The 56,745-nt window shown below is 56.1% G+C and carries 56 protein-coding genes, 5 tRNA genes and 2 other RNA genes (2 of these 63 running past the window's edge); 50 read left to right on the forward strand and 13 right to left on the reverse strand.

The features are described 5' to 3' along the window. The 9 genes from QOT07_RS06130 to nei form a co-directional block, all read left to right on the forward strand. A protein-coding gene (locus tag QOT07_RS06130; protein WP_099065125.1) for an MBL fold metallo-hydrolase crosses the window boundary here: on the forward strand, positions 1-815 show its 3' portion. It extends 166 nt beyond the left edge of the window; the window shows 815 of its 981 coding nt (coding positions 167-981); its start codon lies off the left edge, out of view; the stop codon is at positions 813-815. Positions 816-832: 17 nt separating this feature from the next. Continuing rightward, positions 833-1,576: a type 2 GTP cyclohydrolase I gene (locus QOT07_RS06135; RefSeq protein WP_099065126.1), complete on the forward strand. Its 744-nt coding sequence runs from the start codon at positions 833-835 to the stop codon at positions 1,574-1,576. A 163-nt stretch (positions 1,577-1,739) separates the two neighbouring features. Beyond that, positions 1,740-2,396, forward strand: a complete 657-nt coding sequence (gene pxpB / locus QOT07_RS06140) for a 5-oxoprolinase subunit PxpB (protein WP_283602725.1) — start codon at positions 1,740-1,742, stop codon at positions 2,394-2,396. Next, on the forward strand, positions 2,390-3,322 hold the full coding sequence (gene pxpC / locus QOT07_RS06145; RefSeq protein ID WP_085115606.1) for a 5-oxoprolinase subunit PxpC: 933 nt from the start codon (positions 2,390-2,392) through the stop codon (positions 3,320-3,322). Before pxpB ends, pxpC begins: the two co-directional genes overlap by 7 nt. After that, positions 3,312-4,049 carry a 5-oxoprolinase subunit PxpA gene (gene pxpA / locus QOT07_RS06150; RefSeq protein ID WP_207976096.1) on the forward strand — a complete coding sequence of 246 codons (738 nt, stop codon included), beginning with the start codon at positions 3,312-3,314 and terminating at the stop codon, positions 4,047-4,049. Before pxpC ends, pxpA begins: the two co-directional genes overlap by 11 nt. Positions 4,050-4,114: 65 nt before the next feature. Further along, positions 4,115-4,846: a DUF969 domain-containing protein gene (locus tag QOT07_RS06155; RefSeq protein ID WP_099065129.1), complete on the forward strand. Its 732-nt coding sequence runs from the start codon at positions 4,115-4,117 to the stop codon at positions 4,844-4,846. Further along, the gene (locus QOT07_RS06160; protein ID WP_099065130.1) at positions 4,843-5,862 is read left to right on the forward strand and encodes a DUF979 domain-containing protein; all 1,020 of its coding nucleotides are present in this window, start codon (positions 4,843-4,845) and stop codon (positions 5,860-5,862) included. Before QOT07_RS06155 ends, QOT07_RS06160 begins: the two co-directional genes overlap by 4 nt. Before the next feature lie 9 nt (positions 5,863-5,871). Then, the gene (gene pcp / locus QOT07_RS06165; protein WP_099065131.1) at positions 5,872-6,516 is read left to right on the forward strand and encodes a pyroglutamyl-peptidase I; all 645 of its coding nucleotides are present in this window, start codon (positions 5,872-5,874) and stop codon (positions 6,514-6,516) included. 57 nt (positions 6,517-6,573) lie between these two features. Continuing rightward, positions 6,574-7,365 carry an endonuclease VIII gene (gene nei, locus QOT07_RS06170; RefSeq protein ID WP_207976092.1) on the forward strand — a complete coding sequence of 264 codons (792 nt, stop codon included), beginning with the start codon at positions 6,574-6,576 and terminating at the stop codon, positions 7,363-7,365. Between the two features lie 105 nt (positions 7,366-7,470). Here the strand turns inward: nei and QOT07_RS06175 are convergent, their stop codons facing one another. Beyond that, complete coding sequence (locus QOT07_RS06175; protein WP_085115611.1) at positions 7,471-8,763, reverse strand: citrate synthase; 1,293 nt, start codon at positions 8,761-8,763, stop codon at positions 7,471-7,473. A 733-nt stretch (positions 8,764-9,496) separates the two neighbouring features. Here QOT07_RS06175 and sdhC point away from each other — a divergent pair. From sdhC to pnuC, 40 genes are all read left to right on the forward strand, one after another. Beyond that, a complete protein-coding gene (gene sdhC, locus QOT07_RS06180; RefSeq protein WP_004949747.1) occupies positions 9,497-9,886 on the forward strand; it encodes a succinate dehydrogenase cytochrome b556 subunit in 390 nt (129 codons plus the stop codon). Next, on the forward strand, positions 9,880-10,227 hold the full coding sequence (sdhD, locus tag QOT07_RS06185) for a succinate dehydrogenase membrane anchor subunit (protein WP_012005699.1): 348 nt from the start codon (positions 9,880-9,882) through the stop codon (positions 10,225-10,227). The genes sdhC and sdhD overlap by 7 nt, the downstream gene beginning before the upstream one ends. Before the next feature lies 1 nt (position 10,228). Continuing rightward, on the forward strand, positions 10,229-11,995 hold the full coding sequence (gene sdhA / locus QOT07_RS06190) for a succinate dehydrogenase flavoprotein subunit (protein WP_085115612.1): 1,767 nt from the start codon (positions 10,229-10,231) through the stop codon (positions 11,993-11,995). Between the two features lie 16 nt (positions 11,996-12,011). Next, positions 12,012-12,728, forward strand: coding sequence for a succinate dehydrogenase iron-sulfur subunit (locus QOT07_RS06195; protein ID WP_012005701.1), 717 nt, complete (start codon positions 12,012-12,014; stop codon positions 12,726-12,728). Between the two features lie 267 nt (positions 12,729-12,995). Continuing rightward, positions 12,996-15,809: a 2-oxoglutarate dehydrogenase E1 component gene (gene sucA / locus QOT07_RS06200; RefSeq protein ID WP_085115613.1), complete on the forward strand. Its 2,814-nt coding sequence runs from the start codon at positions 12,996-12,998 to the stop codon at positions 15,807-15,809. A gap of 11 nt (positions 15,810-15,820) precedes the next feature. Further along, the gene (odhB, locus tag QOT07_RS06205; protein WP_176979056.1) at positions 15,821-17,041 is read left to right on the forward strand and encodes a 2-oxoglutarate dehydrogenase complex dihydrolipoyllysine-residue succinyltransferase; all 1,221 of its coding nucleotides are present in this window, start codon (positions 15,821-15,823) and stop codon (positions 17,039-17,041) included. Between the two features lie 117 nt (positions 17,042-17,158). After that, positions 17,159-18,325, forward strand: coding sequence for an ADP-forming succinate--CoA ligase subunit beta (gene sucC, locus QOT07_RS06210; RefSeq protein WP_012005704.1), 1,167 nt, complete (start codon positions 17,159-17,161; stop codon positions 18,323-18,325). Then, positions 18,325-19,197: a succinate--CoA ligase subunit alpha gene (sucD, locus tag QOT07_RS06215; protein WP_012005705.1), complete on the forward strand. Its 873-nt coding sequence runs from the start codon at positions 18,325-18,327 to the stop codon at positions 19,195-19,197. The genes sucC and sucD overlap by 1 nt, the downstream gene beginning before the upstream one ends. 681 nt (positions 19,198-19,878) lie before the next feature. Continuing rightward, positions 19,879-20,430, forward strand: a complete 552-nt coding sequence (locus QOT07_RS06220; RefSeq protein WP_219015609.1) for a fimbrial protein — start codon at positions 19,879-19,881, stop codon at positions 20,428-20,430. Between the two features lie 89 nt (positions 20,431-20,519). Continuing rightward, positions 20,520-21,059: a fimbrial protein gene (locus tag QOT07_RS06225; RefSeq protein WP_283602726.1), complete on the forward strand. Its 540-nt coding sequence runs from the start codon at positions 20,520-20,522 to the stop codon at positions 21,057-21,059. 95 nt (positions 21,060-21,154) lie between these two features. Beyond that, entirely contained in the window at positions 21,155-23,695 is a 2,541-nt protein-coding gene (locus QOT07_RS06230; RefSeq protein WP_283602727.1) for an outer membrane usher protein, read from the forward strand. A gap of 13 nt (positions 23,696-23,708) precedes the next feature. Then, on the forward strand, positions 23,709-24,467 hold the full coding sequence (locus QOT07_RS06235) for a fimbria/pilus periplasmic chaperone (protein ID WP_283602728.1): 759 nt from the start codon (positions 23,709-23,711) through the stop codon (positions 24,465-24,467). Positions 24,468-24,493: 26 nt separating this feature from the next. After that, complete coding sequence (locus tag QOT07_RS06240) at positions 24,494-25,090, forward strand: fimbrial protein (RefSeq protein WP_283602729.1); 597 nt, start codon at positions 24,494-24,496, stop codon at positions 25,088-25,090. An 8-nt stretch (positions 25,091-25,098) separates the two neighbouring features. Further along, positions 25,099-25,572 carry a fimbrial protein gene (locus QOT07_RS06245; RefSeq protein WP_283602731.1) on the forward strand — a complete coding sequence of 158 codons (474 nt, stop codon included), beginning with the start codon at positions 25,099-25,101 and terminating at the stop codon, positions 25,570-25,572. An 11-nt stretch (positions 25,573-25,583) separates the two neighbouring features. Further along, the gene (locus QOT07_RS06250; RefSeq protein WP_099065138.1) at positions 25,584-26,072 is read left to right on the forward strand and encodes a fimbrial protein; all 489 of its coding nucleotides are present in this window, start codon (positions 25,584-25,586) and stop codon (positions 26,070-26,072) included. Between the two features lie 10 nt (positions 26,073-26,082). Then, complete coding sequence (locus QOT07_RS06255) at positions 26,083-26,610, forward strand: fimbrial protein (protein ID WP_207976071.1); 528 nt, start codon at positions 26,083-26,085, stop codon at positions 26,608-26,610. Positions 26,611-26,637: 27 nt separating this feature from the next. After that, positions 26,638-27,480: an MrpH family fimbial adhesin gene (locus QOT07_RS06260; RefSeq protein ID WP_283602732.1), complete on the forward strand. Its 843-nt coding sequence runs from the start codon at positions 26,638-26,640 to the stop codon at positions 27,478-27,480. Between the two features lie 15 nt (positions 27,481-27,495). Then, the gene (locus QOT07_RS06265) at positions 27,496-28,029 is read left to right on the forward strand and encodes a helix-turn-helix transcriptional regulator (RefSeq protein ID WP_283602733.1); all 534 of its coding nucleotides are present in this window, start codon (positions 27,496-27,498) and stop codon (positions 28,027-28,029) included. Continuing rightward, on the forward strand, positions 28,029-28,466 hold the full coding sequence (locus QOT07_RS06270; RefSeq protein ID WP_207976064.1) for a hypothetical protein: 438 nt from the start codon (positions 28,029-28,031) through the stop codon (positions 28,464-28,466). The genes QOT07_RS06265 and QOT07_RS06270 overlap by 1 nt, the downstream gene beginning before the upstream one ends. After that, a complete protein-coding gene (locus QOT07_RS06275; RefSeq protein WP_283602734.1) occupies positions 28,463-29,614 on the forward strand; it encodes an FKBP-type peptidyl-prolyl cis-trans isomerase N-terminal domain-containing protein in 1,152 nt (383 codons plus the stop codon). Before QOT07_RS06270 ends, QOT07_RS06275 begins: the two co-directional genes overlap by 4 nt. Before the next feature lie 666 nt (positions 29,615-30,280). Continuing rightward, positions 30,281-31,849: a cytochrome ubiquinol oxidase subunit I gene (cydA, locus tag QOT07_RS06280; RefSeq protein ID WP_174353178.1), complete on the forward strand. Its 1,569-nt coding sequence runs from the start codon at positions 30,281-30,283 to the stop codon at positions 31,847-31,849. A gap of 14 nt (positions 31,850-31,863) precedes the next feature. Continuing rightward, positions 31,864-33,003: a cytochrome d ubiquinol oxidase subunit II gene (cydB, locus tag QOT07_RS06285; protein ID WP_085115627.1), complete on the forward strand. Its 1,140-nt coding sequence runs from the start codon at positions 31,864-31,866 to the stop codon at positions 33,001-33,003. A gap of 17 nt (positions 33,004-33,020) precedes the next feature. Next, positions 33,021-33,134 (forward strand): cytochrome bd-I oxidase subunit CydX, encoded by a 114-nt coding sequence (gene cydX, locus QOT07_RS06290; protein ID WP_012005708.1) that lies wholly within the window; start codon positions 33,021-33,023, stop codon positions 33,132-33,134. Next, a complete protein-coding gene (ybgE, locus tag QOT07_RS06295; protein WP_012005709.1) occupies positions 33,134-33,430 on the forward strand; it encodes a cyd operon protein YbgE in 297 nt (98 codons plus the stop codon). Before cydX ends, ybgE begins: the two co-directional genes overlap by 1 nt. A gap of 130 nt (positions 33,431-33,560) precedes the next feature. Continuing rightward, complete coding sequence (ybgC, locus tag QOT07_RS06300) at positions 33,561-33,965, forward strand: tol-pal system-associated acyl-CoA thioesterase (protein ID WP_085115628.1); 405 nt, start codon at positions 33,561-33,563, stop codon at positions 33,963-33,965. Continuing rightward, entirely contained in the window at positions 33,962-34,645 is a 684-nt protein-coding gene (gene tolQ / locus QOT07_RS06305; protein WP_006324117.1) for a Tol-Pal system protein TolQ, read from the forward strand. The genes ybgC and tolQ overlap by 4 nt, the downstream gene beginning before the upstream one ends. A 12-nt stretch (positions 34,646-34,657) precedes the next feature. Next, complete coding sequence (tolR, locus tag QOT07_RS06310) at positions 34,658-35,086, forward strand: colicin uptake protein TolR (RefSeq protein WP_085115629.1); 429 nt, start codon at positions 34,658-34,660, stop codon at positions 35,084-35,086. Between the two features lie 81 nt (positions 35,087-35,167). Further along, positions 35,168-36,418 (forward strand): cell envelope integrity protein TolA, encoded by a 1,251-nt coding sequence (gene tolA, locus QOT07_RS06315; RefSeq protein ID WP_219015618.1) that lies wholly within the window; start codon positions 35,168-35,170, stop codon positions 36,416-36,418. A 135-nt stretch (positions 36,419-36,553) separates the two neighbouring features. Next, entirely contained in the window at positions 36,554-37,846 is a 1,293-nt protein-coding gene (gene tolB / locus QOT07_RS06320) for a Tol-Pal system beta propeller repeat protein TolB (protein ID WP_099065144.1), read from the forward strand. 44 nt (positions 37,847-37,890) lie between these two features. Beyond that, complete coding sequence (gene pal / locus QOT07_RS06325; RefSeq protein WP_085115631.1) at positions 37,891-38,406, forward strand: peptidoglycan-associated lipoprotein Pal; 516 nt, start codon at positions 37,891-37,893, stop codon at positions 38,404-38,406. A gap of 9 nt (positions 38,407-38,415) precedes the next feature. Then, positions 38,416-39,216: a cell division protein CpoB gene (gene cpoB, locus QOT07_RS06330; RefSeq protein WP_283602736.1), complete on the forward strand. Its 801-nt coding sequence runs from the start codon at positions 38,416-38,418 to the stop codon at positions 39,214-39,216. Positions 39,217-39,395: 179 nt separating this feature from the next. Then, a tRNA-Lys gene (locus QOT07_RS06335) sits at positions 39,396-39,471 on the forward strand. Between the two features lie 15 nt (positions 39,472-39,486). Continuing rightward, a non-coding RNA gene (locus QOT07_RS06340) (RtT sRNA) lies at positions 39,487-39,607 on the forward strand. Positions 39,608-39,639: 32 nt separating this feature from the next. Next, a tRNA-Val gene (locus QOT07_RS06345) sits at positions 39,640-39,715 on the forward strand. A gap of 7 nt (positions 39,716-39,722) precedes the next feature. Then, positions 39,723-39,798 (forward strand) — tRNA-Lys (locus tag QOT07_RS06350). Between the two features lie 70 nt (positions 39,799-39,868). Next, positions 39,869-39,944 (forward strand) — tRNA-Lys (locus QOT07_RS06355). Between the two features lie 53 nt (positions 39,945-39,997). After that, positions 39,998-40,073: transfer RNA gene (locus QOT07_RS06360), tRNA-Lys, on the forward strand. A gap of 44 nt (positions 40,074-40,117) precedes the next feature. Beyond that, a non-coding RNA gene (locus tag QOT07_RS06365) (RtT sRNA) lies at positions 40,118-40,242 on the forward strand. A gap of 234 nt (positions 40,243-40,476) precedes the next feature. After that, entirely contained in the window at positions 40,477-41,538 is a 1,062-nt protein-coding gene (gene nadA / locus QOT07_RS06370) for a quinolinate synthase NadA (RefSeq protein WP_207976054.1), read from the forward strand. A 21-nt stretch (positions 41,539-41,559) separates the two neighbouring features. After that, on the forward strand, positions 41,560-42,285 hold the full coding sequence (gene pnuC, locus QOT07_RS06375) for a nicotinamide riboside transporter PnuC (protein ID WP_176979057.1): 726 nt from the start codon (positions 41,560-41,562) through the stop codon (positions 42,283-42,285). A 37-nt stretch (positions 42,286-42,322) separates the two neighbouring features. Here the strand turns inward: pnuC and zitB are convergent, their stop codons facing one another. From zitB to QOT07_RS06390, 3 genes are read right to left on the reverse strand one after another with little or no spacing between them, the layout of a single operon-like run. After that, entirely contained in the window at positions 42,323-43,273 is a 951-nt protein-coding gene (gene zitB, locus QOT07_RS06380; RefSeq protein WP_283602737.1) for a CDF family zinc transporter ZitB, read from the reverse strand. Next, entirely contained in the window at positions 43,273-46,485 is a 3,213-nt protein-coding gene (locus QOT07_RS06385) for an ATP-binding protein (RefSeq protein WP_283602738.1), read from the reverse strand. The genes zitB and QOT07_RS06385 overlap by 1 nt, the downstream gene beginning before the upstream one ends. Further along, positions 46,482-47,087, reverse strand: coding sequence for a response regulator (locus QOT07_RS06390; RefSeq protein ID WP_129935746.1), 606 nt, complete (start codon positions 47,085-47,087; stop codon positions 46,482-46,484). The genes QOT07_RS06385 and QOT07_RS06390 overlap by 4 nt, the downstream gene beginning before the upstream one ends. Before the next feature lie 205 nt (positions 47,088-47,292). On the opposite strand from QOT07_RS06390, the gene aroG reads away from it, so the two are divergent. Then, the gene (gene aroG / locus QOT07_RS06395; RefSeq protein ID WP_099065148.1) at positions 47,293-48,348 is read left to right on the forward strand and encodes a 3-deoxy-7-phosphoheptulonate synthase AroG; all 1,056 of its coding nucleotides are present in this window, start codon (positions 47,293-47,295) and stop codon (positions 48,346-48,348) included. Positions 48,349-48,418: 70 nt separating this feature from the next. Here the strand turns inward: aroG and gpmA are convergent, their stop codons facing one another. From gpmA to modE, 9 genes are all read right to left on the reverse strand, one after another. Next, entirely contained in the window at positions 48,419-49,171 is a 753-nt protein-coding gene (gpmA, locus tag QOT07_RS06400) for a 2,3-diphosphoglycerate-dependent phosphoglycerate mutase (RefSeq protein WP_085115640.1), read from the reverse strand. Positions 49,172-49,385: 214 nt separating this feature from the next. Further along, positions 49,386-49,724, reverse strand: a complete 339-nt coding sequence (locus QOT07_RS06405; RefSeq protein ID WP_085115641.1) for a PsiF family protein — start codon at positions 49,722-49,724, stop codon at positions 49,386-49,388. Between the two features lie 196 nt (positions 49,725-49,920). Next, the gene (gene galM / locus QOT07_RS06410; RefSeq protein ID WP_283602739.1) at positions 49,921-50,964 is read right to left on the reverse strand and encodes a galactose-1-epimerase; all 1,044 of its coding nucleotides are present in this window, start codon (positions 50,962-50,964) and stop codon (positions 49,921-49,923) included. Next, positions 50,958-52,109 carry a galactokinase gene (galK, locus tag QOT07_RS06415; protein ID WP_283602740.1) on the reverse strand — a complete coding sequence of 384 codons (1,152 nt, stop codon included), beginning with the start codon at positions 52,107-52,109 and terminating at the stop codon, positions 50,958-50,960. Before galK ends, galM begins: the two co-directional genes overlap by 7 nt. Next, complete coding sequence (galT, locus tag QOT07_RS06420; protein ID WP_283602741.1) at positions 52,106-53,158, reverse strand: galactose-1-phosphate uridylyltransferase; 1,053 nt, start codon at positions 53,156-53,158, stop codon at positions 52,106-52,108. Before galT ends, galK begins: the two co-directional genes overlap by 4 nt. 283 nt (positions 53,159-53,441) lie before the next feature. After that, complete coding sequence (locus tag QOT07_RS06425) at positions 53,442-54,260, reverse strand: CPBP family intramembrane glutamic endopeptidase (protein ID WP_283602742.1); 819 nt, start codon at positions 54,258-54,260, stop codon at positions 53,442-53,444. Between the two features lie 136 nt (positions 54,261-54,396). Then, positions 54,397-54,969, reverse strand: coding sequence for a cysteine hydrolase family protein (locus QOT07_RS06430; protein ID WP_207976037.1), 573 nt, complete (start codon positions 54,967-54,969; stop codon positions 54,397-54,399). Positions 54,970-55,099: 130 nt separating this feature from the next. Continuing rightward, entirely contained in the window at positions 55,100-56,572 is a 1,473-nt protein-coding gene (gene modF, locus QOT07_RS06435) for a molybdate ABC transporter ATP-binding protein ModF (RefSeq protein WP_207976035.1), read from the reverse strand. Between the two features lie 90 nt (positions 56,573-56,662). Beyond that, positions 56,663-56,745, reverse strand: the final stretch of a protein-coding gene (gene modE / locus QOT07_RS06440; protein ID WP_099065154.1) for a molybdenum-dependent transcriptional regulator. Its footprint extends 709 nt past the window's final position; only the last 83 of its 792 coding nucleotides appear in the window; its start codon lies off the right edge, out of view — the gene reads right to left on this strand; the stop codon is at positions 56,663-56,665.

Below are 56,745 nucleotides of genomic sequence, written 5' to 3' on the forward strand. Positions count from 1 at the left end.
GTTCACTGCTGCCGGGCATTGCCAAAGGGCTGGAGAAAGGCAGTTTCCCGCAGGTTACCCCTGAGTTGGCCGCGCCTTATACCCAGCAGGGCTACATATTTCGCCAGTTGATCGGCGCCTACTTTATCAGCCACGGCCATCTTGACCACGTGGCAGGGCTGATTATTGGCGCGCCGGAAGACACTAAAAAGAATATCTATGCCCAGGCCGATACCATTCTGACCCTGCGCAATCATTACTTTAACTGGAAGGCCTGGCCTAACTTTACCGACTCCGGCAATGGTTCACGCTTGGGGACCTACCGGCTGCAAACGGTACGGCCGCAGCAACGCGTGACCCTGGGCGTCACTGGCCTGAGTGGCGTGATGTATCCGCTCAGTCATGATCGCTACCCTTCCTCAATGCTGTTGGTGTCCGATCGCAGCGGTTCTTTCGCCTATTTCGGTGACACCGGGGCGGATGCCCTCGAGCAATCACGCAATCTGGATAGTGCCTGGCGCGTGCTGGGGCCGCTTATCGAACAGAAAAAACTGAAAGGGATGATTATCGAAACCTCCTATCCCAATGAGGTGGAAGATAAAAACCTGTATGGCCACCTGACGCCGGCCTGGTTGTTGAAGGAGCTGAAAAGTCTGACCCAGTACAGCGGGGGTGAAGGCTCGCTGAAAGATTTCCCGGTGGTGATCAGCCATATCAAGCCCAGCCTGAAGCAGGGGGAAGACGTGCGTGCGACCATCAAACAGCAGTTGGATCAGGGTAACAACCTGGGCGTAAAATTTATCCTGATGGAACAGGGCGACCGGCAGACATTTTGAATTGAAGAGAGAATTCTATGCGTAACCTCGATCTGGAACAGTTGATCAATAACGAGCTGAACACCGCGGCCTTTCAGGATTACGGTCCGAATGGCCTGCAGGTGGAAGGGCGGCCGCATGTGCAGCGTATCGTCACCGGTGTGACCGCCTGTCAGGCACTGCTGGATGCCGCAGTGGAGCACCAGGCGGACGCCATTGTGGTGCATCACGGTTATTTCTGGAAAAACGAAGCGCCCTCGGTGCGTGGTATGAAGCGTAACCGGCTGAAAACGCTGCTGAGCAATGACATCAACCTGTACGCTTATCACCTGCCGCTGGATGCGCATCCGGTGCTGGGTAACAACGCACAGTTGGCGCATCTGCTGGGCATTCGGATGGTTGGCGAAGTGGAGCCGTTGGTGCCGCACGGTGAATTCGAGCAGCCGCTGACCGGTGTTGAACTGCAACAGCGCATCGAGAGCCGTCTGGGCCGTGCGGTGCTGCACTGTGGCGATAACGCCCCGGCGCATATCCGCCGTGTGGCCTGGTGCACCGGCGGTGGTCAGGGCTTTATCGACAGCGCCGCACGCTTTGGCGTAGATGCCTTTATCAGCGGTGAGGTCTCTGAGCAAACTATTCACAGCGCGCGGGAAATGGGCATTCACTTCTTCGCCGCCGGTCACCACGCCACCGAGCGCGGTGGCGTCAAAGCGCTCGGTGAATGGCTGGCCCATCATCATGGCTTTGATGTGACCTTTATCGATATCCCCAATCCCGCCTGATTTTCCTCCCCAGGATCCAGCCCGGTTTTTACCGTGGCTGAATCCTTTTAATAGCCTAATCCCTTATTTTATCAAAGGTTGTTCTATTGACAGCCAGCGCGCTGTCACGCATAACAGATGGGTTTTGAAAATAATAAAAGATGACGGGGATAAGGGGAAAAGGGTGCAACGAGCACGATGTTACTTATTAGGTGAAAGAGCGGTAGTGCTTGAACTGTCGCCACCGGTGACGCTGCCAAGTCAGCAGCGGATCTGGGCGCTGGCCGAAAAACTGAATCATCATCCCGATGTGCGTGAAGTGATACCGGGCATGAACAATCTTACGCTGCTGCTGAATACGCCGCAGGCCGACGCGCAAGAGATGCTGGCGCTGTTGCAACAGGGGTGGGACAGCAAGGAAAGTCTGATGCCAGAATCGCGTCAGGTGGATATTCCGGTGATCTATGGCGGTCAGGATGGCCCCGACCTGGATGAAGTGGCCCGCCACACCGGCATGACGCCGCAGCAGGTGGTGGAATGCCATTCCTCAGCGGCCTACGTGGTCTATTTCCTTGGCTTTCAGCCTGGTTTCTCCTACATGGGCGGCATGCCGGAAAAGTTGGCGACACCGCGCCGCGCCGAACCGCGCCTGTCCGTGGCGGCAGGCTCCGTCGGCATCGGTGGCAGCCAAACCGGGATTTATCCATTGAACACCCCCGGTGGCTGGCAGTTGATTGGCCGTACTCCGCTGGCACTGTTTAATCCTTATGAAATGCCGCCAACCTTGCTGCGCCCCGGCGATAGCGTGCGGTTTGTGCCGCAGAAGGAGGGGGTATGCTGAAGATCTTGCGTGCGGGCATCTACACCACGGTGCAGGATCTGGGCCGTAACGGTTTCCGTCGTCTGGGCGTTAGCCAGGGCGGGGCGCTCGACGAACCTGCGCTGAGGATCGCCAACCTGCTGGTGGGCAATGACGCCCATGCTGCCGGGCTGGAAATCACCCTTGGGCAATTTAGCGCCGAATTTACTCAGCCAGGTTGGATCGCTCTGACCGGGGCCGGTTGCGATGCGCAATTGGACGGCAAGCCGCTGTGGACCGGCTGGCGTTATCCGGTTAATTCGGGCCAACAGCTGATACTGAAAACGCCAAAACGCGGTATGCGCACCTATCTGGCGATCGGCGGGGGCATCGCGGTACCGGAAATGCTCGGTTCGCGCAGCACCGATAACAAAGCCGCCTTTGGTGGGCTGGAAGGGCGCAACCTGCGTGATGGCGATAGCCTGCCGCTGGGGCAAGGCCATTCATTGCCACTGCAGAGCACCGGCGTGAAGCAACCGCTGTTCAACAACCGTATCCGGGCGTTACCGGGGCCGGAATATGATGAATTCAGCGAAGAGGCTAAAGAGGCTTTCTGGCGCACTGCCTGGCAACTGAGCCCGCAGAGTAACCGCATGGGTTATCGTCTGCACGGCAGCCATGCGCTGAGCCGCACCACTGACCGCGAAATGCTGTCGCACGGCTTGTTACCGGGGGTGGTACAGGTACCGCATAACGGCCAGCCGATCGTGCTGATGGCAGACGCGCAGACGACCGGTGGTTACCCGCGTATTGCCTGCGTGATCGAAGCCGATCTTTACCATCTGGCGCAGATCCGTCTGGGTGAGGCCATCCACTTTGTTCCCTGTACTTTGGCCGAGGCACAACGCGCCAGGGTCGAACAGGAGCACTTTATTCAACAGATTGCCTGGGGGTTAAATGATCGTTGATTTGAACGCCGATCTCGGCGAGGGCTGCGCCAACGATCAGGCGCTGCTGCAACTGGTCAGCTCGGCCAATATCGCCTGCGGTTTTCACGCCGGTGATGCGCAAACCATGCGTCAATCGGTGCGTTGGGCGCTGGAATACGGTGTAGCCATTGGCGCGCACCCGAGTTTTCCCGATCGCGAGAACTTTGGCCGCACCCGCATGCAGCTGCCGGCGGAAACGGTTTACGCGCAGGTGGTGTATCAGCTTGGCGCGCTGGCGGCGATCGCCCGTGCTGAAGGCGGGGTGATGGTTCACGTCAAACCGCACGGCATGCTGTACAACCAGGCGGCGGTAGAACCGGAACTGGCGGAAGCCATCGCCCGGGCGGTTAAAGCGGTCGATCCGACCTTGCGGCTGGTGGGGCTGGCAGGTAGCGAGTTGATCCGCGCCGGTGAAAAACAGGGGCTGGTGACGCGGCAGGAAGTGTTCGCCGATCGCGGTTACCAGGCCAACGGCACCTTGGTCCCTCGTGGTCAGCCAGGGGCACTGATTACCAGCGATGAACTGGCGCTGGCACAAACGCTGGAAATGGTACGTCACCATCGGGTTCGCACCCTGGACGGCACCTGGGCCGCCGTTCAGGCTGAAACCGTCTGCCTGCACGGCGACGGTGAACACGCGCTGGAATATGCGCGCACGCTGCGCGAACGTTTTGCCCTGGAAGGCATCAGCGTCAGCGCAGAATAAAAATAATTAAATACGTACAACACAAACACACAACACAAACTATTAGAAATTACCGAGGGAATACTATGGAACAGGCCGTTAACTTATGGCCACTGATTGGTATAGCTGCCATCGTGGTTGGATTTGTTTTACGCTTTAACCCAGTGCTGGTAGTGATTGCCGCCGGCATTATCACCGGTCTGGCGGCGCTGATGCCGCTGGACGTGATCCTGGAAAAACTGGGCGAAGGCTTCCTCAATACCCGTAACCTGCCGCTGATCCTGTTGCTGCCATTGGCGGTGATCGGCCTGCTGGAACGTCACGGTCTGAAAGAACGCGCACAGGCGTGGATCGCCAAGATCAAAAGTGCCACCGCCGGACGTTTGCTGATCGTCTATCTGTTTGTGCGTGAAATTACCGCCGCCATGGGGCTGACCAGCCTGGGCGGTCACCCGCAAATGGTGCGTCCACTGCTGGCGCCGATGGCTGAAGGGGCGGCGGAAAACCGTTACGGCGAGCTGCCGGAGCGTACGCGTCACCGTCTGCGTGCCATGTCTGCCGCTACGGATAACGTCGGCTTGTTCTTTGGTGAAGATATCTTTGTCGCCTTCGGCGCAATCATCTTCATGCACAACTTTATGCTGGAATCCGGCGGCATCCAGACCGAGCCGTTGCATATCGCCTTATGGGGCATTCCTACCGCCATCTTTGCCTTCCTGATCCATGCGTTCCGGCTTTACCGGATGGATAAACAGCTCAGCGCTGAACTGTCGCAGCTCAACCAGGCGGCGCTGCAGGCCAAAGGAGATGCCCAATGACTTTCCAACAACAATATCTCTACTGGCTGGCCGGCGTAGTACTGCTGATCGTGGCGGTGATGTCATTCCGCGATCGTGCCAACCCGCGCCGCGTCACCACTGGCCTGTTCTGGGCACTGTACGGCCTGGTGTTCCTGGTCGGCGACTGGACCTATAGCCTGTTGGGCGACGTGCTGGGTGAAGGCAGCAACGAGAAACGCATGCTGCACATCATTGTCGGCGTGGTAGTGGTGATCATGGCGTTGATCGCCGGTTTCGGCGGTGTGCGTTTGGGCAGCTATCACCAACGTACCCCGCAGCAGCGCGAAGAGAGTGCCAAACGTCTGGGCAACCGGCTGTTTATCCCGGCGCTGGCAATCCCGGTGGTGACGGTGGTGGGCGTGCTGTTGTTCAATAATATTCCGGCGCTGCAAACTGCGGTCTTCGGCAGTGGCAACCATGCCACCTTGATTACTCTGTTCTCGATGACCGCCGGTTGTTTGCTTGGCCTGGTTATCGCAGTAAAAATGACCCATGAAAAAGCGTTGCAGCCGATCCAGGAAGCGCGTCGCCTGCTGGACTCCATCGGCTGGGCGTTTATTTTGCCGCAAATCCTCGCCACGCTGGGCCTGCTGTTTACCACTGCTGGTGTCGGTACGGCAATTTCTCATCTGACCCAGGAGTATCTGGCCGTCGATAACCGCTTTATCGCAGTGGCGGTTTATGCCATCGGTATGGCGCTGTTGACCATGATTATGGGTAATGCCTTTGCTGCGTTCCCTATTGTTACCGCCGGTATCGGCATCCCGATCCTGGTGCTGCAGCACGGCGGTAACCCGGCAGTGATGGCGGCTATCGGCATGTTTTCCGGCTATTGCGGCACGCTGATGACGCCAATGGCTGCTAACTTTAATATTGTACCGGCGGCGTTGCTGGAATTGCCGGACAAGAATGCGGTGATCAAGGCACAGATCCCGACCGGGGTGCTGTTACTGTTGGTCAACGTATTCCTGCTTTATTTCCTGATGTTCCTGTAAGGAGAACGCATGCAAAAGGTATTGATCACGGGCTTTGAGCCCTTTGGCGGCGAACGCGTTAATCCTTCGTGGGAAGTGGTCAAGCAACTCAATGATATGGAGCTGGCCGGTGCGCGCATCATTGCTCGCCAGTTGCCTTGTGTGTTTGGCGAAGCGCTGGAAGCACTGAATACGGCGATTGATGAAGTGCAGCCGGTGATGGTGCTGGCTATCGGCCAGGCCGGTGGGCGTACCGATATCACCCTCGAACGGGTGGCGATCAACGTCGATGATGCACGAATTCCCGATAATCAAGGGCAACAGCCGATCGACGAACCTATTGTTGAAAGCGGACCGGCAGCCTATTTCAGCACGCTGCCGATCAAGGCGATGGTGGGCTCGATGCGTGAAGCGGGCATCCCCGCCTCGGTATCGCAAACGGCCGGCACCTATGTCTGCAACCACGTGATGTACGGTTTGTTGCACCGTTTAAGCGACCAGCAGGCAATCAAAGGCGGGTTTATTCATATCCCTTATCTGCCGGAACAGGCTGCCGCTCACCCGGGCGCGCCAAGCATGGCGGCGACCACGGTGTTGTTTGCATTGGAGCTGGCCATTTCCATTGCGCTACAGGTTGAACACGATCTGAAGGTCGTCGGCGGTGCGACGCATTAACCGCAGTTACACCCCCGGTGTGCTTTGCTGCACCGGGGTCCACTCAGGAGTTTTCATATGCCGGAAGGACCGGAAATTCGCCGGGCGGCGGATGCACTGGCGGCGGCGGTGATCGACCAGCCACTGACCGAAGTCGGTTTTGCCTTTCCCCAGCTTAAACACTACCGCGACCGGTTAATCGGTGAGCGTATTATCGCTATTGAGCCGCGCGGTAAGGCATTGCTGACCCACTTTTCCAACGGACTGACGCTGTATAGCCATAACCAATTGTATGGCGTGTGGAAGGTGGTGAAAGCGGGGGAGACGCCGGAAACCAAGCGGGACCTGCGCGTGCGACTGGAAACGGCGGAGCGGGCGATTTTGCTGTACAGCGCCTCGGAGATTACCGTCGGGCCGCGTGAAGAAATTGAACAGCACCCGTTCCTACAGCGTATCGGTCCCGACGTGCTGGATATGACGTTAACGGCGACGGCGGTAGAACAGCGGCTGTTGTCACCGGCGTTTCGTCGTCGGCAACTGGGCGGCATGTTGCTCGATCAGGCGTTTCTTGCCGGGCTGGGCAATTATCTGCGGGCTGAAATTCTCTGGCAGGCAGAGCTGGCACCCCAGCACAAGCCACAGGATCTGGAGCCTGATGTTTTGCAGCGACTGGCGGAGGCGCTGCTGGCGGTGCCTCGTTTGTCTTACCAGACGCGCGGGCAGGTGGATGAAAACCGCCACCACGGCGCGTTGTTCAGTTTTAAGGTGTTCCATCGCAGTGGTGAACCCTGTGAGCGATGCGGTGCGATGATTGAGCGTACGACGCTGTCTTCACGACCCTTTTATTGGTGCCCGGGTTGTCAGAAATAGGTTATTCAATGTTTCCCTCACCCCGCCCCTCTTCCTGGGGAGAGGGCAAAAAAAACGCCGTCCAAGGGGACGGCGTTTTGCTGCTTTATGTAGGGTAAAGCGGCGTTATTGGTTTTTCAGTTGGGACTTGAAGTCACGCTCGGCATAGCCGGTGTACAACTGACGCGGACGGGCAATCTTGATGCCTTCGTCATGCATTTCGTTCCAGTGCGCAATCCAGCCGATGGTACGGGCGATGGCAAAGATAACGGTGAACATGGAAGAAGGAATACCCATCGCCTTCAGGATGATGCCTGAGTAGAAGTCGACGTTCGGGTACAGTTTCTTCTCGATGAAATACGGGTCGTTCAGCGCGATGTGTTCCAGCTCCATCGCCACTTCCAACAGGTTGTCATCTTTCTTGTTCAGTTCTTTCAGCACTTCGTGACAGGTTTCACGCATCACGGTGGCGCGTGGGTCATAGTTCTTGTACACGCGGTGGCCGAAGCCCATCAGACGGAACGAGTCGTTCTTGTCTTTGGCGCGCTTGATGAACTCAGGGATGTGCTCAACGGTCTTGATCTCTTCCAGCATCTTCAGTGCGGCTTCGTTGGCGCCGCCGTGTGCCGGGCCCCACAGAGAAGCGATACCGGCAGCGATACAGGCAAACGGGTTAGCGCCTGAAGAGCCTGCGGTACGTACGGTAGAAGTGGAAGCATTTTGCTCGTGGTCTGCGTGCAGGATCAGGATGCGATCCATTGCGCGTTCCAGCACTGGGTTCACCACGTATTCTTCACACGGGGTGGCGAACATCATATGCAGGAAGTTACCGGCGTAGGACAGGTCGTTACGCGGATAAACGAACGGCTGACCCAGCGAATATTTGTAACACATGGCCGCCACGGTAGGCATTTTGGACAGCAGGCGGAACGCGGTGATCTCGCGGTGACGCTCGTTGTTGACGTCCAATGCATCGTGGTAGAACGCCGCCAGGGCGCCGGTCACACCGCACAGTACGGCCATTGGGTGTGAGTCACGACGGAAGCCACGGAACAGATGGGTGATCTGGTCGTGGATCATGGTGTGACGGGTCACGGTAGTTTTGAAGGTTTCAAACTCTTCTGCGGTCGGGGTCTCGCCGTACAGCAGGATATAACACACTTCCAGATAGGAAGACTCTTTCGCCAACTGTTCGATCGGGAAGCCGCGGTGCAGCAGTACGCCTTTGTCACCGTCAATGAAGGTGATTTTGGATTCGCAGGAAGCGGTAGAGGTAAAGCCGGGATCAAACGTGAAATAACCTTTGGAGCCCAGGGCGCGGACATCAAGGACATCGGGGCCCAGTGTCGGGGTCAATACGCCCAGTTCGATTGGAGCTTCACCATCATTAATGGTTAGCGTCGCTTTCTTATCAGTCATTTACAGTCTCCTTTGCGCCTTATTTTAAAAACCTCTAACAACTGAAATACCTTAATTCTCCTCAGGTTGCCCGCAAAAAATGGAGCGGACGCTAACTCTGTGAGCGACTGCGCAAATGCGCGGGTAGGGTACAGAGTGCTAACCAGGCGAACGAGGCGGGTGACCAGTTGTTAACGATTCATCGGAATTCGTTATGTTCTGTTAATCTTACCTACGACGTGTTCGGGGGTGGTTGAACCTATCCCAATAGGCTGTTTTATATGCCTTATTTGTGCTTATCTGCGGCAATATGCTGCAAATGTGACCGGCAAAAACCGCCATTGGGATAGGTTCTTTCAAATACACTGTTGCATATCTTGAACATCGGGGAAAGTGTATCTGCTGACCTATAGCGCATCATAGGGCCGTTTGTGCCCCTATATGTAATGGAATTGTTGATCTCTTGTCAAATCAGATAATTAATTTTGTGCCAATTGTGAAATCCGTGATCTAAATCACTGTTCGGGGGAAATGTTACCAAAGGGATTGTATGGGAATTGTAATCAGAATGTGATCCTCCTATACTGCCGCCAGGTCTCCGGGATACCCTGAAGTAGGAGCACCCAGCGTTATAACTACGCGCCGTTTAAGCACAGAGGATGTTGTTGTTTGAGCGCGTGACGTGTGAGGGTTTTGGCTCTTAACGCTGTCTGATCCCCGCCCAGGCCGGAGGAAGGAAAATAATAAGAGCTGTGTGGGCAAAAACGTGAAAAAACAAAGACCTGTCAACCTGGATCTGCAAACGATTCAGTTTCCCGTAACTGCGATAGCGTCCATCTTACACCGAGTCTCTGGCGTAATTACCTTCGTTGCCGTGGGTATCCTCCTCTGGCTGCTGGGCCTGTCACTCTCTTCCCAAGAGGGTTTCATGCAGGCTGCTGCCATCATGAATAGCTTCGTTGTCAAATTCATATTCTGGGGCATCCTCACTGCGCTGGCCTATCACATTTGCGGTGGCATTCGCCATTTGTTAATGGATTTTGGCTATATCGAAGAGAGTTTAGCCGCCGGTACCCGTTCTGCCCAGGTGGCGATCGGTCTGACCGTCGTGCTGTCAGTTCTGGCTGGAGTCCTCGTATGGTAAACAATGTTTCTGCATTAGGACGCAACGGCGTACACGATTGGTTGTTACTGCGTGCTTCCGCTATCGTCATCACCCTGTATGTTCTGTATATCCTGGGCTTCTTCGTCACGGCTCCGGATCTCACCTACGAAATCTGGCGTGGCTTCTTCGCCACCTCTATTACGAAAGTGTTCACGCTGCTGACGCTGCTGTCGATTCTGGCTCATGCCTGGATTGGTTTGTGGCAGGTGCTGACGGATTACGTCAAGCCGGTAGCGGTACGTCTGGTGTTGCAACTGGCGATCGTTGTCGTGTTGCTGGTCTATTTACTGTACGGAACAATCGTAGTGTGGGGTGCGTAAGATGAAACTGCCGGTCAGAGAGTTTGATGCTGTAGTTATCGGTGCAGGCGGCGCAGGTATGCGCGCGGCACTGCAAATTTCTCAAACGGGCTCTACCTGTGCCCTGTTGTCCAAAGTATTCCCGACCCGTTCCCATACCGTGTCTGCGCAGGGCGGCATTACCGTAGCCCTGGGTAATAACCACGAAGATAACTGGGAATGGCATATGTATGACACGGTGAAAGGTTCCGATTATATCGGTGACCAGGACGCCATTGAGTATATGTGTAAAACCGGCCCGGAAGCGGTTCTGGAGCTGGAGCACATGGGTCTGCCGTTCTCCCGTACCGAAGAAGGCCGCATCTATCAGCGCCCATTCGGCGGCCAGTCACTGAACTTCGGTGGCGAGCAGGCGGCACGTACCGCGGCGGCGGCTGACCGTACCGGTCACGCCCTGTTGCATACCTTGTATCAACAGAACCTGAAAAACCACACCACCATCTTCTCCGAGTGGTATGCGCTGGATCTGGTGAAAAACCAGGATGGCGCGGTGGTCGGCACCACGGCTATCTGCATCGAAACCGGTGAAGTGGTTTACTTCAAAGCCAAAGCTACCGTGCTGGCGACCGGCGGTGCAGGCCGTATTTACCAGTCCACCACCAACGCCCATATCAACACCGGTGACGGTGTCGGCATGGCGCTGCGCGCCGGCGTGCCGGTGCAGGACATGGAAATGTGGCAGTTCCACCCGACCGGTATCGCCGGTGCCGGGGTACTGGTAACTGAAGGCTGTCGTGGTGAAGGCGGTTACCTGCTGAATAAACACGGCGAGCGTTTCATGGAGCGCTATGCGCCGAACGCCAAAGACCTGGCGGGCCGTGATGTGGTTGCCCGTTCGATCATGATTGAAATCCGCGAAGGCCGCGGCTGTGACGGTCCGTGGGGCCCACACGTCAAGCTGAAGCTGGATCACCTGGGTAAAGAGGTGCTGGAATCCCGCCTGCCGGGCATTCTGGAACTGTCGCGCACCTTCGCACACGTCGATCCAGTCAAAGAACCTATCCCGGTTATCCCAACCTGCCACTACATGATGGGCGGTATTCCGACCAAAGTGACCGGCCAGGCGTTGACGGTGAACGAGAAAGGCGAAGACGTAGTGATCCCGGGGCTGTTTGCCGTAGGCGAAATTGCCTGCGTATCGGTACACGGCGCCAACCGTCTGGGCGGCAACTCGCTGCTGGACCTGGTGGTGTTTGGCCGTGCCGCCGGCATGCATCTGCACGAATCTCTGGCGGAGCAGGGCGAAAGCCGTGATGCCAGCGAATCCGATGTGGAAGCCTCGCTGGATCGTCTGAACCGCTGGAACAACACCCGTTCAGGTGAAGATCCGGTTGAAATCCGCAAGGCACTGCAAGCCTGTATGCAGCACAACTTCTCGGTATTCCGTGAAGGTGATGCGATGGCGAAAGGGCTGGAAGAGCTGAAAGAGATCCGTGAACGTCTGAAGAATGCACGTCTGGACGATACCTCCAGCGAATTCAACACCCAGCGCATCGAATGCCTGGAGTTGGATAACCTGATGGAGACCGCGTTTTCCACCGCCGTGTCGGCAAACTACCGTACCGAGAGCCGTGGCGCACACAGCCGCTTCGACTTCCCGGAACGTGATGATGCCAACTGGCTGTGTCACTCGCTGTATCAGCCGCAATCGGAAAGCATGACGCGTCGTGAAGTGAACATGCAACCGAAGCTGCGCCCGGCATTCCCGCCGAAAGTGCGTTCTTACTAATTGCGGAGATCGATTGATGAAACTCGAATTTTCAATTTATCGCTACAATCCGGATGTTGACGACGCTCCGCACATGCAGGACTACAGCCTGGAAGCGGAAGAAGGTCGCGACATGATGTTGCTGGATGCGTTGATCCAGCTGAAAGAAAAAGATCCAAGCCTGTCGTTCCGTCGTTCCTGCCGTGAAGGCGTATGTGGTTCCGATGGGATCAACATGAACGGTAAAAACGGCCTGGCCTGCATCACTCCGGTGTCGTCGCTGACCAAAGGCAACAAAAAGATTGTGATCCGTCCGTTGCCGGGCTTGCCGGTGGTGCGCGATCTGGTGGTTGATATGGGTCAGTTCTATACCCAGTATGAAAAGATCAAGCCATTCCTGCAGAACGACGGCAAGAACCCGCCGGCGCGTGAGCACCTGCAATCGCCGGAAGAGCGTGCCAAGCTGGATGGTCTGTACGAGTGCATTTTATGCGCTTGTTGTTCCACCTCTTGCCCGTCATTCTGGTGGAACCCTGACAAGTTCATCGGCCCGGCTGGCCTGTTGGCGGCGTACCGCTTCCTGATTGACAGCCGTGACACGGAAACGGAAGAACGTTTAGACGATCTGGACGACGCTTTCAGTGTTTTCCGCTGCCATAGCATTATGAATTGTGTCAGTGTATGTCCTAAGGGCTTGAATCCGACGCGTGCAATCGGTCATATCAAGTCTATGCTGCTGCAACGCGGGGCATAAGTGGAATGAGATGCTGCGCCGGGCAGTTTCCGGCGCACATCACAAAGGAGGGAACCTCTAAAAACTGACCCGCGGCTGCGGCACTAAGCAGCCTGGTTCGCCCGCCGGTTTTTAGAGGTTCCTTGTAAGGGACCGCAAGGTCCATAGCAGAACGTACCGAGCTTTTATGGCTATAAGGTACGTCGCGTTTCTACGGCAAACCGTATCCATCACGGTAATTATGTTAACCACGGCGAAAACTAAAGCTTCAAAGCTTAAGGGATCATGATGCAGAACGGCGCAATGAAGGCCTGGCTGGATTCCTCCTATCTGGCGGGCGCGAACCAGTCTTACATAGAACAGCTCTATGAAGACTTCTTAACCGATCCGGGCTCCGTTGAAGATAGCTGGCGTTCCATTTTTCAACAGCTACCAACCGCGGGTGTAAAACCCGATCAGCTTCACTCTCAAACGCGTGACTACTTCCGCCGCCTGGCGAAAGACTCTGCGCGTTACAACACCACCATCAACGATCCAGACACTGACGCCAAACAGGTCAAGGTACTGCAGCTGATTAACGCCTTCCGTTTCCGCGGACATCAGCATGCCAACCTCGATCCGCTCGGTCTGTGGCAGCGGGAGCAAGTTCCTGACCTTGAACCTGCCTACCACAACCTGACCGACGCCGACTTCCAGGAAACCTTCAACGTGGGTTCTTTCGCCATCGGCAAAGAAACCATGAAGCTGGGCGACCTGTACGCGGCGCTGAAGCAGACCTACTGCGGCTCGATCGGCGCGGAATACATGCATATCACCAATACCGAAGAGAAACGCTGGATCCAGCAGCGCATCGAATCGGTGGTGGGGCACGCCAGCTTTACCAATGACGAGAAACGCCGTTTCCTGAACGAGCTGACCGCAGCGGAAGGCCTGGAACGCTACCTTGGCGCTAAATTCCCAGGGGCGAAACGCTTCTCGCTGGAAGGCGGCGATGCGTTGGTGCCAATGCTGAAAGAGATGGTGCGCCACGCCGGTAAGAACGGCACGCGTGAAGTGGTGTTGGGCATGGCCCACCGCGGCCGTCTGAACGTGTTGATCAACGTGCTGGGTAAAAAACCTGCCGACCTGTTCGACGAGTTTGCCGGCAAGCATAAAGAACACCTTGGCACCGGTGACGTGAAATATCACCAGGGCTTCTCCTCCGACGTAGAAACCGAAGGCGGCATGGTTCACCTGGCGCTGGCGTTTAACCCGTCGCACCTGGAGATCGTCAGCCCGGTGGTTATGGGTTCTGTACGTGCCCGTCGCGATCGTCTGGACGAAGCGCGCAGCAACATGGTATTGCCAATCACCATCCACGGTGACGCCGCCATTACCGGCCAGGGCGTGGTTCAGGAAACCCTGAACATGTCGCAGGCTCGCGGTTACGAAGTGGGTGGTACGGTACGTATCGTGATCAACAACCAGGTTGGTTTCACCACCTCCAACCCGTTGGATGCGCGTTCTACCGAATACTGTACTGACATCGCCAAGATGGTGCAGTCGCCGATCTTCCACGTCAATGCTGACGATCCGGAAGCGGTGGCCTTTGTGACCCGTCTGGCGTTGGATTTCCGTAACACCTTCAAACGTGACGTGATGATCGATCTGGTCTGCTACCGTCGCCATGGGCATAACGAGGCCGATGAGCCAAGTGCAACCCAGCCGGTGATGTACCAGAAGATCAAAAAACACCCGACGCCGCGCAAGCTTTATGCTGACGTTCTGACCGAACAAAAGGTCGCCAGCCTGGAAGATGCCACGGAAATGGTCAACCTGTACCGTGATGCGCTCGACCGCGGTGAATGCGTGGTTGAAGAATGGCGTCCGATGAACCTGCATACCTTTACCTGGTCGCCGTACCTTAACCACGAGTGGGACGAAGAGTACCCAAGCAAGGTTGAGATGAAGCGCCTGCAGGAACTGGCTCGTCGCATCAGCACCGCGCCGGAAGCGATCGAAATGCAGTCACGCGTAGCGAAAATCTACGGTGACCGCGCAGAGATGGCGGCAGGCAACAAAGCGTTTGACTGGGGCGCAGCGGAAACGCTGGCTTACGCCACTCTGGTTGATGAAGGCATTCCGATTCGTCTTTCCGGTGAAGATGCCGGTCGCGGCACCTTCTTCCACCGTCATGCGGTAGTACACAACCAGAAAAACGGTTCGGTCTACGTACCCTTGGCCAATGTCCACAGCGGGCAGGGCGAGTTCAAAGTTTGGGACTCCGTGCTGTCTGAAGAAGCCGTACTGGCGTTCGAATATGGCTACGCCACCGCAGAACCTCGCACCCTGACCATCTGGGAAGCGCAGTTCGGTGACTTCGCTAACGGCGCTCAGGTGGTGATCGACCAGTTCATCAGCTCCGGCGAGCAGAAATGGGGCCGTATGTGTGGCCTGGTGATGCTGCTGCCGCACGGTTACGAAGGTCAGGGCCCAGAGCACTCCTCTGCGCGTCTGGAACGTTACCTGCAGCTGTGTGCTGAGCAGAATATGCAGGTGTGCATCCCGTCCACCCCGGCACAGGTTTACCACATGCTGCGTCGTCAGGCGCTGCGCGGTATGCGCCGTCCGTTGGTGGTGATGTCACCGAAATCTCTGCTGCGTCATCCGCTGGCGACCTCTTCGCTCGACGAACTGGCTAACGGCACCTTTATGCCGGCGATTGGCGAGATCGACGATCTGGATCCGAAAGCGGTTAAACGCGTGGTGATGTGCTCCGGTAAGGTCTATTTCGATCTGCTGGAACAACGCCGCAAGAACGACCAGAAAGACGTGGCCATCATCCGTATTGAGCAACTGTACCCGTTCCCGCATCAGGCCCTTCAGGCGGTGCTGGAGAAGTATGCTCACGTGCATGATTTCGTCTGGTGTCAGGAAGAGCCGCTGAACCAGGGTGCCTGGTACTGCAGCCAACACAACTTCCGTGAAGTGGTGCCGTTCGGGGCTTCTTTACGTTACGCCGGACGTCCAGCCTCTGCCTCACCGGCAGTCGGTTATATGTCCGTACACCAGAAGCAGCAACAGGCTCTGGTTAATGACGCGCTGAATATTGTTAAAGATTAAGGGAAAGCTAAATGAGTAGCGTAGATATTCTGGTTCCTGACCTTCCTGAATCGGTTGCCGATGCGACCGTAGCCACCTGGCACAAGAAACCAGGTGACAGCGTCCAGCGTGACGAAGTTCTGGTTGAAATCGAAACTGACAAAGTTGTGCTGGAAGTCCCGGCCAGCGAAGCAGGCATTCTTGATGCGATCCTGGAAGAAGAGGGTGCCACCGTGCTTTCTCGCCAACTCCTCGGCCGTATTCGTCCGGGCGACAGCTCCGGCAAGCCGACTCAAGAGAAAAGTCAGGCTAAAGAATCCACTCCGGCCCAGCGTGCTACCGCCAGCCTGGAAGAAGAGAGCAACGACGCACTCAGCCCGGCTATCCGCCGCCTGATTGCCGAACACGATCTCGATGCTGCCGCCATTAAAGGCAGCGGTGTGGGTGGTCGTATCACTCGCGAAGACGTGGAAGCGCACCTGGCTAACGGCAAAAAAGCCGACAAGCCTGCCGCCGCCGCCGTTGAAGCCGCACCGCAGCCCGCTCTGGGCGGTCGCAGTGAAAAACGCGTCCCTATGACCCGTCTGCGCAAGCGCGTAGCCGAGCGCCTGTTGGAAGCGAAGAACAGCACTGCGATGCTGACCACCTTCAACGAAATCAACATGCAGCCGATCATGGACCTGCGCAAGCAGTACGGTGAAGCCTTCGAAAAACGCCACGGTGTTCGTCTGGGCTTTATGTCTTTCTACATCAAAGCGGTAGTTGAAGCGCTGAAACGCTTCCCGGAAGTGAACGCGTCTATCGACGGCACCGACGTGGTGTATCACAACTACTTCGATATCAGCATTGCGGTTTCTACTCCACGTGGCCTGGTAACCCCGGTCCTGCGTGATGTAGACAGCATGGGCATGGCAGATATCGAGAAGAAAATCAAAGAGCTGGCAGTCAAAGGCCGTGACGGTAAATTGACTGTGGAAGAGCTGACCGGCGGTAACTTCACTATTACCAACGGCGGCGTATTCGGTTCACTGATGTCTACCCCGATCATCAACCCACCGCAAAGCGCCATCCTGGGCATGCACGCCATTAAAGATCGCCCAATGGCAGTGAAAGGCCAGGTTGTGATCTTGCCGATGATGTATCTGGCTCTGTCTTACGATCACCGCCTGATCGACGGTAAAGAATCCGTCAGTTACCTGGTGACGGTAAAAGATATGTTGGAAGATCCAACTCGTCTGCTGCTGGACGTATAACCCTGATGGGCGCGGTACGCCGCGCCCACACTCTGTGCTATGTGGCCGACTAAAGTCATGCGGTTTTCCGCCAAAATGGCTCGGCTAAAACCTTCAGAACTGAATGGATAGAACATCATGAATTTACACGAATATCAGGCAAAACAGCTGTTTGCTCGGTATGGCATGCCGGCACCAACCGGTTACGCCTGTACCACACCGCGTGAAGCAGAAGAAGCCGCATCCAAAATCGGCTCCGGCCCGTGGGTGGTAAAATGTCAGGTTCATGCTGGCGGTCGCGGTAAAGCTGGCGGCGTTAAAGTGGTTAACAGCAAGGAAGACATCCGTGCTTTCGCTGAAGCCTGGCTGGGCAAGCGTCTGGTGACCTACCAGACTGACGCGCTGGGCCAACCGGTTCACCAGATCCTGGTAGAAGCGGCGACCGACATTGATAAAGAACTGTATCTGGGCGCGGTAGTTGACCGTGCAAGCCGTCGCGTGGTGTTCATGGCATCCACCGAGGGTGGTGTTGAGATCGAGAAAGTTGCGGAAGAAACCCCGGAACTGATCCACAAAATGACCATCGATCCACTGGCAGGCCCACAGCCTTACCAGGGCCGTGAGCTGGCCTTCAAACTGGGTCTGACCGGCAAGCAGGTTGGCCAGTTCGCCAAGATCTTCATGGGCCTGGCGACCTTGTTCCTGGAACGTGACCTGGCAATGGTTGAGATCAACCCGCTGGTGGTGACCAAGCAGGGCGATCTGATCTGTCTGGACGGCAAACTGGGCGCTGACGGCAACGCCCTGTTCCGCCAGCCTGAGCTGCGTGAAATGCGTGACCTTTCTCAGGAAGATGAGCGTGAATCCCGTGCGGCACAGTGGGAGCTGAACTACGTTGCTCTCGACGGCAACATCGGTTGCATGGTTAACGGCGCAGGCCTGGCGATGGGTACCATGGACATCGTTAAACTGCACGGCGGCGAGCCAGCCAACTTCCTCGATGTGGGCGGTGGTGCAACCAAAGAGCGCGTGACCGAAGCCTTCAAAATCATCCTGTCTGACGACAAGGTGAAAGCGGTTCTGGTTAACATTTTCGGTGGTATCGTGCGTTGCGACCTGATCGCTGACGGTATCATTGGCGCAGTAGCCGAAGTGGGCGTTAACGTCCCGGTGGTGGTGCGTCTGGAAGGGAATAACGCCGAGCTGGGCGCCAAGAAACTGGCGGACAGCGGTCTGAATATCATTGCTGCGACCAGCCTGACTGATGCGGCTCAGCAAGTTGTTGCGGCAGTGGGGAGCAAATAATGTCCATTTTAATCGATAAGAACACCAAAGTAATTTGTCAGGGTTTCACCGGTAGCCAGGGGACTTTCCACTCCGAGCAAGCCATCGCTTACGGCACCAAAATGGTCGGTGGCGTAACGCCGGGCAAAGGCGGTACTGAGCACCTGGGCCTGCCCGTGTTCAACACCGTGCGTGAAGCGGTAGAAGCGACTGGCGCAACTGCGTCCGTCATCTACGTACCGGCACCGTTCTGCAAAGACTCCATCCTGGAAGCTATCGATGCAGGCATCAAACTGATCATCACCATCACCGAAGGCATCCCTACACTGGATATGCTGACCGTGAAAGTGAAGCTGGATGAAGCCGGCGTGCGCATGATTGGCCCGAACTGCCCAGGTGTTATCACCCCGGGCGAGTGCAAAATCGGCATCATGCCTGGCCACATTCACCTGCCGGGTAAAGTGGGTATCGTTTCCCGCTCTGGCACCCTGACCTACGAAGCGGTGAAACAAACCACCGATACTGGTCTGGGCCAGTCTACCTGTGTGGGCATCGGCGGCGACCCGATCCCAGGCTCCAACTTTATCGATATCCTGAAGCTGTTCCAGGAAGATCCGCAGACTGAAGCGATCGTGATGATCGGTGAGATCGGCGGTAGCGCGGAAGAAGAAGCCGCAGCTTACATCAAAGAACACGTGACCAAGCCAGTGGTTGGCTATATCGCGGGTGTTACCGCGCCTAAAGGCAAACGTATGGGCCATGCTGGCGCCATCATTGCCGGCGGTAAAGGCACTGCAGACGAGAAGTTTGCGGCGCTGGAAGCGGCAGGGGTTAAAACCGTACGCAGCCTGGCTGACATCGGCGAGGCAGTAAAAGCGGTTCTGAATCGCTAATTTATTACCGGCAGTAACCCTTTTAGAAGCAGGGCCAGGCAATTTGTCTGGCCCTGTTTTTTTTGCCTGCTAAATACCACTTCTTATATATATCGATATTCTGAATGAATTAACCGAGTTATTCCTGAAAAACAGGCCAAACCTATTCACGCGGAACGATATAGGGCCGTGAATATTATCAATAAACAAGGCAATTTCAGGGGGAAATAATAAAGGGAGGATTAAGGGTAAAAATGTAACACTTTGGGCCAAACTGGAACATATCCTAAATTACGCTGTAAAAAGGTGTCAATACGAGAAAGAGAATATTCCTAAAATTTATTTTTATCGTTTTAATTCAATTAATTAAATGTTTGTTAAGCACTGCTTGCCGATTTTTCAACTCATAGTTTTCTTATATCCATCAGCCTTCCTTCTTATTCATTAAATTCACGCACTGATTTTTAACCAGTGATAAGTTCTTAAAATTCATTTCCCTCCTAAATTCTTAGGTTTTTAAACCTGATTTTCTATTCTGGCTAGCGTTATTCACTTAATGCAACAGTTTGGCCCAAAATGTTGCGTTTTTACCCTGTTCTGGGGGCAGGTGCAGCCGGTGACCAAACGTAAATGGATGAACATAAATCAACGTGTGATTGGAACCTATGCGACGTCTCGCATAACCATAAAAGGAAAATTTAGATGAAAATTAAGCAGTTGGTCACTTTGATGATGGGCCTGGGATTGGCCATGGGTACAGCTTCTGTTGCACAGGCGGGCACCGTGACCTTTAAAGGTTCGATTATTGATGCGCCTTGCTCTATTACCCCGGAAACGGCGGATCAAACGGTTAATCTGGGCCAGATCTCCAATGTCGCGCTGAAAAGCCAGGGTAAGTCCACCCCGAAAAACTTCAGCATTAAACTGGAGAATTGCGATGTCACCACGTTGAAAAACGTTAAAGCCACCTTTACCGGTGCCGCCTCTGCCGGTAACGCCGATCTGCTCGGCATCACCGGCACCGCTAAAGGTGCCAGCATCGCCATTACCGATGGCTCCAGCCGGGTGATCAAACTGGGTGACGCGACCCAGGCGCAAAAAATCCAGAAGGGTAACAACACGCTGGCCTTCGCCGCCTACCTGCAGGGCGATCCGGATACTGCGGGAGCCACGTCGAGTGACCCTACCATCCCAGCGGTGATTGTCCCGGGTGAGTTCAGCTCTATCGTCGATTTCACCCTGGCTTACCAATAACCCCACGCCGCAAGCGCGGCTATCTCATATGCGGGGCTCGCCCCGCATATTTCCTGACAACGGATTGTCATGGCTTAAGGAGCTGGGAGATGGCTCGTCCTCTTTTTTATCTGATGCTACTGGCCATGTATGCCGGAGTGCCTGCCGTTCAGGCAGCACCGACCGCCTCTGCCGGTCACGGCAGCGTCAGTATGACCGGCGCGATTATCGATACCGCCTGCGCCATTGATCTCGGTAGCCGGGCACAAGTTATTGCTTTGTCCACTTTACCCATTGGCCAACTGATACGTGAAGGTCAGGGCCCGGCCCAACCTTTTACTATTCGTCTGGTGAACTGCACGCTGTCGCGCCCCGATCCCCGTTTGCCGGATTGGCAGACTTTCCAGGTGACCTTCGACGGCCTGGCGGACGGCGCAAGGTTCCGCATTGCCGGTGCCGCTCACGGCCTGGCATTGCAAATTGCCGATGGCGATGGCCGTATTGCGTTGCCAGGCGTCGCGCTACCGCTTCAGGCGGTAAAACCCGGCACCCTGGTGCTGCCTTATACCCTGCGTCTGGTCGGTAACGCTGAGCGTTTACAGCCGGGAGACTACCGCGCCGCAGTACGTTTCAAGTTGGATTACTACTGACGGGTTGCATTGACCCGAAGGGATAAATGAACGCATGAGGCGTTCAGGTTTGCGCCGGTGCAGATTGACCGGCAATGGAAAAAGGATTTTGGGTTATGGCTGGTAAGGATTCAGGTTATCGCATGACTCCCCTGTCGAAGTTGGGGGTCGCTATTGCCCTTGCGCTGGGGGCGTCGGTCTCTCTGGCGTTGGCGGCGGACGACATTGTGTTTAACACCGATGTGCTGGACGTGAAAGATCGCGCCAATATCGATCTCAGCCAGTTTGCCCGCAGTGGTTTCATCATGCCGGGCCGCTACACCCTGACGGTGCATATCAACCAGCAGGAACTGCCGGAACAGTCGGTGGTCTTTTCCGCCCCGCCGGACGATCCCAAAGGCAGCGTGGCTTGCCTGTCACCGGCATTGGTGAAGCAGCTCGGCCTGAAAGACGCGGTGCTGAGTGGGCTGCGCTGGCGTGATGACTGCCTGGATTTCAGCAGCCTGAAGGGCATGACGGTCCGCGGTGAACTGGGTACCTCGTCACTCTATCTCTCCATTCCGCAAGCCTATCTGGAGTACAGCGACGACAGTTGGGATCCCCCTTCGCGTTGGGACGAAGGCATCCCCGGGGTGCTGCTGGACTATAACTTCAATGGTCAGGTCAACCGCCAACAGAGCCGCGGCACCGATTCTACCCTGAGCGGCAACGGTACCGCCGGTGGCAACTTGGGGGCTTGGCGGCTGCGTGCCGACTGGCAGGCGCAGGCCAGCTCTTCCACGGCGAAGAATAGTCAGCACGAACAGCGGTTGGACTGGAGCCGTTATTACGCCTACCGGGCATTGCCGGCGTTGCGTGCCAAATTGACGCTGGGTGAGGACTACCTTAACTCGACGATTTTTGACAGCGTGCGCTTTACCGGCGTCAGCCTGGTGTCGGACGATGCGATGTTGCCGCCCAATCTGCGCGGCTATGCGCCAGAAGTGGTCGGGGTGGCGAAAACCAATGCCCGGGTGGTGGTCAGCCAACTGGGGCGTGTGCTGTATGAAACCCAGGTAGCTGCCGGGCCGTTCCGTATTCAGGATTTGAATGATGCGGTCAGTGGGGCGCTGGACGTGCGGGTTGAAGAACAGGACGGTTCGGTACAGCAATTTAGCCTGAATACCGCCAGCATTCCTTACCTGAGTCGCCCCGGCTCGCTGCGCTACAAGCTGGCGCTGGGGCAACCGTCCGAGGTGGAGCATCGCCGTGATGGGCCGGCGTTTGCCACCGGGGAATTTTCCTGGGGGGTCAGCAACGGTTGGTCACTGTACGGCGGCGGTATTGGTGGGCGTGAGTATAACGCGCTGTCGCTGGGCATGGGGCGTGACCTGATGGCCTTTGGCGCACTGTCGTTCGACATTACCGGCTCGCGGGCCGTATTGTCGCAACAGCAGGGCGGCACTCTGAGCGGCAGTTCATATCGCCTGAGCTACGCCAAAAACTTTGAAGAATACGACAGCCAGGTGACCTTCGCCGCCTACCGCTTCTCGGAACGCGATTACATGACAATGGCGGATTATCTGGTCAGCCGTTTGTACGGCGCCCGTCAATACGGCAGCAAAGAGATGTACACCGTGGTGTTCAACAAACAGTTCCGCGAGTTGGGGCTGAGCGCCTACCTGAACTACAACCACCAAAGCTATTGGGAGCGCCCGGCCAACGATCGTTACAGCCTGGCGTTGTCGCGTTATTTCGACGTCGGCCAGATTAAAAACGTCAGCCTGTCGCTGTCGGCCTACCGCAATCAGTACAACCAGACCACTGACAACGGCCTGTCGCTGTCACTGTCATTGCCGTGGGGGGAGCGTGGGACCGTCAGTTATAACGCCGCGGTTAACCGTGACAACAACAGCCAGGATCTGGGTTATTACGATCGGCTCGATGATCACAACAGTTACCAGATGCGTCTGGGCGCGGCACGGCGCGGCGCCACCGCCAGCGGCTACTTTACCCATACCGGCGATAACGCCGAATTGAGCAGCAATATCAGCTACCAGGCCGATCGCTATACCTCGCTGGGTATGACGGCGCGCGGGGGCATGACCGCCACGCTGCAGGGGGCGGCGCTGCACCGGATGAACATGCCCGGCGGCACCCGTCTGATGCTCGACACCCAGGGCGTGCCAGATGTGCCGGTCCGCGGCCAGGGGCCGACCACCCGTACCAATGCCTGGGGCAAGGCGGTGGTGCCGGACGTGAACAGTTACTACCGCAACCGCGCCAGTATCGATTTGCAGCAACTGGGCGACAACGTGGAGGCGTCCCGCTCGGTGGCACAGGCCACCCTGACCGAAGGGGCCATCGGCTATCGGCGCTTTGAGGTGGTGGCCGGTGAAAAAGCCATGGCGGTGGTGCGCCTGGCGGACGGCTCGACGCCGCCGTTTGGCGCGACCGTGCTCAATGCCCGCAAGCAGGACACCGGCATCATCAGCGATGACGGCAGCGTCTATCTCAGCGGTATTCAACACGGTGACACCATGACCGTGCATTGGGACGGCGCGGCCCGCTGTGAAATTACGCTGCCGGAGCAACTGCCGGCGCTGGGCGAGTCGGCGCTGCTGTTGCCCTGCCGGGCGCTGAGCGTTGCCGACATTTCATCTTCTTCTTCATCCTAACCATGAGTGAGCTATGAACAAACACGTTAAACACAGGGCTTTTATGGTCGCCACGCTGCTGGGGGCTTTGGTCAGCAGCCAGGCCGGCGCCGCCATTTCACTGGACCGCACCCGGGTGATCGTTAACGCCGGCGACAAATCGGTCAGCCTGAACGTTAAAAACCAAAACACCCAGTTGCCCTATCTGGCGCAGGGGTGGATCGAAGATGCGCAGGGCAACAAGATCAGCAGCCCGCTGGCGGTGCTGCCGCCGGTACAGCGGGTAGAGCCGGGCAAAGAGAGCCAGGTCAAGGTGCAGGTGCTGCCCGCCGCTCAGCTGTTGGCGCAGGATCGCGAGACGCTGTACTACTTCAATCTGCGCGAGATCCCACCGCGCAGCAACAAACCCAACACGCTGCAAATCGCACTGCAAACGCGCATCAAGCTGTTTTACCGCCCGCAGGCGATAGTGGCGGACAAGGCGGCGTTGGCTAATCCGTGGCAGGAAAAGCTGACCTTGACCCGCCAGGGGGATCGCTATCAGGTCAATAACCCGACGCCTTATTACATCACGCTGGTGGATGCCGGCAGCAGCGTAAAAGGCAGCGGCGTGGCCGGGTTTGAGCCACTGATGGTGCCGCCGAAGGGGCAGGCGACGCTGACCGTCAGCGCCGGCGCGTTGGGGGCCAGCCCGGTGCTGACCTATATCAATGATTACGGTGGCCGACCGCAGTTGGTATTCCGCTGTAACGGCAGTGCGTGCCAGGTGGCCTCGTCCCACTCAGGCGTCTAAAACAGGCCATCAGGCAGGGAGGCAGGATGAAAATAACCGGAATAGCCGTGGTACTGGCGGGGCTGTTATCCGCCCCGTTGTGGGCGGCGGACGACAACTGGCAGGTGCCTAATAACTGGCAGGTGGAAGGGGCCAACGGCGTGCTGAATATCAGCGGCGTGTTGAGCGAGGGGGCCTGCCGCCTGGCGATGGACTCTGCCGACCAAACGGTGCTGTTGGGAGTGACCCCGTTGGCTCAGCTGGCCCAGGTGGGGGCGCGTGCCGCGGCGACGGCGGTGACGTTGCGGCTGCGTGACTGCCTGCGTGGCAGCGGGGCCAGCCGCGATGAGCGCACCGGCAACCTGAGCTGGGGTCGGCAGCAGCCGGTGATGACCATGAGCTTTCTGGCACCGGCCGATGCGGACAATCCGCAACTGGTTAAGGTGCAGGGGGTCAGCGGCATCGGGCTGCGGCTGGTGGACAGCCAACAGCGAGATGTGCGCCTGGGCAGCCGGGGCACGCCGCAGTTTGTCAGCCCGGGCGATGAGGTGCTGGTGTGGTATGTGGCCGCAGAACGCACCCGCGCGCCGTTGCAGGCCGGTGCCTATCGCGCCACGTTGAATTTCCGCCTGAGCTATGAATGAGGGCCGCCATGAGAAGGATAAAAACGGTAGCCACACTGCTGCTGCTGACCGCACAGCCGGGCTGGGCCAATGAGCCGATCACCGTCAAAGGGGTGATCCAGACCATGAGCTGTGTGATCAACGGCGGTAAGGAGATCGACGTCGATTTTGGCAGCACCATGAAAACCACGCTGATCAACGGCAGCCAGTACAAAACCAAAGTGGCCTATACCGTCAGTTGCAGCGGCAACAGCAGCAATGCGCTGAAAATGCAGATTAAAGGCACCGCCGCCGGGTTTGACGCCACGGCATTGGCCACCGATAAAACCGACCTGGGGCTTGCGTTGATTAAGGGGGGCAAAAAACAGGCGATTAACGGCTGGTTCAACTTTACCTACCCAACGCTGCCAGTGCTGGAGATGGTGCCGGTGAAAAAGGCCGGCGCTACGCTGGCCACCGGGGATTTTAACGCGACCGCCACCCTCATGGTGGATGTGCAATAACGGGAAAACCGATGAAAACATGGACTGTGATGTTGGTGGTGGTGCTGATGTGTTGGCTGGTGGCCGGTGCGGCGCTGGCCGCCAATATGAAAATGCACGGCACGTTGGTGGAGCCGCCGGCCTGCACCGTCAGCGGTGGCAAAGAGATCGACATCGATTTTGGTAGCGCAGTGGGGGTTAACAAGGTCGACGGCACCAATTACCTGCAAACCATCAGCTACCAGGTGACCTGCCTGCCGGGGGCGGGGAGCTGGGGCCTGGGGTTGACCGTGACAGGTACCGTCAGCGGGTTCGATACCGCCGCGCTGCAGACTGACGTCACCGATCTGGGTATCCGGATGCTGCAAGGAAGTAAGGCCTGGCCGATCAATCAACGGCTGACGGGGGTGGATATCAATAAGCTGCCAATATTGCAGGCGGTGCCGGTGAAAAAACCGGGGGTGAAGCTGAAGGAGGGGGCGTTCAACGCCACCGCGACGCTGCTGGCGGACTATCAATAAGGGGAGCGCGATGAGCAAGCGAAGGAGGGTGCTGGCTGGGCTGTTGGCCTGCGGGCTGGCCAGTGGCGTGCAGGCGGCGACCGACATGAAACTCCATGGCACGCTGGTGGCGGAGCCCTGCGTGGTGGCCGCCGGTGACGATCAGGTGCTGCTGGATTTTGGCGAACTGACTAACAAAGACCTGTACAGCACGGGCAGAACCAAAGGCAAGGCTTTCCAGCTGCGGCTGACCGGTTGTGACCCGGCGATCGCCAAAGATGCGCGCGTCACCTTTAGCGGCACCGAGAGCAGCAAGCTGCCGGGGTTGCTGGCGTTGGACGCTGCCAGCCTGGCGGGTGGGGTGGCGATTGGGCTGGAAACCCCGGCGGGTGTGGCGCTGGCGTTGGACAAGGCCAGTGAAAAATACCCGCTCAAGGTCGGCAGTACGGTGATTGACCTGCAGGCCTATGTGCGTGCAGAGCCGCAGGCGATAACCGATAAAAGCCTGACGCTGGGCAGCTTTAGCACCGCGGCCACCTTTACGCTGGATTACCCGTAACACATTATTTATGGAAGGAATCATTGAATGCCAATACTGCGTTATATTTTATTTGGTCTTTTATTGTTAGTGAGTTCCCATACACAAGGGGCTAGCCTCAGCTATATCACTAAGGTGGAGGATAGTAACGCTGGCGCTAAAAATATTTGGTTTACCATTGCATATGCTGACGAAAATGATGCGACGCCTAACCCTTGCTACGGTGCTGCGTATTGCAAATACGCTTTTATGGTTGGCTCAAAAAGAAAGATAGGGGGCCGTTATGGCGGAATGTCAGGCTATAAGGCTATACGTGCAGAAGGTGCTAGAAATATTGGTGAGGTGATCACACTTTATAAAGCTCAGAGGGGGATTACATTTCCCTACTCATCGATGATGAGAAGTGGTGCATGGTTTACTATTGCTCAATATTCAACGGAATTGTCATGTTTTGGTTTGTACAGAATACTGAGCGAAGGGCTTAATTCGGTGGCAGTTGAACCGGTTGTCGGTGCCAGTTGCGGCATTGTTCCACTGCCGTTAGGGGCATGTAAACTGGTAGGGGATATTGTCCTCGATCACGGTACCATCAACAGCGATCGGGTTGATGGCAACCAGACTAGTACGACGGCTTATCTGGAATGCAATCAGGCTATGTCCATAAAAGTCACCGCTACGGGGATGGCGGCGCCAGATGTGACATTACGTGCCGACGGCAGTCTAAGTTCGTCCTTACAGGTCAACGGTATTGCGGGCAAAACAGGCGCCACTGTAGATGTGCCGGCCAATACCAGAACCCCTGTAAAATTTACCTCCGTGCTGAAAACCAAAGGCACCGTTGCCGCCGGGCCGTTTACCGGTTCAGGCACTGCAGTACTAATCGTTCCCTAACCCCGGATGACAATCATGGAACGATTGATCCTGACCCTAAATTGCCCCGACGGCTTTTATGCTGCCGGGGTGCGCCTGGCGCTAAGCGAACACCTGGCGGCAAAGGGCATCCGCCTGCAAACGGCGGCCGAGGCCGCGCATTACCCCTATACCACCCATCTGGTGCTGCTGGCGCCCGGCATCGCTGCGCCCGTGGGGCCGCGCCCAGCGCTGCATGACGCTGAGCCTATCAGCCCGCCCGATTGCCGCACCCTGCTGTGGCTGGACCCGCATGAAACGGTGGCGTCACTGCTGGCGCGGGTGGATGCGCTGTTGCAGCGGCGCACCCTGGCCTGGCGCTGCCCGGTGGCGGGCCTGCGTCGGCTCAGCCCGCAGGAACACCGGGTTTTGCGTTTGATCGGCCGGGGCTTGAGCTCGGTGGCGATTGCCCGCCAGTTGCATCTGCATGCCAAAACCGTGAGCGCCCACAAGCGCAACGCGATGAAAAAATTAAATATAACGCGCAACACGCAGTTGTTGCACTGGTTGCTAAATGGAGGAATCAAGTAATGAATGGGATGTGGAACAGCGCGATCAAACAGGGGTTACGGGCGGGGAAAATCCTGGCACTCGGGGCGCTGTTAAGCGGCTGCGCGGTGCCGCAGGGCAAAACCGGCCATAAGCCACTCACGCCAACGACGTTGAAAAGCACCACCCAGACACCGGCGGCAACGCAAAGTGCCAGTGAGGCCGAACGTTTGGCCCAGTGCCAGCGGGAATTGGCGGCGCTGCAGGTCGCTAGCCCGGCGCGCTATCAACAACGCAAGGCGGAGTTTGATCGCTTGATGGCTGGCGCGGCGCAGTACGGTGGCATTCGTACCTCGGTGAATACCGAGACGCAGGATACGCTGGATTCGCTCTATCGCTATAAGGTCGGTCGCCTGTGCGCAGAGATTTCTCAGGATGTACTGAGCGGGTTAATGGACACCGGGGAGCAGGGTAAATGAAGCTGAAGCGGCGGCACCCGCTGAGCGCAGCGGTGCTGCTGGCTTTGCTGTACGGCAGCCTGCCGTCCGCTCAGGGGCAAGAAACCCCCGCCACTCAGAGCGGTGGCATTCCGGCATTGTTGCAGTTTGCCGAACGTTATCAGGCTGCGCCGCCGCCGGTCAGCCCGCAGCAACGCGCCAGCGAAAAAAAGAAAAAGGCGGATGAAGAGCAGGCCCGGCAGGCGCAGGCGCTCAGTCTTAAACAGCAACAGCAGCGCCTGCAGGAAAAAGAGGCCCAGTCGCAGCAACAGCAGACACAGCTCAGCCAATTACGTCAGCAGGTTGCGACGCTGCAGGCCGAGCAGCAACGGGCCGTCCAGGCAACACCGGATCTGACCCCGTTGCTGCAACTGACGCAAGGGCTGAGCCGGGCCTGGCATGGCACGCCGACGGAACTGCAATTTCAACAGCGGCAACAAGGGTTGCAACAGCAATACGACGCCTTGCTGGCACGCGTCGGGCCTCTGGCTCAGCCGCAGGAACTGAACAGCCCGCAGGCCAGTCAATCCTATGCGGCTGGTGTGGCGTTGGGGAAAGATATCTTGCTGCTGCAGGCGGAGCGCCAGAACTGGGGCGCCAACACCGACAAAACCCAGGTGCTGGCGGGGGTGGTGGACGCCTTCAGCGGCGATTATCAGTTGTCGCAAACGGCGCTGGAACAGGCGTTGCAGGCCTCGGAGCAGCAGGTTAATCAGGCGCGGCAGCGCACCGTCAAGACGCAGGCGCAGCGTGGGCAGCAGTTTATGGCGGCGTTCCGGCAGCAAAAAGGCGCGGTTCAGGCGGAATCCGGCTTTTGGTACCGTATTGAAGCCGCCGGTAGCGGCCCAATCGCGCCGGACGCGATAGTCACGGTGGTGGTGAAAGAAACGCTGACCGACGGCACGGTGATCCAGGACATGGAGGCCAGCGGTGCACAGTTATCGCAGCCTCTGGCGGCCTATCCACCGCTGTTCCGCGAAGCCATCGACCTGCTGAAAAACCACGGTACCATCATGCTGGTGGTACCGCCGGAGATGGCCTATGGCGACAAAGGCTATGCGCCAAAGGTGCCGCCGGGTGCCACGATGATTTACACCCTGCGGGTGGCCGACGTCAGGGCTGCCAGTTAACACCCAGGCGGCGGATCGGCCCTGCGTGGCAGACGTATAAGATCGCCGCCTTCACCAATAAATTTTCTTTTTTATCGCCAACAATTATTAGCGTAAAAAAATAAGCTAAGCTTGTCCTGTAATCAGGTTAATAAAAGCTAACATTAGTCACAGGCTAACTTCGATTTAAATACAAACAACCATTAAATATCACATCTATTTAACACAAAAATCACCTAAAGAGACTACGAAACCATTGCGTAACATAACCACAAGATAATTATGAGAAATTGTGAGCTGAATCTGGAAATAAAATCCAGATAGGCTTAAATTGTTTCAGATCAAATTACGCCTGAATACCTCTTTGGGGGAAAATTTGACCTGTAACCCAAAGTCTAACCCACATCACGTAAAAACCTATTTATTGTGTGGGATTGGTCGAGTATCATCCATGCTGAATATGGATGGTTGATCTTGTTGCATTTGTTACCCGTTGTCGGTTTTCAGTGGTGTGTTTAGTGCACTGGCCAGTATGGCCCGCGTCGAATGCATGGTTGAAAGCGGAGAAGCTGGATCAAATTTTTGTTGTGTTTAAGGGCATTCACTGCGGGGCGTTACCGGTAGCTTCACCCGAGGTCATATCGATACCGCATGTCGGAGTCTTCCTGCGAGGAGCAAGGAGTCAAGATGTTTGATATTGTCGAACTGTCGCGCTTACAGTTTGCTTTAACGGCGATGTACCACTTCTTATTTGTCCCATTAACGCTGGGTATGGCGTTCTTGCTGGCAATTATGGAAACGGTATATGTACTGTCAGGCAAACAAATCTATAAAGATATGACCAAATTCTGGGGCAAGTTATTTGCAATTAACTTTGCTCTGGGTGTGGCCACCGGGTTGACCATGGAGTTCCAGTTCGGGACTAACTGGTCTTATTTCTCCCACTACGTCGGTGATATTTTCGGGGCCCCACTGGCCATCGAAGGTCTGATGGCGTTCTTCCTTGAATCGACGCTGGTCGGCCTGTTCTTCTTCGGCTGGGATCGTCTGGGCAAGGTGCAGCACATGGCCGTTACCTGGCTGGTGGCACTGGGCTCAAACTTCTCCGCGCTGTGGATCCTGGTCGCCAACGGTTGGATGCAGAACCCAATCGCCTCGGACTTTAACTTCGAAACCATGCGTATGGAGATGCTCAGCTTCTCCGAACTGGTGCTCAATCCTGTTGCGCAGGTGAAGTTTGTTCACACCGTGGCAGCCGGCTACACCTGTGGCGCGATGTTCGTTCTGGGTATCAGCTCTTACTACCTGTTGAAAGGCCGTGATCTGGCTTTCGCCAAACGCTCCTTCGCCATTGCCGCCAGCTTCGGTATGGCTGCCGTGCTGTCCGTTATCGTTCTGGGTGATGAATCCGGCTACGAAATGGGCGACGTGCAGAAAACCAAACTGGCTGCCATCGAAGCCGAGTGGGACACTCAACCGGCACCGGCTTCCTTTACCCTGTTCGGCATTCCGAACCAGGATAAAATGGAAAACTCCTACTCAATCCAAATCCCTTATGCGCTCGGCCTGATTGCCACCCGCTCAACAGATACCCAGGTCACCGGCCTGAAAGATCTGATGGCGCAGCATGAAGTGCGTATCCGCAACGGGATGAAAGCCTATGGGCTGCTGGAAGAACTGCGTAGCGGCAATACCGACCCGGCGGTACGCACCGAGTTCAATAAAGCCAAGCAGGACCTGGGCTACGGCTTACTGCTGAAGCGTTATACCCAGAACGTCACCGACGCGACGGAAACGCAGATCCAGCAGGCTACCAAAGACTCGATCCCACGTGTAGCACCGCTGTACTTCGCCTTCCGTATCATGGTGGCCTGTGGCGTGCTGATGCTGTTGATCATCGGTCTGTCGTTCTGGAGCGTGATCCGCAACCGTGTCGGCCAGAGAAAATGGCTGCACCGCGCGGCGCTGTATGGCCTGCCGTTGCCATGGATCGCGATCGAAGCCGGCTGGTTTGTGGCTGAATACGGCCGTCAACCCTGGGCGATTGGTGAGGTGCTGCCGACTGCGGTTGCCAACTCTTCACTGACTGCGGGTGACATTCTGTTCTCGATGGGGCTGATTTGCGGCTTGTACACCCTGTTCCTGGTGGCTGAAATGTACCTGATGTTCAAATTTGCACGTCTGGGTCCAAGCAGCCTGAAAACTGGCCGCTACCACTTTGAACAACCGACTGCCGCCGTGCAGGAAGCGCGCTAAACAGGAGTCCACGTATGTTTGATTATGAAGTACTGCGATTTATCTGGTGGGTCCTGATTGGCGTACTGCTGATCGGCTTCGCCGTCACCGACGGTTTCGACATGGGGGTCGGCATCCTGGTGCGCATTATCGGTAAAACCGATACCGAGCGCCGGGTGATGATCAACTCCATCGCGCCGCACTGGGACGGTAACCAGGTGTGGTTGATCACCGCCGGTGGTGCGCTGTTCGCCGCCTGGCCGATGGTCTATGCGGCGGCGTTCTCCGGTTTCTATGTTGCCATGATCCTGGTGCTGTCAGCCTTGTTCTTCCGCCCGGTCGGTTTTGACTACCGCTCGAAGCTGGAGAGCAGCCGCTGGCGCAACATGTGGGACTGGGGCATTTTCATCGGCAGCTTCGTGCCTGCGGTGGTATTCGGCGTGGCGTTCGGCAACCTGTTGCAGGGCGTGCCGTTCCATATGGATGAATACATGCGCCTGTTCTACACCGGCAACTTCTTCCAACTGCTGAATCCGTTTGGCCTGTTGGCGGGCGTGGTCAGTCTGACCATGCTGGTAACCCAGGGGGCGACTTACCTGCAGATGCGTACCAGCGGTGAGATCCACCTGCGTGCTCGTGCTGCGGCGCAGATCTCCACGCTGGTGATGGCGGTGTTCTTCCTGTTGGGCGGTATCTGGCTGGTGAAAGGCATCGACGGTTATGTGATTACCTCGACGCTGAACACCATGGCGGAATCTAACCCGATGCGTAAAGAAGTGGCTCATCAGGCCGGTGCCTGGTTGATCAACTTCAACAAGTATCCGCTGCTGTGGGCACTGCCTGCACTGGGCGTGGTGCTGCCGCTGTTCACGGTGCTGTTCTCGCGCATGTCGAAAGACGCGCTGGCGTTCGTGACCTCGTCGCTGACCATTGCCTGCGTGATCCTGACCGCCGGGGTGACCATGTTCCCGTTCGTGATGCCGTCAAGCACCGTGCCTAACATCAGCCTGACCATGTGGGATGCCACCTCCAGCCTGTTGACGCTGCAAGTGATGACCGTTGTCGCGGCGATCTTTGTGCCTATCGTTCTGGCGTACACCAGTTGGTCGTACTACAAAATGTTCGGCCGTCTCGATAAGAACTTCATCGAGAACAACAAGCATTCGCTGTATTAAGGATAGGGAGCTAAACCATGTGGTATTTTGCCTGGATTCTCGGAACGCTTCTTGCCTGTGCCTTCGGCATCATCACGGCGCTGGCGCTTGAGCACCACGAAGATTCAAAAGCACAGCAAGACGATAAGTGATGAGTTTGTCACTGACTGACAAGCTGTACGCTATCACTGACAAGGGCCCGGTCCGGGCCCTTTCACTGGTGCTGGCGTTGATTTTGGCGGGCTGTATTTTCTGGGATCCGACCCGCTTTGCGGCGAAGACCAGCTCGCTGGAGATATGGGAAGGTCTGCTGCTTATTTGGGCAGTGTGTGCCGGGGTGGTTCATGGCGTCGGGTTCCGACCGCAACGCACCCTGTGGCGAGCTTTTTTTGCGCCACTTCCGGCAATTGTGATCCTGGCCGCAGGATTACTTTACGTTTCTTTATAATCTCCGTTATATCCCCAAGTTATGGGCCATCGCGGCCCATAATTATTTTCGTTCCCCTGTTGTAACCCATTCCCAACCCGATCTGTCTTGCGTATAGTAGCACCGTTAAATCCATTGGCTTGGAAGTAGAGTGAGTAATACGTTGTTTCGATGGCCGGTTCGCGTTTACTACGAAGATACCGATGCCGGTGGGGTGGTCTATCACGCCCGCTATGTGGCTTTTTTTGAAAGAGCGCGCACCGAGATGCTGCGTCAACATAACTTTCATCAACAGCAGCTGCTCAGTGAAAATGTCGCTTTCGCTGTCCGGCGTATGACGGTGGATTACCTGGTTCCAGCTCGCCTTGACGATCTGCTGGAAGTACAGAGTGAAATCACCTCCATGCGCGGGGCTTCTCTTACGTTTGCTCAACGTATTGTCAATTCTGACGGAACTCTTTTGAGTCAGGCCGATGTGTTGATTGCATGCATTGATCCACACCAAATGAAGCCGATAGCGCTTCCTAAGTCTATTGTCGCGGAGTTTAAGCAGTGAATGAGATGAACATCCTAGATTTATTCTTGAAGGCCAGCCTGCTGGTTAAGCTTATCATGTTGATTTTGATATGCTTCTCAGTGGCTTCCTGGGCGATCATCATTCAGCGTACCCGCATCCTTAATGCGGCCACGCGTGACGCCGAGGCCTTTGAAGACAAATTCTGGTCTGGTATTGAGCTTTCCCGTTTGTATCAGGAAAGCCAGGCGCGCCGCGATAGCCTGACCGGCTCCGAACAAATTTTCCACTCTGGTTTCAAAGAGTTCGCTCGTTTGCACCGCGCTAACAACCATGCGCCTGAATCGGTGATCGAAGGCGCGTCGCGTGCTATGCGTATCTCGATGAACCGCGAGCTGGAAACGCTGGAAAACCACATTCCTTTCCTCGGCACCGTGGGTTCGATCAGTCCGTATATCGGTCTGTTCGGCACCGTGTGGGGGATTATGCACGCCTTTATCGCACTGGGTGCGGTGAAACAGGCCACGCTGCAAATGGTAGCACCGGGTATCGCCGAAGCACTGATCGCAACCGCCATCGGTCTGTTCGCCGCTATCCCGGCCGTTATGGCCTATAACCGCCTCAACCAGCGCGTCAACAAGCTTGAGCAGAATTACGACAACTTTATGGAAGAGTTCACCGCTATTCTGCATCGTCAGGCCTTCTCCAGCGACAGCAAATAAGTAGGAGGTAGCATGGCGAGAGTTCGTGGACGTAATCGGCGCGAGCTGAAGTCCGAAATTAACATAGTTCCGTTGCTCGACGTGTTGCTGGTGCTGTTGCTGATCTTTATGGCAACCGCGCCGATCATCACCCAGAGCGTAGAGGTTGATCTACCGGACGCCACCGATTCCAAAGCGGTGTCCAGCAGTGATAACCCGCCGGTGATCCTTGAGGTTTCTGGCGTGGGCCAATACACCATGGTGGTGGATCACGACCGCATGGAACTGTTGCCGCCGGAGCAGGTTGCAGCTGAAGCCAAGGCGCGTTTAGCGGCCAACCCGAAAACGGTCTTTTTGATCGGTGGGGCGAAGGAAGTTCCGTATGATGAGATTATCAAGGCATTGAATATTCTCCATCAGGCGGGCGTCGCTTCCGTGGGGCTGATGACCCAGCCAATCTGACCCTGAGGTCAGTGGCAACCCGGTTCCTGTGCTGCGGTGCAGGAACCCCGTATAAGCAACACCAGTTTTTGGGAATCTATTTTGGTAAAGGCAACTGAGCAAAACGATAAGCTGAACCGCGCCGTTATTGTTTCGGTCGTTCTGCACTTTGTATTGATTGCCCTGCTGATTTGGGGATCGCTGCAAGAAAACGTCGAAATGAGTGCCGGCGGTGGCGGCGACGGTTCGGTCGTCGGTGCAGTGATGGTCGATCCTGGAGCAGTGGTGGAGCAGTACAACCGCCAGCAACAGCAGAGTAACGACGCGCAGCGTGCTGAAAAGCAGCGCCAGAAAAAAGCGGAACAGCAGGCCGAAGAACTTCAGCAGAAGCAGGCGGCGGAACAACAGCGCCTGAAAGAGCTGGAGAAAGAGCGTTTGACCGCGCAGGAAAAAGCGGCCCAGGACGCGAAAGAACAGGCTGAACAGCAGAAGCAGGCCGCAGAGCAACAGAAACAGGCGGCAGAGCAACAAAAGCAGGCAGCTGAACAGCAAAAAGTGGCCGAGAACGCCGCGGCGAAAGCCAAAGAACAACAGAAAGTAGCGGAAGCTGCCGCCGCCAAGGCGAAGGCCGAAGCGGATAAGGTAGCCAAAGCACAGGCCGACGCGCAGAAGAAAGCCGAGTCCGAAGCCAAGAAAGAAGCTGCTGCAGCCGCTACCGCCAAGAAACAGGCGGAAGAAGCGAAGAAAGCCGCGGCTGCTGAAGCGGCAGAGAAAAAAGCTGCTGCCGACGCAGAGAAGAAAGCGACAGCTGAAGCCGAGAAAGCTGAGAAAAAAGCGGCGGCTGATGCCGAGAAGAAAGCGACCGCAGAGGCTGAGAAAAAAGCCGCTGCTGCTGAAAAGGCGGCTGCCAAGAAAGCCGCTGATGCCAAGAAGAAAGCGGCCGCTGCAGCAGCTGCAGAATCGGCTGACGTTGCAGATCTTATGGGTGGCCTGGCGGACGGTAAAAACGCGCCGAAAGGCGGCGGTAAGCAGAAGGGTGACGGTAAACCGGCCGGTCAGGGCAATGCCAAGACCGTAGGTGACGGCGGTGCTGATATGAACGGTTATCAGGCACAGATTCGCACAGCGATTCAGAATAAGTTTTATGACGCCAGTTCATTCGCCGGTAAGACCTGCGACTTACGCATCAAGCTGGGGCCCGATGGCTTTTTGATTGACGTGAAAGCGGTGGGTGGCGATCCTGCTCTGTGCCAGGCGGCAGTAGCCGCAGCGAATCAGGCGAAGATTCCTAAACCGCCAAGTGACGCTGTTTATCAGCACTTTAAGAATTCGACCCTTGTATTCAAACCGTAATAACGGTTGATTAGCTAAGTCATATCGCAGGGATGTACTAAGGTAACCAACAGGGATTATGTAGTTTTGTTTGAGTTGGTTTGTTAAAATTCTGCTAATTTATCGCAGGCATTCCGCCTGGATAAGGGAGATGAGATGAAGCAGGCATTTCGAGTTGCGTTAGGTTTTTTGATTCTGTGGGCATCCGTTCTTCACGCGGAAGTTCGCATTGAAATCACCCAAGGGGTCGACTCCGCTCGCCCGATTGGCGTGGTGCCGTTTAAATGGGCGGGTCCAGGCACGCCTCCGGAAGATATTGGCAAGATTGTCGGCGCAGATCTGCGCAACAGCGGCAAATTCAACCCAATTGACGTGGCGCGCATGCCGCAGCAACCGACCACCGCGTCTGAAGTGACGCCGGCGGCCTGGACTGCATTGGGCATTGACGCGGTCGTGGTCGGTCAGGTGCAACCTGGTGCAGACGGCGGTTACCTGATCTCTTATCAACTGGTTGACACTTCAGGTTCCCCAGGTACCGTTCTGGCGCAGAACCAGTATAAAGTGACCAAACAATGGTTGCGTTATTCTGCTCACACCGCCAGTGACGAAGTGTTTCAGAAGCTGACCGGTATCAAGGGCGCATTCCGTACCCGTATCGCATACGTAGTGCAGACTAACGGCGGGAAATTCCCGTACGAACTGCGCGTAGCGGATTACGACGGCTACAACCAGTTTACGGTACACCGTTCACCAGAACCGCTGATGTCCCCGGCCTGGTCGCCGGACGGCAGCAAACTGGCATACGTGACCTTTGAAAGCGGCCGTTCTGCGCTGGTGGTACAGACCCTGGCTAACGGTGCTATCCGTCAGATCGCTTCGTTCCCGCGTCACAACGGGGCACCGGCGTTCTCACCGGACGGCAGCCGCCTGGCCTTTGTACTGTCCAAAAGCGGTAGCCTGAACCTGTACGTGATGAATCTTGGCTCTGGCCAGATCACCCAACTCACCGACGGGCGCAGCAACAATACCGAACCGACCTGGTTCCCGGATGGGCAGTCTCTGGCCTATACCTCCGATCAGGGCGGCAGACCGCAGATTTATAAAATCAGTGCCAGTGGCGGCGCGTCACAGCGTCTGACATGGGAAGGCTCTCAGAATCAGGATTCTGAAGTCAGCTCTGATGGTAAATTCCTGGTGATGGTGAGTACCAACGGTGGTGCTCAGCATATCGCCAAACAAGATCTCGGATCGGGTGCAGTTCAAGTTTTGACCAACACCTTCCTGGACGAAACGCCTAGTATTGCGCCAAATGGCACCATGGTGATCTATAGCTCCACGCAAGGTATGGGCTCCGTGCTGCAACTGGTATCGACTGATGGGCGTTTTAAAGCGCGTCTTCCGGCAACTGATGGACAGGTCAAAGCACCTGCCTGGTCGCCGTATCTGTGATGCATGTGTAAATATGTATGGCAAACTATAAAAGGATTAAAGAAATGCAACTGAACAAAGTGCTGAAAGGGCTTCTGCTGGCACTGCCAGTTCTGGCTGTAGCGGCTTGTAGTTCTAACAAAAGCGCAAACAACGACCAATCAGGTCTGGGCGCTGGCGCTGGCACTGGTACAGAAAATGGCAGCAGCAACCTGTCTTCTGAAGAACAAGCTCGTCTGCAGATGCAAGAACTGCAGAAGAACAACATTGTTTACTTCGGTCTGGACAAGTATGACGTGAGCTCTGAGTTCGCTCAGATGCTGGACGCGCACGCTGCATTCCTGCGTAACAACCCGTCTTACAAAGTGACCGTAGAAGGCCACGCGGATGAACGCGGTACGCCGGAATACAACATTGCACTGGGTGAGCGTCGTTCTAACTCAGTGAAAATGTACCTGCAAGGTAAAGGCGTTTCAGCTGACCAAATCTCTATCGTTTCTTACGGTAAAGAAAAACCAGCAGTACTGGGCCACGACGAAGCGGCTTATGCTAAAAACCGTCGTGCAGTTCTGGTTTACTAAGAGAATCGCATGAACAGTAACTTCAGACGTCACTTGTTGAGTCTGTCGTTACTGGTTGGCGTAGCGGTCCCATGGGCCGCTACTGCCCAAGCGCCAATCAGTAATGTCGGCTCCGGCTCGGTCGAAGACCGTGTCACCTCACTTGAGCGCATCAGCAATGCTCAGGGCCAGCTTTTAAACCAACTCCAGCAACAACTCTCTGACAACCAGCGTGACATTGACTCTCTACGTGGGCAAATCCAGGAAAGCCAATATCAACTGAATCAGGTTGTTGAACGCCAAAAGCAGATCTATCAACAGATGGATAGCATCAGCCAGGGCGGCGCTCAGAGCTCCGCTGCTGCAGCGGGTGCCGCAGGTGGGGCAGCAGCGGCTGCGTCCTCCGACGGCGCTGACAGCGCGTCTGCGGGCGCTACAGCAGCAGCTCCGGCCAGTACGGGTGGTGAAAACAGCGATTACAACGCCGCTGTTTCATTGGCGCTGGAAAAAAAGCAGTATGACCAAGCGATCTCCGCTTTTCAGTCCTTCGTAAAACAGTACCCAAAATCGACTTACCAGCCTAATGCCAACTATTGGCTCGGCCAGTTGTTCTACAACAAGGGTAAGAAAGATGATGCGGCTTACTATTATGCGGTAGTGGTGAAGAATTACTCAAAATCACCTAAGGCACCGGACGCAATGTACAAGGTGGGTATCATCATGCAGGAAAAAGGGCAGGCCGATAAAGCCAAAGCCGTGTTCCAGCAGGTGATTAAACAATACCCAACCAGTGCTGCGGCCAAACAGGCGAAAAGTCGAGTCGCAGGTTAGTCAGCAAAAAAAATGAGCCCAGAAGTTAGTCGATTTGACCGATTTCTGGGCTCATTCGTGTGAAGAACAAGCAGTTGAACCTGTTGTTTATAAATTTAGGTTGCGCTGCCAAGATAAATTAGTAATATATGCCGCCGTTGCCAAGACATCTTGCAAGATGTTAAAGCAGCAAGGAAATTGGGTCGTTAGCTCAGTTGGTAGAGCAGTTGACTTTTAATCAATTGGTCGCAGGTTCGAATCCCGCACGACCCACCAATTCCTGAAATAAGAAATGAAGTGAAATCGTAAGGGTGAGAACCGTAAAGGTTCGAGTCTCGCAAAGCGAGACAACATCACGAAGTGATGGCCCGAAGGGTGAGGCGCAAGCCGAATAATCCCGCACGACCCACCAATTTCTGAAGTAGTAGCAGTAACCACACTAGTGGGTGATTAGCTCAGTTGGTAGAGCATCTCCTTTACACGGAGGGGGTCGGCGGTTCGAGCCCGTCATCACCCACCACTGCTGTGGGCCGTTAGCTCAGTTGGTAGAGCAGTTGACTTTTAATCAATTGGTCGCAGGTTCGAATCCCGCACGGCCCACCATTTCAGAATTGTTTTTCCTCAATACGGGCTTCGGTTTTGTATTGGTTGTTCAGCAGTAAACCACGTCAGTGGGCCGTTAGCTCAGTTGGTAGAGCAGTTGACTTTTAATCAATTGGTCGCAGGTTCGAATCCCGCACGGCCCACCATTATTGCAGTGAGTTCCTCTCCTGCTTACGCGGTTCAGCAGTATCCCCTCAGTGGGCCGTTAGCTCAGTTGGTAGAGCAGTTGACTTTTAATCAATTGGTCGCAGGTTCGAATCCCGCACGGCCCACCATTTTACAGAGTACCTCAGCACTTTCCCCCAAACTTGAACGTCACATAACGCACGAACCGTGTGGGTGAGATCCTGCGTTCAGGTTCGAGCATCGCGCAGCGATACGACAACGCGCAGCGTTGCCCGCAGGGTGAGGCCAAGGGCCGAATCAATCCCGCACGGTATCCCCAGTTTTGCCCCACATCGTCAATCCGTTTTCCCCCTCAAAAATGCATTTTGTTTTCGACCGTCTCACTGCTTTCGTTAAAAATTCAATCTATTAAACGCCAATGACGTAATACTGAAAATATCAGCGGACTTTTCGCACAAATGCAGGTATTTTGTTTAGTATATAAAACGAAGGGGGTTGCGATGGGGTGATACCCGGGCAGCAGACACCCAGCCTAGCACAGAGATTGCAGCGATGAGTGAAATGTTTGATGTTAATGCGGCGGTGTACCCGTTCCCGCCCAAACCAGTACCACTGGACGATGCGCAAAAGGCGTTTTATCGCGAGAAGATTAAAATCCTGCTCAAGCAGCGCAATGCGGTGATGGTGGCCCACTACTATACCGATCCGGAAATCCAGGCACTGGCGGAAGAGACCGGTGGCTGCGTGGCGGACTCGCTGGAGATGGCGCGCTTTGGCAGCAATCATCCGGCCTCGACCCTGCTGGTGGCCGGCGTGCGCTTTATGGGGGAAACCGCCAAGATCCTCAGCCCGGAAAAGCGGGTGTTGATGCCAACCTTGAACGCAGAGTGCTCACTGGATCTCGGTTGCCCGGAAGAAGAATTCAATGCCTTTTGTGACAGCCACCCGGATCGCACCGTGGTGGTCTACGCTAATACCTCGGCGGCGGTAAAAGCACGAGCGGACTGGGTGGTCACCTCCAGTATTGCCGTTGAACTGATCGAACACCTCGACAGTCTGGGTGAGAAAATCATCTGGGCGCCAGATCGCCATCTGGGTAATTATGTGAAAAAGCAGACCGGTGCCGACGTATTGTGCTGGCAGGGCGCCTGTATCGTCCATGACGAGTTTAAAACCCAGGCCCTGATGCGTATGAAGGCCTTATACCCGAACGCGGCGATACTGGTGCACCCAGAGTCACCACAGGCGGTGGTCGATCTGGCCGATGCGGTAGGTTCAACCAGCCAATTGATTCAGGCGGCGAAAACCCTGCCCAATCCGCAGCTGATTGTTGCCACCGATCGCGGGATTTTTTATAAAATGCAACAGGTCTGTCCCGATAAAGAGCTGTTCGAAGCGCCAACCGCTGGAGAGGGTGCGACCTGTCGTAGCTGTGCGCACTGCCCGTGGATGGCGATGAACGGCCTGAAGGCTATCGCCGATGGACTGGAACAGGGCGGTGTACTGCATGAGATCCACGTCGATGCTGCATTGCGCCAGAAGGCACTGATCCCGCTGAACCGGATGTTGGATTTTGCTGCCCAGCTCAAAATGCAGGTCAAAGGCAACGCTTAACCATTTAATAAGGATCATAAAATGAGTTTTTTCAGTACCAGTAATATCCTGGTGCATATCCCGCTGGGAGCGGGGGGCTACGATCTGTCATGGATTGAGGCTATAGGCACCCTGTTTGGCCTGCTGTGCATCTGGTATGCCAGCAAAGAGAAAATTATCAATTACCTGTTCGGCCTGATTAACGTCACGCTGTTTGCGGTAATTTTCTTCCAAATCCAGCTGTACGCCAGCCTGCTGCTGCAGCTGTTCTTCTTCGTCGCCAATATTTACGGCTGGTATGCCTGGAGCCGTCAGACTCAGGATAATCAGGCCGAGCTGAAAATTCGCTGGCTGTCGTTGCCGAAGGCGCTGAGTTGGGCGGCGGTGTGTGTGATCGGCATTGCTCTGATGACGTTCAACATCGACCGCGTGTTTGCCTGGTTGACGCAGGCGGCGGTGACGGTGATGCAAGGGCTGGGCCTGAGCGTGGAAATGCCGCAGCTGCAGCCGGATGCCTTCCCATTCTGGGATTCGACCATGATGGTGTTGTCGATCGTGGCGATGATCCTGATGACGCGCAAGTATGTGGAAAACTGGCTGTTGTGGGTAGTGATTGACGTGATCAGCGTGGCGATATTTGCCTACCAGGGCGTTTACGCCATGGCGCTGGAATACGTGATCCTGACGCTGATTGCGTTGAATGGTTCCTGGCTGTGGATCAAAAGTGCCGGCAACAATCGCTCGCGGCCATTATCTTCCGCACCATAATAACGCCGGGGCGCCAAATAAGGCGCCCCGGTTGATTCTAGTGATGATGCCCGACATGCGAATGTGAGTGGTCACTCGGCTCGGGCGCCCGGTTAATCCCGCAGTCGGGTGTGTCGCAGTGCTGATATTCCATCTGGATGGTCACGTGACCAATGCGATAGTGTTCCAGCAGATAGGCCTGAATGCGATGCAGCAGGCCATCGTGGTCGTTCGGTGGTATCACCTGCGCATGCAATGTCATCAACTTCTGCTCACCAATCTGCCAGACATGGACGTGATGAATATTGCGCACTTCCGGAATGTTCAGGCACAGGTCTTTTTGCAGTTTATTGATGTCCACCTCCTGCGGCGTACCCTCCAGCAGTTCGTGGAAGCTCTCTTTCAGCAGCCGCCAGGCGCTGCGTATCACCAGACAGGACACCAGCACCGACAGTATCGGGTCGATTGGCGTCCAGCCGGTAGTCAGGATCACAATGGCGGCGGCGATGGCACCCACCGACCCCAGTAAATCCCCCAGCACATGCAATGCGGCAGCGCGAACATTGATATTCTTCTCTTCGGTACCTCGGTGCAGCAGCCAGAAGGCGAACAGGTTAGCCAGCAGCCCCGCTATGGCGATAATCAGCATTGGCGTACCCATCACCGGCTGTGGTTCGAAGAAACGCCGTATTGCCTCCCACAGGATGAATACTACGATCACCAACAGCGCCGCAGCGTTGAGGAAGGCCGCCAGGGTGGTCAGGCGCAGATAACCGAAAGTGTGGCGCGCATTGGGCTTACGCTGCGAGAAGTGTACCGCCATCAGGGCCACCAGCAGTGCGGCAGCGTCGGTAAGCATATGGCCGGCATCCGCCAGCAGCGCCAGCGAGCCTGAAATCAACCCGCCGGCCACTTCGGCGACCATAAAGACCGCAGTGACTAAAAAAGCGGTCAGTAGGCGTTTACTATTACTGTCTTTTGGCAGGTGTACGTGTGGAGCGTCCGACATTATTCATCCTTATCCATAGCAAAATACGTTTCGTCAGTGCTGACCAGATCGTTCAGTTCTATCAGAATCTGTGCCACTAACGCACTCAATTCATTATAGGCGGCCTGCATCAATGTTCCTTCACGGCCGTTATCCCCCAGTTGTTGGCACAGGCTGGCCGCCGCCGGCAGCTGCAGCATCAGCATGCTGCCCTTGATACGGTGGGCAGCCTGGCTCAAGGTTGCCCCGTCCTGGTTCTGTGCCGCCTGCTCAAGCCGCTGCTGGTCTTGTCGCAGCGTCGTCAGCAGCGTGGTGGCCAGACGCTGGATCATCGCTCGGTCATTACCCGCCATATCGACCAGGGTTCGCTGTAGGTCAGTAAGGGCTAACTGCTGCTCCATTCCCTGTGGTTGCTGCGGTAGTGCCTGAGCGATGGCCGCCAGTGAAATGGGCTTGGTTAAAAAGCGATCTATCGCCACCAACCCCGGCGGGATGCGGGTAAATTCCTGCACGTCTGCCGAGCAGAGAATAATCTGGCAGGCCGGGCGCTGAAGGCGTTGCTCGTCGCGGCGTATTAGTCTCGCCAGTGTCAGGCCGTCCGGGCGTGGCATATTGTAATCGATAAACAACAGGTCAAACGGCTGCCGACGGTGGGCCTTCAGCAGCGGATAACCCTGTTCGAATAACTCCGGCTGCAGGCCGAAGTGCCGCAGTTGCCGCTCCATCAACAGCAGGTTGGTGGGGTGATCGTCGATCAGCGCCACGCGCAGGGTGGACGGCGGCAGAATGAGTGGCATGTCGGCCTGCTGAGTCGTGGGATCGACCGCGACCTGGGTTACCGGCACGGACACTGTCACCTCGGTACCCAGGCTGGGTTGCGAGTGCAACTCAATGCGGCCGCCCATCTGTTCGATAATCTCTTTACAGATAGACAGCCCCAGCCCGGTACCCTGCACGGATATGCGCTGTGCGCCGCGTGCGCGGTAGAAAGGTTGGAACAGTTTATCGATCTCATCGGCGGCGATGCCACAGCCGCTGTCGGCCACCGTCAGCCACAGTTCCCCCTGTGGTGGAGCCTGCTCGCGCCAGCCGAAATTTACCTGAATAGTACCGCGCGGTGTGAATTTAATTGCATTGTTTATCAGGTTGTTAGCCACCTGAAGTAAACGCTCACCATCAATGAGGACTGCGGCGGGCAGGTTGTCGGCTGCACTGACGTTTAGTGTCACCGGACGTTCGCCGATCAGCGGTTGATACAGGGCGCTGATATGGGCTATCCAGGGCTGCAGTGCTACAGATTTGGGCACCAGCGTCAGTGAACCGGTTTCCAGCCGCGCGTGATCTTGCAAATCATTAAGCAGGTTAAGCAATGACGACGCCGAGCTGTAAATCACCGGCAGTCCCTCAGGCGTCGGCTGGCGTTTGAGCTCCAGTTCCAGCAGGCCGAGGATCGCGTGCATCGGCGTCCGTAGTTCATGGCTGACGGTGGCCAGAAATTTGCTCTTCATCCGATTTTCGGCTTCGGCATGCTGACGAGCCTGTTCGATCACTTCGCGCTCACGTTTTTCCCGGCGCTGCAGGATAAAGCGCCGCAGGGTCAGCCCCAGCAGCAGCAGGATTGCCGCCGCCAACAGTGCCAGCAGCCAGGTGGTTTGCGGCTGCATGCGGTTTTCATTCACTGCATCAATCAGGTTGCTGCGATCGACAATCCATTCATCACGCAACGACTGCAGCGTTTCGGACGGGATCTGCATCAGATTTTTATCGAGAATAGCCAATAGCAAAGGCTGATCCTGCCGTACGCCGAAAGCTACCGGGTAGGCGATGTTATTGGCAGCGAACGCCAGCTTTATCGCACCGGAATAACGTGACAGGGCGACAAAATTTGCCGAGATCACGTTATCCACCAAGGCATCCAACTGGCCGTTGGCCAGGGCGTCATACATGCTCTTGCTGTCAGCAAAACGGATCAAGTCTTCGCTGGGGGGAACCAACTCCTGCGCCAAATCACCCTGCAGTACGCCGATGCGCTTACCGGCCAAATCGCTCCAGGTGGAAATGCCGTTGGCCTGCTGGCCCACATAAACCCCCCACAACGAACGGTGGATCGGCATGCTGGCGCTGTAGCGTGCCTTAACGCCGCGTGCCAACGGCAGGGCGGTGCGGAAGCTGGCCTGGCCGGATTGCACCAGTTGGTCGGCCTGCTCGGCATTGCGCGCCCAAAGCGGCATAAAGCGCAATCCGGTGTTCTGCGCGATGATATTCAGAATGTCGATCGCGTAACCGCGCGCCTGCCCGCCTGAACCACGATAGGCGAACGGGAAATTATTCTCGATGGCGGCGTAATAAACGGTGGGATGGGTCGCCACCCAGTTTTTTTCCATCTGGGTCAGATCGGCGTTACCGGTATCGAGATAGCTGGGGATCTTTTTACTCCAGCGGCTCTGAATGGCGTTCATAAATTCCATCGGCGTATCGGCGATGGCCAGGTTGAGGGTGTCGATCAGCGTCGGGTTGGCGGAAGCAAACACGAACGACAGGTTCCCGAGGTTGACGCTACTTTCAATCTGATAAAGCTGGCCGAGCTGTAACTGGTCAATAATAAAGCTGGCGCTGGCTTCGTCGGCAATAAAGTAGTCGCTGCTGCCGTTCAGCAAGGCGTACACCGCCTGCAGGTTGTTGTCATAACGCTGCACGTGAGAGGACACCGCTTTCAGCGCGTTACCGGCCTGCATATCGGTCAGGGTACTGATCGCCACCCGTGCGTTGGTGGAATTGAGCATCACCTGGCGGTCATTACTGCGATCCCGCAGCACGCGCAGATTACTGACGTAGTAAGGTTGAGAAATCTTCAGACTGTGCAGTGCTTCATTTTGCGGAATGCCGTACACCAGATCGATAGTCCCGTCATGCAGTGCCTGCTCAAGCTGGGCCAGATCGGCAAAGCCGTAAATCTGAAAGTGAATGCCGGTAACCTGCTGGACATAGCCGAGGTAGTCGGCGTTCAAGCCGTACAGATCGTCATCCACGATGATGTTATAGGGGCTGGTATTCTCACTGATGATGCCGACACGCAAGGTGGTATCGCGCCAGGGGTTTTTCTCACTGGCGATCAGCATATCGAGCGGGATATTCAGGTTGCTGACCAACTGATAGCGTACCGGCGGCGCCGCCTGCGCTATGTTGCCGAGGCTAAGCAGCAGGGCTAACAGCAGCAGCGCGCCACGCATCATGGCGTCAGCTCTTTAAATACCGCCACCAGCTCCAGCAGGTTGCTGGCACCGGTCTTGCGCAAGATATTCTTTTTATGGGTGCTGACGGTTTTGTTACTGATGCTCAGCATCTCGGCGATTTGCAGGTTGGAAAGCCCTTTACTGAGCAGGCCGAGAACCTGCAGTTCTTTTGGCGTCAGCAGCGAGCCTTCTGCCGGCTGGGTTTCTTCCGCCATCGCGGCGGCAGGGAAGCTCAACTCGCCACCCAACACGGTTTCAATTGCCAGCACCAGCTGTTCCAGTCGGCTGCCCTTGTGCACAAAGCCGTTGGCCCCGGCCACATAGGCCATACGGGCATAAATCTCTTCTTCCTGGGCGGTATAAATCAGGATCGGTTGTTGCGGATAGTAACGGCGAATTTTTTTCAGCAATTGCAGGCCATCTACCTGCGGCAGACCGATATCGAGGATCACCAGTGCAAAGTCGGCGGCGGCCAGCTGAGCCAGCGCCTGTACGTCATCCTGCACCGCCTGCAGGTGGTAGGGGCGAGAAGATTTGATTAGCGCCGCTTCCAGTGCGACATGAACCACCGGGTGGTCATCAACTAATAACAATGAGGGCATGGCTTGGCTCGAGTTACGGATCCTGGCCGTTAGCATAACCAAAAAGGAGCCACTGCGCTCTCCCGATGAAACAGCACAATCTACTGTTAATTTGGGCGTTCATTCTGCAGGCGGCAAAGGTGATTTACAGCGTTACCCTCACAGGCTAAATTGGTGGGATCTACGCTCTGCGAAATACCGCCTCTCGATACCGAATGGAAAAGTGATGAATTACCTAAATGACGATTTACGCATTAAAGAAATTAAGGAACTCCTGCCACCGGTGGCCCTGTTAGAAAAGTTTCCGGCCACTGAACGTGCAGCAGAGACGGTGTCACAGGCACGCAATGCTATTCATCAGATCCTTCGCGGCAGTGACGATCGCCTGCTGGTGGTGATCGGTCCTTGCTCGATCCACGACACCAAAGCCGCCAAAGAGTACGCCGGCCGTCTGCTGGCGCTGCGCCAGGAGCTGAGCGGTGAGCTGGAAGTGGTGATGCGGGTTTATTTTGAAAAACCGCGTACTACCGTGGGCTGGAAAGGCTTGATTAACGATCCGCAGATGGATAACAGCTTCCAGATCAACGACGGTCTGCGTCTGGCACGTAAGCTGTTGCTGGATATCAACGATTCCGGCCTGCCGGCTGCCGGCGAATTCCTCGACATGATCACCCCGCAGTATCTGGCGGATCTGATGAGCTGGGGCGCGATCGGCGCACGTACTACAGAATCCCAGGTGCATCGCGAACTGTCTTCCGGCCTGTCTTGCCCGGTCGGTTTCAAGAACGGCACTGACGGCACCATCAAGGTGGCGATTGACGCCATCAACGCCGCCAGTGCGCCGCACTGTTTCCTGTCGGTGACCAAATGGGGCCATTCAGCGATCGTTAACACCAGCGGTAACGGCGACTGTCACATTATTCTGCGTGGCGGCAAAGAGCCGAACTACAGCGCAGCACACGTGAAAGAAGTCAAAGAAGGCCTGGTCAAAGCGGGTCTGCCTGCACAGGTGATGATCGATTTCAGCCACGCCAACAGCAGCAAGCAGTTCAAGAAGCAGCTGGAAGTGAACGCCGATGTCTGCCAACAGATTGCCGGCGGTGATAAGGCGATTATGGGCGTGATGATCGAAAGCCATCTGGAGGAAGGCAATCAGAATCTGGAAAGCGGCGAACCGCTGGTTTACGGCAAGAGCGTCACCGACGCCTGCATTGGTTGGGCAGACACCGAAACCGTGCTGCGGGAACTGGCAGTAGCAGTGAAAGCGCGCCGCATTAAATAAAGCCCCGCTTTGCGCCATAAAAAAAAGCCCCCGGCCAAAACCGGGGGCTTTTTAGATCAACGGGCGAAAATTACTTCGCTTTACCCTGGTTTGCTACGGCGGCTGCTTTAGCAGCGATCTCGTCGGCATTGCCCAGATAGTAACGTTTGATAGGTTTGAAGTTCTCGTCAAACTCATACACCAACGGCACGCCAGTTGGGATGTTCAGTTCGAGGATCTCATCTTCGCTCAGGTTATCCAGGTATTTCACCAGCGCACGCAGGGAGTTGCCGTGTGCAGCAACGATAACGCGCTCGCCGCTTTTGATACGTGGCAGGATTTCTTCGTCCCAGTAAGGGATAACGCGATCGATGGTCAGCGCCAGGCTTTCGGTCAGCGGCAGCTCTTGCTCGGTCAGCGCGGAGTAACGCGGGTCGTGGCCCGGGTAACGCTCGTCATCTTTGGTCAGCTCTGGTGGAGTGACGGCAAAGCCGCGACGCCATTGCTTAACCTGCTCATCACCGTATTTTTCTGCGGTTTCAGCTTTGTTCAGACCCTGCAACGCGCCGTAATGACGTTCGTTCAGTTTCCAGGATTTTTCAGTCGGCAGCCAGGCCTGATCCAGTTCGTCCAGAATGTTCCACAGGGTGTGGATAGCGCGCTTGAGTACGGAAGTGTAAGCAAAGTCAAAAGCGAAACCTTCGTTTTTCAACAGTTCGCCTGCAGCTTTCGCTTCGGTGCGGCCTTTATCGGACAAATCAACATCATACCAACCGGTGAAGCGGTTTTCGTTGTTCCACTGGCTTTCGCCGTGACGCACCAGAACCAGCTTAGTTACAGCCATAGCTTAACTCCTTAATAATCTGACATTTCAATGATAACGAAAATCATTATATTGCCGCGGCCGGTGGCTCGGCAATCGATAGTGTTTAACCATAGCCAATTTCTTGCCGCAAAGTAAGTGCTGAACTGAGGAAAAGCTGAATCGATCAGGCGGGCGCCGGTAGTGAGTGCGGCACGGTGAAAGGGGATCCAGCCGTGCCGCCGAATGAGGATAATCAGGCTGATTTTTTCAGGCAATTGCTCATAAAGGTTTTACGTGCGTCGCCCGTCAGGCTTTTGGTCTTGGCGTCGGCGTTACAGGTTTTCATTTTTTGCTGCTGCGGGGTCAGAGTTTTCGTCGCCGTGGTCCCTTCGGATTTCAGGCAGGTGCTCATAAAGGTGGAGCGATCCGCGCCCTTCAGCGTTTTGCTGGAGGCCTGTTGATTACAATCGGTCATGCGTTTCTGCTGTGCAGCCTGCGCCGGTGACGGTGTTTTTGCTGCAGTTTCGGCAGCCATCAGGTTGGTGCTCAGCAGTAAACCCGCCAGTAATGGAAGTGCAGTAATCAGACGCATAGGTGTTCCTTCAGCTATTGACCGGCCGGGGTGGCCGTAAATTGTGACTTTGCACAAGGTGTTGTGCTTATCACCGTAGCCTGATTCTAGTGCCCGCTTTGGAATAAGGAAAGGCAGCGGCCTGCGGGGCAGAGGGGTAAAAAGGTAAGCATTTATAACAAACGGCCCCCTGCCGCATGGCAAGGGGCGTGGCGGGTCAGATAGGATAAAACTGATAATGCGTGGCACTGAGATAGTGCTGCCCCGGTTGTAACCAACAGTTGGGCTGCGGCCATTCCGGGTGGTTAGGGCTGTCGGGCAAAAACTCGCTTTCCAGCGCCACCCCGGCGTAATTGGCATAGTTGCCGCCGTCACGCGCCGGAGTGCCGCCCAGATAATTGCCGCTGTAGAGCTGCAACGCCGGTGCGCTGGTGAATACGCTCATTTGCACCTGACCATCGGCCGACCACAGGTGGGCCGCCGGGCAATCCAGTGCGCCGCAGGTGCGGTGCAGCAGAAAGGCATGATCGTAACCTTTTACCCGTTGTTGGCAGCGATCGCTCAAAAAATCCTGCAACAGGGTTTTCGGGCGACGAAAGTCCATGCCGCTGCCTTCCACTGGGGTAAGATCCGCACTGGGGATCCCCTCGCTGTCGACCGGCAGATAGCGGTCGGCAAACAGTTGCAGCCGCTGGAGTCGGGCATCGGTGCCCGCACCGTCCAGATTGAAGTAGGCATGGTTGGTCAAATTGACCGGACAGGCACTGTCGGTCTGCGCCTGATAACTGATTTCCAGACGATTATCGGCGGTGAGCCGATAGTTGACCTGCACGTCGAGGTTACCGGGAAACCCCTGGTCGCCGTCTGGTGAATGCAGCGCGTAGCTCACCTGCTGTTCGTCCTGCTGAATAATCTGCCAGCGACGGGTGTTGAAGCCTTCCGGCCCGCCGTGCAACTGATGTTCCCCCTGATTAGCTACCAGTGGATGCGGTTTGCCATCCATCAACAGGCTGGCGTGAGCAATACGGTTGGCATAGCGGCCAACGGTAGCACCCAGATAGGCCGCCTGCTGCAAGTAGTCCGCCGGTGTTTGGCAGCCCAGCAGTAGCTCACGGGTTTTTCCTGATTTCAGCGGCAGCACGGCGGAAAGCCAGGTCGCGCCCCAATCCATCAGCGTTACCGTCATTCCACCGGCGTTTTTAAGCTGGGTTAACTGATAGGGCTGCCCGTCCGGGGCCAGCGCCGGGCTGTCGTTCAGCATATCCCGGCCCCCTCTGAAGCTTTACAGACGTAGAAGGTTTCTTTCAACCCGTTGGTCTGTAATGGGTATTCGCGTGCAACGGCTTCGCGAACCGGCTCCACCAGCGCCAGCGGCATCAGGGCAACAATACAGCCGCCGAAGCCACCGCCGGTCATGCGCACACCGCCGCGATCGCCGATAACGGTTTTGACAATGTCTACCAGTCGGTCAATCGGTGGCACGGTAATTTCAAAATCATCGCGCATTGAGGCGTGTGACTCTGCCATCAATTTGCCCATCAGTTTCATATCACCGACGGCCAGCGCATCGGCAGCGGCCAGGGTTCGATTGTTTTCACTGATCACATGACGCGCTCGTTTGGCGACGATCGGATCCAATTCATGCTGGATCGGGAAAAACAGATCCGGGCTGACGTCGCGTAGCGCCTTGACGCCGAAGAAGCGCGCGGCCTCTTCACACTGCTTGCGGCGGGTGTTGTATTCGCTGTCCACCAACCCGCGTTTCACGTTGGAATTGATGATCACCACGGCAATATCTTCCGGCACCGACACCGCCCGGGTCTCCAGTGAGCGGCAATCGATCAGCAAGGCATGGTCGCGTTCACCGAGGGCGGAAATCAGTTGATCCATAATCCCGCAGTTGCAGCCGACGAACTGGTTCTCTGCTTCCTGGCCGTTCAACGCCAGTGCTACGCCATCCAGCGGCAGGGCATACAGCGCCTGCATGGCCTGACCCACAGCAACCTCCAGTGAGGCGGAAGAACTGAGGCCGGCACCTTGCGGCACGTTGCCGGAAATCACCAGATCCGCGCCGCCAAAATCGGCGTTACGCTGCTGCAGGTGTTTGATCACGCCGCGTACATAATCGGACCAACGTTGGTTCGGGTGGCTGACGATCGGAGCGTCGAGCGAGAATTGATCCTGCTGACCTTGGTAATCGGCGGCGATCACCCGGATCTGACGATCGTCGCGTTTGGCGCAGGCGATCACCGTTTGGTAGTCAATGGCGCACGGCAGCACAAAACCGTCGTTATAGTCGGTGTGCTCGCCAATCAAATTCACCCGGCCCGGGGCCTGAATAGTCAGTGTGGGCGCGTAGCCAAAACGTTCGATAAAAAGGGTGTGGGTAAGGTTTTTCAAACTCATTTTTTGGCTCCGGCTTCACGGTAATGAACATCGCTAACGGCACGCAGACGTTCTGCGGCCTGTTCTGCAGTCAGGTCACGCTGGGTTTCCGCCAGCAACTCATAACCCACCATAAATTTACGCACCGTGGCGGAACGCAGCAGTGGTGGATAGAAATGGGCATGCAACTGCCAGTGGCGGTTATCCGCCTCATTGAACGGCGCGCCGTGCCAACCCATGGAGTAGGGGAAGGAACATTGGAACAGGTTGTCGTAACGGCTGGTGAGCTTTTTCAGCGCCAGGGCCAAATCGCTGCTCTGAGCGGCGCCAAGATCGGTAATGCGTTGCACCGAAGTTTTCGGCAGCAACAGCGTTTCAAACGGCCAGGCGGCCCAGTATGGCACTACCGCCAGCCAGTGCTCGGTTTCAACGACGGTGCGGCTGCCGTCGGCCAGTTCGCGCTGCACGTAGTCCAGCAGCATCGAGGATGAGTGCTGCTGGAAATATTCGCGCTGCAGGCGATCCTCATGCCCAACTTCGTTCGGCAGAAAACTGTTGGCCCAAACCTGTCCGTGCGGATGCGGGTTGGAGCAGCCCATCGCCGCGCCTTTATTTTCAAATACCTGAACCCACGGATAGCTGCGTCCCAGATCGGCAGTCTGTTCCTGCCAGGCGGCAATCACGCTTTCCAGTGCCGGCAACGTTAGCTCCGGCAGGGTTTTGCTGTGATCGGGGGAGAAGCAAATCACCCGGCTGGTACCGCGCGCACTCTGGCAGCGCATTAATGGATCCTGGCTTTCTGGCGCCAGCGGGGTGTCCGTCATCAGCGCGGCAAAGTCATTGGTGAACACGAAGGTATTCTGATAGTCCGGGTTTTTATCACCGGTGACGCGGGTATTCCCCGGGCAGAGGAAGCAGTCCGGATCATGCTGCGGCAGCGTTTCAGGCTGTGCGGATTCCTGCTGGCCTTGCCACGGTCGTTTGGCGCGGTGTGGTGATACCAATACCCATTGGCCGGTTAGCGGGTTAAAGCGGCGATGGGGATGATCGATGGGATTAAAATCCGTCATGACGGTTCCTTTTTCTGAGGCGATACGGCTGTGTGTAATCGCTTTCACTTGCCGCCAACCTGCCTTTGACTCATATAAATGGATAACTATGGCCAAAAATATAGCATGCCCTCCAGAGTAAAAAGGTGATCCAGAGCGAAGAATGGAATCGTTTACACAACATGACGCCAGCAGGAGAACCGTCAATACAGCAGGAGCAGAAAGGGAGGGAAGTAACTCTCAGGGGGAAGTGATAGCGCTTTCACTAACAAGCCGGCAGATAATTATCTGCCGGCTCAGAAGATCAGGGGTGTTGGTACAGCGGGTAGGTAAACAGCAGCAGATGGGTCAGATTAAGCCCGAAATGGAACAGGATGGGCACCCAAAGACGGCCGCTCCACATCCACGCCAGACCGTAAATCACCCCGGCTAGCGTGGCGAAAGCCACCATCAGCATACCGCCGGCCAGGTGCGCAGCACCAAAGATCAGCGCGGCGATAATCAATGCCGGCCAGGCACCCAGCCATTGGCTGAGACGTTGCTGCAGATAACCCCGGAACAAGGCTTCTTCGGCCATACAGACAAAGAACAGGTTGGCCATGATAAACGCCAGGATCCAGACTGGGGCATGCAGTTCTATCTTCAGGCCGCCGAGCGCCACCGCCAGTAACAGCAAGGCCGGGACGCTGAGAATCAGCGCGATCCAACCGAATTTATTAGTACTTTTACCGGTTTGTGCCGCAAACAACGTAGGTAAACAGGCAAACAGCAGGAAGGGCACCAGCGCCTTATCGAAGTTGTAATACATGGTGAACGGCGCGCTCAACGGGCCGGCTTTATCACCGTCAATCATCAGCTGGTTATGGAAGCCTGGCACCCAATGCAGGAATAGCGCCACACAGCTTGCGACCACCAGCACTTCGAGTGGAACCGCCAGGTTGCGCCGCGTACGAAAATGGTGCCGCAGCCCCGCGAGGGCGGCAATAGCCAATAAACACGCCAGGCTGAGCGGAGTCAGTACTCCGTGGTACATCCCCATTCCTGCCGATGCAGCCAAAATCAACCAGGCAATAAGCCGGTTAAATGGCAAAAAGAATAACGCCGTAGCCAGTACGCCCCACATAACTCTGTCCCTTTAAAATATGTACACGGCGCTCAGTGCCTTTACGGCGTGTGATCATGGCGGAATTGAGCGCTAATTCGGATAGTAACACAGTGAAGTTACAGCAAAGGTCGGGGCAGTGGCGTAAATGGTGCCATTAACCTTTCATCCAGGCCGATGAACGAGTGATTTCCGCCAGATTCTGCAGAATATCCAGACTCTGCTGGTGCATCTCCAGGGTTGGTGCGGCGCACAGATCCTGTAATACCGTGACCTGGAAACCGGCGTCGTGCGCCTGTCTGGCAGTGCTCTCAATCGCCAGCGGGGTGCTGACGCCACCCAGCAACAAATGGTGGCAACGATGCTGCTGCAGCCAGGCTAACAAATTGTTACCGGCAAAAGCACAAACCCCGTTTTTTTCGAACTGAAAATCCGCCGGTAAGACCTGCAAATCCTTATCCCATTGGCAGCCGGGGCTGCTTAAACGCAGCGCGCCAATCTGTTTCAGGTGGTTGAACAGTGGAGAGTGGGCGGGAATATCGTGGTAGTCGTCGGCAAAACCCACGCGTACCCAAATCACCGGGATTTTTCGTACCCGGGCGTAAGCCGCAGCGGCATTGGTGTTGGCAATCAGATTTTGCGCTATCACCTGTTCACGGCAATGGTTTGCACGCCCTTTGGGGCCAATCAAATCGTCAATAAGATCGATAATAATCAGTGCGGCGGACATAGTGTCTCCAGAAACGAATCCTTTACCCCTTATGATAAAAGGCCAAATGTGATGTGTTACCGAGGAAGTGTTGCCGGATATGTCATCGGATGAGTGGCGGGACCACCCATCCGCGGGATTAGCGACGTTTTTAGACCAGCGTATCGAGCTGATAACGGTAGTCGTCGCCGTCAGGGACAAAGCTCAAACGGTGGGTAATACTCTGCGGGGCGTCTTCCGCATGGTGTGAGACAAACAACAACTGGGTTGCACCCTGGCCGATCAACACGTCGACAAAGCGGCGCACCAGTTGGCGATTGAGCGGATCCAGCCCCTGCAGCGGTTCGTCGAGGATCAGCAGTGCCGGGTGCTTGACCAGTGCGCGGGCAATCAATGCCAGCCGTTGCTGACCCCAGGACAGGCTGTGGAACGGTGCCTCGCTGTTTGAGCCACCCAGCCCCAGCAGTGCCAGCCATTGGTCGGCCAATTGCCGCTGGCGATCGGATACCGCCTGATAAATGCCGATCGAGTCGAAGAAGCCGGAAAGGATGACCGTGCGTACGCTGGCGCTGACACGGTAGTCCAGGTGCAGGCTGCTGCTGACGTAGCCGATATGGCGCTTGATATCCCAGATGGTTTCCCCGCTGCCACGGCGGCGGCCGAACAGGGTGAGATCGTTACTGTAGCCCTGAGGATGATCGCCGGTGATCAGGCTGAGCAGGGTGGATTTACCGGCGCCGTTCGGGCCGACAATTTGCCAGTGCTCACCGGGATTAACCTGCCAGTCGAGATGATTGAGGATCGGTCGGTCGTTATAACTGACCACCCCATCGCGCAGGATAATCAGTGGTTGGTCTGCCGGCAGCGTGGTTTTTTGCGCCGGATCTTCGGTTTCCGGCAATGACAGGCCATCCAGATTTTCACTGTGCGCCAGTTGTGCCACCAGCGCATCCGCCATCACTTGCTGCCGCGTTCCCTGGCTAGCCAGCGTGCAGTCTGCCAACACGCCGACCTGACGGATAAAGTCCGGTACCTCGTCAAAACGGTTGAGAACCAGCACCAGCGTATAGCCATGTCCAGAGAGGTTGCTCAGCAGTGCAGCCAATTGCGCGCGCGAATTGACGTCCAGTCCATCAAAAGGCTCATCGAGGATCAGCAAGTCGGGTTGCGGCATCAGCGCCCGGCACAGCAGGGTTTTACGTGTTTCGCCGGTAGAAAGGTATTTGAAACGGCGTGACAGCAGCGGGGTAATACCGAATTGCTCTGCCAGTTGCGCACAGCGGGCGGGGTCCCTGACTTCTTCCTGAATAATCTCGGCTACCGTGCGGCCGGTGTCTTCTTCGCCGGGGCTGAGCAGGTCGGTATTGTTGCGTTGCCATTCGTCGCTGACCAGTTTTTGCAACTGTTCGAAAGAGATACGCACTGCATGGCTGAAATCGCTGCGACGCTCGCCGCTCAACAGCACCAGTTCATCGGCCAGTGCCCGTGCCAGTGCAGATTTGCCGCTGCCGTTAGCGCCGACAAAAGCCCAACTGTCGCCGGCCTGAATATCCAGCGCATCCAGCGTCAGGGTACGGGTATCGCTTAAGCGAAACGAACCTTGCGAAATGTGCAACGACGACATCACCTGTTCCTTTTTATGCAATTATTTTGTTTAGAAATAGGCGCATTGCCAGGGGATGTCAATCGGCAAAAATGCAACGTAACGTTGCGTTTAACACAACGTGGCGACAATCACCCGGTCGGCATTAAACATGGCGTACACCGCGCTGCCGGGGCGCAGTTTAAGCTGTTGCA

It is taken from the genome of Serratia proteamaculans, from assembly GCF_949794035.1.
Lineage (GTDB): Bacteria > Pseudomonadota > Gammaproteobacteria > Enterobacterales > Enterobacteriaceae > Serratia > Serratia proteamaculans.

What these genes read in the sequence shown, in the direction of transcription:
- tolR (WP_085115629.1), top strand. Translation starts at nt 34,658, where the DNA reads ATGGCGAGAGTTCGTGGACGTAATCGGCGCGAGCTGAAGTCCGAAATT.
- tolB (WP_099065144.1), top strand. Translation starts at nt 36,554, where the DNA reads ATGAAGCAGGCATTTCGAGTTGCGTTAGGTTTTTTGATTCTGTGGGCA.
- gpmA (WP_085115640.1), bottom strand. Translation starts at nt 49,171, where the DNA reads ATGGCTGTAACTAAGCTGGTTCTGGTGCGTCACGGCGAAAGCCAGTGG.
- pxpA (WP_207976096.1), top strand. Translation starts at nt 3,312, where the DNA reads ATGATCGTTGATTTGAACGCCGATCTCGGCGAGGGCTGCGCCAACGAT.
- QOT07_RS06260 (WP_283602732.1), top strand. Translation starts at nt 26,638, where the DNA reads ATGCCAATACTGCGTTATATTTTATTTGGTCTTTTATTGTTAGTGAGT.
- pal (WP_085115631.1), top strand. Translation starts at nt 37,891, where the DNA reads ATGCAACTGAACAAAGTGCTGAAAGGGCTTCTGCTGGCACTGCCAGTT.
- cydB (WP_085115627.1), top strand. Translation starts at nt 31,864, where the DNA reads ATGTTTGATTATGAAGTACTGCGATTTATCTGGTGGGTCCTGATTGGC.
- sdhA (WP_085115612.1), top strand. Translation starts at nt 10,229, where the DNA reads ATGAAACTGCCGGTCAGAGAGTTTGATGCTGTAGTTATCGGTGCAGGC.
- zitB (WP_283602737.1), bottom strand. Translation starts at nt 43,273, where the DNA reads ATGTCGGACGCTCCACACGTACACCTGCCAAAAGACAGTAATAGTAAA.
- cpoB (WP_283602736.1), top strand. Translation starts at nt 38,416, where the DNA reads ATGAACAGTAACTTCAGACGTCACTTGTTGAGTCTGTCGTTACTGGTT.
- aroG (WP_099065148.1), top strand. Translation starts at nt 47,293, where the DNA reads ATGAATTACCTAAATGACGATTTACGCATTAAAGAAATTAAGGAACTC.
- ybgE (WP_012005709.1), top strand. Translation starts at nt 33,134, where the DNA reads ATGAGTTTGTCACTGACTGACAAGCTGTACGCTATCACTGACAAGGGC.
- cydX (WP_012005708.1), top strand. Translation starts at nt 33,021, where the DNA reads ATGTGGTATTTTGCCTGGATTCTCGGAACGCTTCTTGCCTGTGCCTTC.
- galM (WP_283602739.1), bottom strand. Translation starts at nt 50,964, where the DNA reads ATGCTGAACGACAGCCCGGCGCTGGCCCCGGACGGGCAGCCCTATCAG.
- sdhD (WP_012005699.1), top strand. Translation starts at nt 9,880, where the DNA reads ATGGTAAACAATGTTTCTGCATTAGGACGCAACGGCGTACACGATTGG.
- QOT07_RS06220 (WP_219015609.1), top strand. Translation starts at nt 19,879, where the DNA reads ATGAAAATTAAGCAGTTGGTCACTTTGATGATGGGCCTGGGATTGGCC.
- QOT07_RS06265 (WP_283602733.1), top strand. Translation starts at nt 27,496, where the DNA reads ATGGAACGATTGATCCTGACCCTAAATTGCCCCGACGGCTTTTATGCT.
- cydA (WP_174353178.1), top strand. Translation starts at nt 30,281, where the DNA reads ATGTTTGATATTGTCGAACTGTCGCGCTTACAGTTTGCTTTAACGGCG.
- nadA (WP_207976054.1), top strand. Translation starts at nt 40,477, where the DNA reads ATGAGTGAAATGTTTGATGTTAATGCGGCGGTGTACCCGTTCCCGCCC.
- pxpC (WP_085115606.1), top strand. Translation starts at nt 2,390, where the DNA reads ATGCTGAAGATCTTGCGTGCGGGCATCTACACCACGGTGCAGGATCTG.
- QOT07_RS06160 (WP_099065130.1), top strand. Translation starts at nt 4,843, where the DNA reads ATGACTTTCCAACAACAATATCTCTACTGGCTGGCCGGCGTAGTACTG.
- QOT07_RS06175 (WP_085115611.1), bottom strand. Translation starts at nt 8,763, where the DNA reads ATGACTGATAAGAAAGCGACGCTAACCATTAATGATGGTGAAGCTCCA.
- sucC (WP_012005704.1), top strand. Translation starts at nt 17,159, where the DNA reads ATGAATTTACACGAATATCAGGCAAAACAGCTGTTTGCTCGGTATGGC.
- QOT07_RS06275 (WP_283602734.1), top strand. Translation starts at nt 28,463, where the DNA reads ATGAAGCTGAAGCGGCGGCACCCGCTGAGCGCAGCGGTGCTGCTGGCT.
- QOT07_RS06225 (WP_283602726.1), top strand. Translation starts at nt 20,520, where the DNA reads ATGGCTCGTCCTCTTTTTTATCTGATGCTACTGGCCATGTATGCCGGA.
- QOT07_RS06255 (WP_207976071.1), top strand. Translation starts at nt 26,083, where the DNA reads ATGAGCAAGCGAAGGAGGGTGCTGGCTGGGCTGTTGGCCTGCGGGCTG.
- QOT07_RS06250 (WP_099065138.1), top strand. Translation starts at nt 25,584, where the DNA reads ATGAAAACATGGACTGTGATGTTGGTGGTGGTGCTGATGTGTTGGCTG.
- odhB (WP_176979056.1), top strand. Translation starts at nt 15,821, where the DNA reads ATGAGTAGCGTAGATATTCTGGTTCCTGACCTTCCTGAATCGGTTGCC.
- QOT07_RS06270 (WP_207976064.1), top strand. Translation starts at nt 28,029, where the DNA reads ATGAATGGGATGTGGAACAGCGCGATCAAACAGGGGTTACGGGCGGGG.
- pcp (WP_099065131.1), top strand. Translation starts at nt 5,872, where the DNA reads ATGCAAAAGGTATTGATCACGGGCTTTGAGCCCTTTGGCGGCGAACGC.
- galT (WP_283602741.1), bottom strand. Translation starts at nt 53,158, where the DNA reads ATGACGGATTTTAATCCCATCGATCATCCCCATCGCCGCTTTAACCCG.
- pnuC (WP_176979057.1), top strand. Translation starts at nt 41,560, where the DNA reads ATGAGTTTTTTCAGTACCAGTAATATCCTGGTGCATATCCCGCTGGGA.
- QOT07_RS06390 (WP_129935746.1), bottom strand. Translation starts at nt 47,087, where the DNA reads ATGCCCTCATTGTTATTAGTTGATGACCACCCGGTGGTTCATGTCGCA.
- galK (WP_283602740.1), bottom strand. Translation starts at nt 52,109, where the DNA reads ATGAGTTTGAAAAACCTTACCCACACCCTTTTTATCGAACGTTTTGGC.
- QOT07_RS06405 (WP_085115641.1), bottom strand. Translation starts at nt 49,724, where the DNA reads ATGCGTCTGATTACTGCACTTCCATTACTGGCGGGTTTACTGCTGAGC.
- QOT07_RS06230 (WP_283602727.1), top strand. Translation starts at nt 21,155, where the DNA reads ATGGCTGGTAAGGATTCAGGTTATCGCATGACTCCCCTGTCGAAGTTG.
- QOT07_RS06155 (WP_099065129.1), top strand. Translation starts at nt 4,115, where the DNA reads ATGGAACAGGCCGTTAACTTATGGCCACTGATTGGTATAGCTGCCATC.
- QOT07_RS06425 (WP_283602742.1), bottom strand. Translation starts at nt 54,260, where the DNA reads ATGTGGGGCGTACTGGCTACGGCGTTATTCTTTTTGCCATTTAACCGG.
- QOT07_RS06135 (WP_099065126.1), top strand. Translation starts at nt 833, where the DNA reads ATGCGTAACCTCGATCTGGAACAGTTGATCAATAACGAGCTGAACACC.
- QOT07_RS06240 (WP_283602729.1), top strand. Translation starts at nt 24,494, where the DNA reads ATGAAAATAACCGGAATAGCCGTGGTACTGGCGGGGCTGTTATCCGCC.
- modF (WP_207976035.1), bottom strand. Translation starts at nt 56,572, where the DNA reads ATGTCGTCGTTGCACATTTCGCAAGGTTCGTTTCGCTTAAGCGATACC.
- sucA (WP_085115613.1), top strand. Translation starts at nt 12,996, where the DNA reads ATGCAGAACGGCGCAATGAAGGCCTGGCTGGATTCCTCCTATCTGGCG.
- QOT07_RS06235 (WP_283602728.1), top strand. Translation starts at nt 23,709, where the DNA reads ATGAACAAACACGTTAAACACAGGGCTTTTATGGTCGCCACGCTGCTG.
- QOT07_RS06385 (WP_283602738.1), bottom strand. Translation starts at nt 46,485, where the DNA reads ATGATGCGTGGCGCGCTGCTGCTGTTAGCCCTGCTGCTTAGCCTCGGC.
- QOT07_RS06430 (WP_207976037.1), bottom strand. Translation starts at nt 54,969, where the DNA reads ATGTCCGCCGCACTGATTATTATCGATCTTATTGACGATTTGATTGGC.
- sucD (WP_012005705.1), top strand. Translation starts at nt 18,325, where the DNA reads ATGTCCATTTTAATCGATAAGAACACCAAAGTAATTTGTCAGGGTTTC.
- QOT07_RS06245 (WP_283602731.1), top strand. Translation starts at nt 25,099, where the DNA reads ATGAGAAGGATAAAAACGGTAGCCACACTGCTGCTGCTGACCGCACAG.
- nei (WP_207976092.1), top strand. Translation starts at nt 6,574, where the DNA reads ATGCCGGAAGGACCGGAAATTCGCCGGGCGGCGGATGCACTGGCGGCG.
- QOT07_RS06195 (WP_012005701.1), top strand. Translation starts at nt 12,012, where the DNA reads ATGAAACTCGAATTTTCAATTTATCGCTACAATCCGGATGTTGACGAC.